57 protein-coding genes (2 of these 57 cut by a window edge) are annotated in these 55,208 nt (G+C 70.4%); 39 read left to right on the top strand and 18 right to left on the bottom strand.

Translation table 11 applies throughout. The features are described 5' to 3' along the window. The 4 genes from WMF27_RS09515 to WMF27_RS09500 form a co-directional block, all read right to left on the bottom strand. Nucleotides 1-819, bottom strand: partial view of a Rieske 2Fe-2S domain-containing protein gene (locus WMF27_RS09515; RefSeq protein ID WP_437769239.1) — the 5' portion only. It extends 105 nt beyond the left edge of the window; only the first 819 of its 924 coding nucleotides appear in the window; it begins with the start codon at nt 817-819; its stop codon lies beyond the left edge, outside the window. Nucleotides 820-887: 68 nt separating this feature from the next. Beyond that, entirely contained in the window at nt 888-1,673 is a 786-nt protein-coding gene (locus WMF27_RS09510; RefSeq protein ID WP_437769240.1) for an NAD-dependent epimerase/dehydratase family protein, read from the bottom strand. A gap of 312 nt (nt 1,674-1,985) precedes the next feature. Beyond that, on the bottom strand, nt 1,986-2,339 hold the full coding sequence (locus WMF27_RS09505; RefSeq protein WP_437769241.1) for a hypothetical protein: 354 nt from the start codon (nt 2,337-2,339) through the stop codon (nt 1,986-1,988). Between the two features lie 132 nt (nt 2,340-2,471). After that, nucleotides 2,472-3,443: an alpha/beta fold hydrolase gene (locus WMF27_RS09500; protein WP_437769242.1), complete on the bottom strand. Its 972-nt coding sequence runs from the start codon at nt 3,441-3,443 to the stop codon at nt 2,472-2,474. Between the two features lie 864 nt (nt 3,444-4,307). On the opposite strand from WMF27_RS09500, the gene WMF27_RS09495 reads away from it, so the two are divergent. The 6 genes from WMF27_RS09495 (at nt 4,308) to WMF27_RS09470 (ending at nt 9,853) form a co-directional block, all read left to right on the top strand. After that, entirely contained in the window at nt 4,308-4,868 is a 561-nt protein-coding gene (locus WMF27_RS09495) for an NADPH-dependent FMN reductase (RefSeq protein ID WP_437769243.1), read from the top strand. 247 nt (nt 4,869-5,115) lie between these two features. Then, on the top strand, nt 5,116-5,790 hold the full coding sequence (locus tag WMF27_RS09490; protein WP_437769244.1) for an RNA polymerase sigma factor: 675 nt from the start codon (nt 5,116-5,118) through the stop codon (nt 5,788-5,790). Next, nucleotides 5,774-7,048, top strand: coding sequence for a hypothetical protein (locus tag WMF27_RS09485; protein WP_437769245.1), 1,275 nt, complete (start codon nt 5,774-5,776; stop codon nt 7,046-7,048). The genes WMF27_RS09490 and WMF27_RS09485 overlap by 17 nt, the downstream gene beginning before the upstream one ends. A gap of 148 nt (nt 7,049-7,196) precedes the next feature. Continuing rightward, nucleotides 7,197-8,453 (top strand): hypothetical protein, encoded by a 1,257-nt coding sequence (locus tag WMF27_RS09480; RefSeq protein WP_437769246.1) that lies wholly within the window; start codon nt 7,197-7,199, stop codon nt 8,451-8,453. 819 nt (nt 8,454-9,272) lie between these two features. Beyond that, entirely contained in the window at nt 9,273-9,563 is a 291-nt protein-coding gene (locus tag WMF27_RS09475) for an RNA recognition motif domain-containing protein (protein WP_437769247.1), read from the top strand. 107 nt (nt 9,564-9,670) lie between these two features. Continuing rightward, nucleotides 9,671-9,853, top strand: a complete 183-nt coding sequence (locus WMF27_RS09470) for a hypothetical protein (RefSeq protein WP_437769248.1) — start codon at nt 9,671-9,673, stop codon at nt 9,851-9,853. A gap of 463 nt (nt 9,854-10,316) precedes the next feature. Here the strand turns inward: WMF27_RS09470 and WMF27_RS09465 are convergent, their stop codons facing one another. The 4 genes from WMF27_RS09465 to WMF27_RS09450 all read right to left on the bottom strand — a co-directional run bounded on the left by WMF27_RS09465 (nt 10,317) and on the right by WMF27_RS09450 (nt 14,489). Further along, nucleotides 10,317-11,819: a hypothetical protein gene (locus WMF27_RS09465; RefSeq protein ID WP_437944070.1), complete on the bottom strand. Its 1,503-nt coding sequence runs from the start codon at nt 11,817-11,819 to the stop codon at nt 10,317-10,319. A 319-nt stretch (nt 11,820-12,138) separates the two neighbouring features. Further along, nucleotides 12,139-12,612 carry a CoA-binding protein gene (locus WMF27_RS09460; protein WP_437769250.1) on the bottom strand — a complete coding sequence of 158 codons (474 nt, stop codon included), beginning with the start codon at nt 12,610-12,612 and terminating at the stop codon, nt 12,139-12,141. Nucleotides 12,613-12,739: 127 nt separating this feature from the next. Beyond that, nucleotides 12,740-13,171: a CBS domain-containing protein gene (locus WMF27_RS09455; RefSeq protein WP_437769251.1), complete on the bottom strand. Its 432-nt coding sequence runs from the start codon at nt 13,169-13,171 to the stop codon at nt 12,740-12,742. Between the two features lie 1,018 nt (nt 13,172-14,189). After that, on the bottom strand, nt 14,190-14,489 hold the full coding sequence (locus WMF27_RS09450) for a hypothetical protein (protein WP_437769252.1): 300 nt from the start codon (nt 14,487-14,489) through the stop codon (nt 14,190-14,192). A gap of 478 nt (nt 14,490-14,967) precedes the next feature. Between WMF27_RS09450 and WMF27_RS09445 the strand changes: the two genes are divergently transcribed. From WMF27_RS09445 to WMF27_RS09435, 3 genes are all read left to right on the top strand, one after another. Further along, nucleotides 14,968-15,729 carry a hypothetical protein gene (locus WMF27_RS09445; RefSeq protein ID WP_437769253.1) on the top strand — a complete coding sequence of 254 codons (762 nt, stop codon included), beginning with the start codon at nt 14,968-14,970 and terminating at the stop codon, nt 15,727-15,729. Nucleotides 15,730-15,906: 177 nt separating this feature from the next. After that, nucleotides 15,907-17,121, top strand: coding sequence for a hypothetical protein (locus WMF27_RS09440; RefSeq protein ID WP_437769254.1), 1,215 nt, complete (start codon nt 15,907-15,909; stop codon nt 17,119-17,121). Nucleotides 17,122-17,733: 612 nt separating this feature from the next. Then, a complete protein-coding gene (locus WMF27_RS09435; protein ID WP_437769255.1) occupies nt 17,734-18,324 on the top strand; it encodes a VOC family protein in 591 nt (196 codons plus the stop codon). Nucleotides 18,325-18,402: 78 nt separating this feature from the next. On the opposite strand, the gene WMF27_RS09430 is transcribed toward WMF27_RS09435, so the two are convergent. Beyond that, nucleotides 18,403-19,284 carry an AraC family transcriptional regulator gene (locus WMF27_RS09430; RefSeq protein WP_437769256.1) on the bottom strand — a complete coding sequence of 294 codons (882 nt, stop codon included), beginning with the start codon at nt 19,282-19,284 and terminating at the stop codon, nt 18,403-18,405. Nucleotides 19,285-19,678: 394 nt separating this feature from the next. Then, nucleotides 19,679-20,398: a hemerythrin domain-containing protein gene (locus WMF27_RS09425; protein WP_437769257.1), complete on the bottom strand. Its 720-nt coding sequence runs from the start codon at nt 20,396-20,398 to the stop codon at nt 19,679-19,681. A 308-nt stretch (nt 20,399-20,706) separates the two neighbouring features. Here WMF27_RS09425 and WMF27_RS09420 point away from each other — a divergent pair, with 308 nt between their 5' ends. Genes WMF27_RS09420 through chrA form a run of 3 tightly spaced genes read left to right on the top strand, consistent with a single transcriptional unit; the run spans nt 20,707 to nt 22,792 of the window. After that, entirely contained in the window at nt 20,707-21,111 is a 405-nt protein-coding gene (locus tag WMF27_RS09420) for a PadR family transcriptional regulator (RefSeq protein WP_437769258.1), read from the top strand. Continuing rightward, nucleotides 21,111-21,593, top strand: a complete 483-nt coding sequence (locus tag WMF27_RS09415) for a DoxX family protein (protein WP_437769879.1) — start codon at nt 21,111-21,113, stop codon at nt 21,591-21,593. Before WMF27_RS09420 ends, WMF27_RS09415 begins: the two co-directional genes overlap by 1 nt. Then, the gene (gene chrA / locus WMF27_RS09410) at nt 21,590-22,792 is read left to right on the top strand and encodes a chromate efflux transporter (protein ID WP_437769259.1); all 1,203 of its coding nucleotides are present in this window, start codon (nt 21,590-21,592) and stop codon (nt 22,790-22,792) included. Before WMF27_RS09415 ends, chrA begins: the two co-directional genes overlap by 4 nt. 41 nt (nt 22,793-22,833) lie before the next feature. Here the strand turns inward: chrA and WMF27_RS09405 are convergent, their stop codons facing one another. Further along, a complete protein-coding gene (locus tag WMF27_RS09405) occupies nt 22,834-24,246 on the bottom strand; it encodes an L-serine ammonia-lyase (RefSeq protein WP_437769260.1) in 1,413 nt (470 codons plus the stop codon). A 215-nt stretch (nt 24,247-24,461) separates the two neighbouring features. Between WMF27_RS09405 and WMF27_RS09400 the strand changes: the two genes are divergently transcribed. The 5 genes from WMF27_RS09400 to WMF27_RS09380 all read left to right on the top strand — a co-directional run bounded on the left by WMF27_RS09400 (nt 24,462) and on the right by WMF27_RS09380 (nt 28,213). Continuing rightward, nucleotides 24,462-25,256, top strand: coding sequence for an OmpA family protein (locus tag WMF27_RS09400; RefSeq protein ID WP_437769261.1), 795 nt, complete (start codon nt 24,462-24,464; stop codon nt 25,254-25,256). Nucleotides 25,257-25,270: 14 nt separating this feature from the next. After that, on the top strand, nt 25,271-26,551 hold the full coding sequence (locus tag WMF27_RS09395) for a glycosyltransferase (protein WP_437769262.1): 1,281 nt from the start codon (nt 25,271-25,273) through the stop codon (nt 26,549-26,551). Between the two features lie 699 nt (nt 26,552-27,250). Continuing rightward, complete coding sequence (locus tag WMF27_RS09390) at nt 27,251-27,505, top strand: addiction module protein (protein ID WP_437769263.1); 255 nt, start codon at nt 27,251-27,253, stop codon at nt 27,503-27,505. Then, nucleotides 27,483-27,782, top strand: a complete 300-nt coding sequence (locus tag WMF27_RS09385; RefSeq protein ID WP_437944069.1) for a type II toxin-antitoxin system RelE/ParE family toxin — start codon at nt 27,483-27,485, stop codon at nt 27,780-27,782. Before WMF27_RS09390 ends, WMF27_RS09385 begins: the two co-directional genes overlap by 23 nt. Nucleotides 27,783-28,048: 266 nt before the next feature. Continuing rightward, nucleotides 28,049-28,213, top strand: coding sequence for a hypothetical protein (locus WMF27_RS09380; protein ID WP_437769264.1), 165 nt, complete (start codon nt 28,049-28,051; stop codon nt 28,211-28,213). A gap of 33 nt (nt 28,214-28,246) precedes the next feature. Here the strand turns inward: WMF27_RS09380 and WMF27_RS09375 are convergent, their stop codons facing one another. Next, entirely contained in the window at nt 28,247-28,924 is a 678-nt protein-coding gene (locus tag WMF27_RS09375) for a hypothetical protein (protein WP_437769265.1), read from the bottom strand. Between the two features lie 702 nt (nt 28,925-29,626). On the opposite strand from WMF27_RS09375, the gene WMF27_RS09370 reads away from it, so the two are divergent. The 9 genes from WMF27_RS09370 to WMF27_RS09330 all read left to right on the top strand — a co-directional run bounded on the left by WMF27_RS09370 (nt 29,627) and on the right by WMF27_RS09330 (nt 33,863). Further along, a complete protein-coding gene (locus WMF27_RS09370; protein ID WP_437769266.1) occupies nt 29,627-30,019 on the top strand; it encodes a hypothetical protein in 393 nt (130 codons plus the stop codon). A 149-nt stretch (nt 30,020-30,168) separates the two neighbouring features. After that, complete coding sequence (locus WMF27_RS09365; protein ID WP_437769267.1) at nt 30,169-30,723, top strand: hypothetical protein; 555 nt, start codon at nt 30,169-30,171, stop codon at nt 30,721-30,723. A 124-nt stretch (nt 30,724-30,847) separates the two neighbouring features. Continuing rightward, entirely contained in the window at nt 30,848-31,900 is a 1,053-nt protein-coding gene (locus WMF27_RS09360; protein WP_437769268.1) for an NAD(P)H-dependent flavin oxidoreductase, read from the top strand. A gap of 266 nt (nt 31,901-32,166) precedes the next feature. Then, nucleotides 32,167-32,424 carry a hypothetical protein gene (locus WMF27_RS09355; protein ID WP_437769269.1) on the top strand — a complete coding sequence of 86 codons (258 nt, stop codon included), beginning with the start codon at nt 32,167-32,169 and terminating at the stop codon, nt 32,422-32,424. Further along, nucleotides 32,421-32,723, top strand: a complete 303-nt coding sequence (locus tag WMF27_RS09350) for a hypothetical protein (protein WP_437769270.1) — start codon at nt 32,421-32,423, stop codon at nt 32,721-32,723. Before WMF27_RS09355 ends, WMF27_RS09350 begins: the two co-directional genes overlap by 4 nt. Before the next feature lie 53 nt (nt 32,724-32,776). Continuing rightward, nucleotides 32,777-33,064 carry a hypothetical protein gene (locus tag WMF27_RS09345; protein ID WP_437944068.1) on the top strand — a complete coding sequence of 96 codons (288 nt, stop codon included), beginning with the start codon at nt 32,777-32,779 and terminating at the stop codon, nt 33,062-33,064. Between the two features lie 72 nt (nt 33,065-33,136). Then, a complete protein-coding gene (locus WMF27_RS09340) occupies nt 33,137-33,373 on the top strand; it encodes a DUF433 domain-containing protein (protein ID WP_061616646.1) in 237 nt (78 codons plus the stop codon). Next, nucleotides 33,373-33,609: a DUF5615 family PIN-like protein gene (locus tag WMF27_RS09335; RefSeq protein WP_437769271.1), complete on the top strand. Its 237-nt coding sequence runs from the start codon at nt 33,373-33,375 to the stop codon at nt 33,607-33,609. Before WMF27_RS09340 ends, WMF27_RS09335 begins: the two co-directional genes overlap by 1 nt. Nucleotides 33,610-33,728: 119 nt before the next feature. After that, the gene (locus WMF27_RS09330) at nt 33,729-33,863 is read left to right on the top strand and encodes a hypothetical protein (protein WP_437769272.1); all 135 of its coding nucleotides are present in this window, start codon (nt 33,729-33,731) and stop codon (nt 33,861-33,863) included. On the opposite strand, the gene WMF27_RS09325 is transcribed toward WMF27_RS09330, so the two are convergent. Next, nucleotides 33,857-34,210: a hypothetical protein gene (locus tag WMF27_RS09325; protein WP_437769273.1), complete on the bottom strand. Its 354-nt coding sequence runs from the start codon at nt 34,208-34,210 to the stop codon at nt 33,857-33,859. The genes WMF27_RS09330 and WMF27_RS09325 overlap by 7 nt on opposite strands. Nucleotides 34,211-34,872: 662 nt before the next feature. On the opposite strand from WMF27_RS09325, the gene WMF27_RS09320 reads away from it, so the two are divergent. The 9 genes from WMF27_RS09320 (at nt 34,873) to WMF27_RS09280 (ending at nt 45,278) form a co-directional block, all read left to right on the top strand. Further along, nucleotides 34,873-35,802: a hypothetical protein gene (locus WMF27_RS09320; protein ID WP_437769274.1), complete on the top strand. Its 930-nt coding sequence runs from the start codon at nt 34,873-34,875 to the stop codon at nt 35,800-35,802. Nucleotides 35,803-36,073: 271 nt separating this feature from the next. After that, nucleotides 36,074-36,979, top strand: a complete 906-nt coding sequence (locus tag WMF27_RS09315; protein WP_437769275.1) for an ATP-grasp domain-containing protein — start codon at nt 36,074-36,076, stop codon at nt 36,977-36,979. Between the two features lie 150 nt (nt 36,980-37,129). Then, nucleotides 37,130-37,663 carry a 2'-5' RNA ligase family protein gene (locus WMF27_RS09310; protein WP_437769276.1) on the top strand — a complete coding sequence of 178 codons (534 nt, stop codon included), beginning with the start codon at nt 37,130-37,132 and terminating at the stop codon, nt 37,661-37,663. A gap of 159 nt (nt 37,664-37,822) precedes the next feature. Beyond that, complete coding sequence (locus WMF27_RS09305) at nt 37,823-39,619, top strand: protein kinase domain-containing protein (RefSeq protein ID WP_437944067.1); 1,797 nt, start codon at nt 37,823-37,825, stop codon at nt 39,617-39,619. Nucleotides 39,620-39,692: 73 nt separating this feature from the next. Next, entirely contained in the window at nt 39,693-40,760 is a 1,068-nt protein-coding gene (locus WMF27_RS09300) for a tetratricopeptide repeat protein (RefSeq protein WP_437769278.1), read from the top strand. Further along, nucleotides 40,757-41,905: a hypothetical protein gene (locus WMF27_RS09295; RefSeq protein ID WP_437769279.1), complete on the top strand. Its 1,149-nt coding sequence runs from the start codon at nt 40,757-40,759 to the stop codon at nt 41,903-41,905. Before WMF27_RS09300 ends, WMF27_RS09295 begins: the two co-directional genes overlap by 4 nt. Before the next feature lie 269 nt (nt 41,906-42,174). Beyond that, the gene (locus tag WMF27_RS09290; protein WP_437769280.1) at nt 42,175-43,095 is read left to right on the top strand and encodes a LysR family transcriptional regulator; all 921 of its coding nucleotides are present in this window, start codon (nt 42,175-42,177) and stop codon (nt 43,093-43,095) included. A gap of 153 nt (nt 43,096-43,248) precedes the next feature. After that, nucleotides 43,249-44,343: a 2Fe-2S iron-sulfur cluster-binding protein gene (locus WMF27_RS09285; RefSeq protein ID WP_437769281.1), complete on the top strand. Its 1,095-nt coding sequence runs from the start codon at nt 43,249-43,251 to the stop codon at nt 44,341-44,343. Between the two features lie 32 nt (nt 44,344-44,375). Continuing rightward, nucleotides 44,376-45,278 (top strand): sterol desaturase family protein, encoded by a 903-nt coding sequence (locus WMF27_RS09280; RefSeq protein WP_437769282.1) that lies wholly within the window; start codon nt 44,376-44,378, stop codon nt 45,276-45,278. Nucleotides 45,279-45,333: 55 nt separating this feature from the next. Here the strand turns inward: WMF27_RS09280 and WMF27_RS09275 are convergent, their stop codons facing one another. Continuing rightward, a complete protein-coding gene (locus WMF27_RS09275) occupies nt 45,334-45,588 on the bottom strand; it encodes a hypothetical protein (RefSeq protein WP_437769283.1) in 255 nt (84 codons plus the stop codon). A gap of 49 nt (nt 45,589-45,637) precedes the next feature. Here WMF27_RS09275 and WMF27_RS09270 point away from each other — a divergent pair, with 49 nt between their 5' ends. The 3 genes from WMF27_RS09270 to WMF27_RS09260 all read left to right on the top strand — a co-directional run bounded on the left by WMF27_RS09270 (nt 45,638) and on the right by WMF27_RS09260 (nt 47,526). Then, entirely contained in the window at nt 45,638-46,360 is a 723-nt protein-coding gene (locus WMF27_RS09270; protein WP_437769284.1) for a hypothetical protein, read from the top strand. A 63-nt stretch (nt 46,361-46,423) separates the two neighbouring features. After that, a complete protein-coding gene (locus WMF27_RS09265; RefSeq protein ID WP_437769285.1) occupies nt 46,424-46,888 on the top strand; it encodes a hypothetical protein in 465 nt (154 codons plus the stop codon). A gap of 20 nt (nt 46,889-46,908) precedes the next feature. Further along, nucleotides 46,909-47,526, top strand: a complete 618-nt coding sequence (locus WMF27_RS09260; RefSeq protein WP_437551409.1) for a hypothetical protein — start codon at nt 46,909-46,911, stop codon at nt 47,524-47,526. Between the two features lie 21 nt (nt 47,527-47,547). Here the strand turns inward: WMF27_RS09260 and WMF27_RS09255 are convergent, their stop codons facing one another. Both WMF27_RS09255 and WMF27_RS09250 read right to left on the bottom strand, forming a co-directional pair. Continuing rightward, entirely contained in the window at nt 47,548-50,910 is a 3,363-nt protein-coding gene (locus tag WMF27_RS09255) for a HEAT repeat domain-containing protein (protein WP_437769286.1), read from the bottom strand. A gap of 487 nt (nt 50,911-51,397) precedes the next feature. Further along, nucleotides 51,398-53,062 (bottom strand): glycoside hydrolase family 30 protein, encoded by a 1,665-nt coding sequence (locus tag WMF27_RS09250; protein WP_437769287.1) that lies wholly within the window; start codon nt 53,060-53,062, stop codon nt 51,398-51,400. A gap of 304 nt (nt 53,063-53,366) precedes the next feature. Between WMF27_RS09250 and WMF27_RS09245 the strand changes: the two genes are divergently transcribed. Beyond that, entirely contained in the window at nt 53,367-54,152 is a 786-nt protein-coding gene (locus tag WMF27_RS09245; RefSeq protein WP_437769288.1) for a hypothetical protein, read from the top strand. Nucleotides 54,153-54,199: 47 nt separating this feature from the next. Here the strand turns inward: WMF27_RS09245 and WMF27_RS09240 are convergent, their stop codons facing one another. Both WMF27_RS09240 and WMF27_RS09235 read right to left on the bottom strand, forming a co-directional pair. Then, nucleotides 54,200-55,021, bottom strand: coding sequence for a metallophosphoesterase (locus WMF27_RS09240; protein ID WP_437769289.1), 822 nt, complete (start codon nt 55,019-55,021; stop codon nt 54,200-54,202). Between the two features lie 18 nt (nt 55,022-55,039). Then, a protein-coding gene (locus WMF27_RS09235) for a radical SAM protein (RefSeq protein WP_437769290.1) crosses the window boundary here: on the bottom strand, nt 55,040-55,208 show its 3' portion. It continues 1,073 nt past the right edge of the window; only the last 169 of its 1,242 coding nucleotides appear in the window; the start codon falls outside the window, past its right edge; it ends in the stop codon at nt 55,040-55,042.

The following is a 55,208-nucleotide window of genomic DNA, read 5'->3' as shown; positions in this document are numbered from 1 at the left end:
CTCCTCGATCTGCCGGCAGACCTCCGCCGCCAGGGCCTGGCCGAGGCGCTGCGCGCCGTCGTTGCGCAGCCAGAAGGCGACGCGGATGTCGACGAGCTCGTCGTCGATCGGGGTGACCGTGTTCACGAAGAGGAGCTCGACGATGCCGGTGAAGCGGATCGTCCCGTACCCCATGCCGTGGCCCTCCCAGGTGATCGTGCCGTCGACCACCTGCCCTCCCGGGCCCTTCTGCTTCACCACCGACCTGGATCGGATGATGTGGCCCTCGATCTCGATCTCGGTCCGGGGCGGCACCAGCATGCCGTGCACCGTCACGAAGTGGGCCGGATCCACGATGTTCTCGAGGTTCTCCTGGATGTGCGTCCGGACCCTCCAGCGCTTGCTCAGGTTCAGGGACCACTCCGTCGAGCGCGCCTCGGCGAGCGGTGGGATCTCGAAGGCGGCGGGCTCGCCGCCGAGCGCGTGGTGGACCAGGATCAGGCCGTCGAGCTCCCGCACCTCCCAGGCGCGGATCCTCGCTCTCGGCGGGATCGTGTCCGCATAAGGGATGTGCACGCACTTCCCTTCGCCGGAGATCACCCATCCGTGGAACGGGCACCGGATGCCGCCCTGCTCGACGCGGCCCCCCACCCCGAGGTGCGCGCCCATGTGAGGGCAGTGGGCGTCGAGGACCCGGGCCTCTCCGTCCTGCGTCCGGAACAGCACCAGATCCTGCCCGAAGCAGCGGAGCGAAATGGGCCCGCCCGTGGACAGCTCGTCCGAGGTGGCGACCTGGAACCAGCCTCGGGGGAAAGGCTGCAGGGGAATTCGAGCGCTCACGTGGGTCTCCTCGGCTCAGCGTCTGTCGGGGCCGCCCGCGCGCTCATGCAGCGCCGGGCGGCGGGGCCTCATCGTGCCGGTGATCGCGGCATGAGCTCGTCATCATACGAGACCCGGACGCGCCGAGGTACTGCCAAGCTGGCTCCTGCAGGCCTCGCGCGCCCGAGCGGGCGGCCGCGCTCCTGCGGAGGCCGCGTGTCCGCCGCTTGCCCTGCCCGCCCGCGAGCTCTCTGTCGATCGCCGCCGGCGGGCGTCGTCGACGTGCGCGCGCCGCCGCCGTCGAGCCACGCGAAGCTCCCCTCCCGCGCCATGCGCAGCACGACGGGCAGCACCGTCGCATCCCTTGGACCCCAGACGAGGCGCGGGCGAATGGAGACGGTGGTCATGCCGCCTGGTTCGTTCGCGGCGAGCACGCGCCGTTCGGCCTCTGCCTTCGTCTCCGAGTACAGGAAGCGTTGCCTCCCGGGATAAGGGTGCGCCTCGTCGATATCGACGAGATCGTGGCCGTCGAAGAGCGCCGCCTCGGTGCCGACGTGGACGAATCGACGCACGCCGGCGGCGCGCGCCGCGTCGAGCGCCCGCGCCGTCCCCTCCACGTTGCCCTCCCAGAACTGCGCGCGTGTCCCCCACTCCTCGACATACGCGGCGCAGTGCACCGCGGCCTCGGCGCCCGCGAGGTCCTCGCCCTTCAGCGTCCCGAGGTCGGCCGCGACCGGCGCCGCGCCATGACGTCGCACGACATCGGCGCTCCTCGGCGAGCGCGCCAGCGCGCTCACCTCGTGACCGGCGCGCACGAGCCCCTCGATGAGATGGCCTCCGATGAACCCCGAGCCCCCTGTAACGAAGACCTTCATGGCCGCCACGATGCCCGCGCTCTCATCGGATGTCCAATGGGGCCACCGGCGGCGCCGGGACGAGCGCAGTGGTCGATGGGCTCACCTCTCGCTTCCACCAAGCAAAGCGGCCATGACTGCCCGCAGACGAGTGATCTCGCCTTGGAGCGCGTCATTTTCCCGCCGTAGACGCGCCTCCGCCGCTCGTGACCGCGAGAGGTCGGCCTTCTGCTCCTGAAGGACGTGGTGCAAATGGCGCCGCTCGACGAGCAGCGCGCGGTTTAGATGAAGACGCTGGATGTGAATTGCGCGCGCTTCAGTGGAGACGGCCATTCATGCAGCGGGGAGCGGCCCGCCGGCGACGCGGGCAAGTCCGTCGAGGATGGACGCGCGACGCCGGTCGAACTCTTCGAGGAACCTGCGCGTGTCGGTCACGAGGGCCTGTTGCTGTGCCATGAGCTGGGCCAGTTGCTCGTTCTCGCCCTCGACGCTGGCCAGCTCGGCCGCCAGCTCGCCGGCCTCGGCACGCAACCGAGCCATCTCCGGGGCAAGCACCGCCGCCTCCTCCGCCTCGATCCGCGCCATCAGCGCCGCGAGCTCCTCCTGCTCGGGCTGAGTCAGGGTGCCGGAAAGCTCCCTGTCACGGAGGCGGTCGAGCTTGCTCTGGTCATCCTCGGTCCAGCTCATGGCAGCCACCCTACCCATACCAGGCTGGAAGCGCAGGGGCAACGGCAGGCGTTCGCAGCAACCCGACGAGAACGAGAGGCGCTATCAGTGCCGCCGCGCAGCCGCGCGGCAGCCGCTCAAGAGCAGCGCAGCTCAGCCGAGGAAGTCGAGGACATCCTCGTTGAACTTCTCGGGGTTCTCGAGCCACATGAAGTGGCTGCCCCCCTCGTCTGCGCCGAAGAGGATGAGCTCGGCGCCGGGGATCTGGTCGGCGACCCACTGCTGGGAGATGGGGTTGAAGATGCTCGCCTCTCCGCCGACGACGAGCGTGGGCACGTCGATCCGCGGGATCACGTCCCTCCAGTCCTGCTCGGCCTGGTCCACGAGCAGCTTGGCAGCGTACTCGCGCGGGAGCTTCAGGTTCTGCTCGACGACCAGGGCGAGCTGATCCGCCGGGTAGCCGGAGGTGAACATGGTGGCAACGAGCCCGTAGGTCGTGGCGATCCCGTCGGGCCCGCGCAGCGCGGCGGCCGTCTCGTGGAGCGACTGCGGCGTGAACAGAGCCCCCGCCAGGGCCGCCTCCTCCGCCGACCAGTCGGGCCAGGCCGTCATCGCCGGGCCCACGTCGACGAGGACCAGGCGGTCCAGGTCGCGCCCCCCATAGTTATCCCAGTAGCTGTAGAGCGCGCCGCACCCCATCGAATGCCCGAGGACGGAGAGGCGCTTGAACCTCATCCCGCAGATGAATTCGTGAAGATCTCTGCTGAAGCGCGCGATGCGGTAGCCGTGCTCGGGCTTCTCCGACTCGCCATGTCCGCGCCAGTCGAGCGCGAAGACATGGTGGTGCCGCGCGAAGGCGAGGATCTGCGCCCTGTACAGCGCTGCCGACTGAGACCACCCGTGCAGGAGTAGCAGCGGCCTCCCCCTCCCCGCCTCCAGGTAGTTGAGGGCGACCCCGTCGCTCGTCGTGAAGGTCCCGGAGCGGATGCGCGGCGCCGCCGACGCCTCGCCACCGAGCAAGCTCGTGGCGGCCAACCCCGCGCCGAGGCCCACGGCCTGCTTCAGCACCTGGCGGCGGGTAGGGGTCGAGCTGGACGAAGGTGCTGCTTGCTTCTTGTCGGTCATGGCTCTTGATCTCCACTGCCGGCCGCGCGCGCGAGGCTGCCCCTCGATCACGCGCTGCCACGGCCAAAAGGAAGAATCTCGACGCGACCGCGACGATCGCCCGGATTGACGATCATCTCGACCGCGCCGTCGGGCTGATTGTTCACGAACGGACCGAGGCCGCAAGTAAATACTAATTATAAACGACCTGAGCAAATCCCCGACGCCGGCGCGTGTCTACACGGGAGACAGGCCGCGCGGTGCCGCGTTCGCGACGGCGCGCGCCGTGTCAATGCCAGGAAGCGGATTGACCGGCGCTTCCACGGTACTCTGAGCCATCCAACGCGACCTCCTATCCAGCCTCGCGGCGCGCGCCGTGCCATTCTTCTTCTCCCTCTCGGCCCTCTCAACGAGCTGCTCTCGCGGCGCGCCGGAGCCTCCGAGCGTCGACGGCACCGACGGACATCCGGCGACCACTGACGCGACCCAGGGCAGCACGCGCGCGTCCGGGACTGCAGGCGAGGCGACGACCGGCGCCAGCGTCCCGGGTGACGCTGGCCCGGACGCTCCCCCTGATGCGCCCGAACATCCAGGGGACAGCACCTGGAGAGCCACGCGTTGGCTCGAGAGGTGCCAGATGGCGGCGTCTGCCTGCCCGTACCAGGGCGCACCCCCTGGCGCCTGCGGCCGCGCAAGCGGCGGTACGGGTCCAGGGGTCGCGCGCTCCCGCGACACCTGGCTGGCGGGAAGCCTGCCTGGCTGGTAGTAGCCTCGAGCTGGTAGCAACCTCGTGAGCCCCCTCCTCTCCACCACGGCGTCGTGGGAATGCGCATCACGCCGCCCGCTGGCTCGAGCGGAGAGGGGCTATTGCCTCGGAGAGCAGACATGTTGAAGGTGGCGATCATCCTGGGGAGCACGCGGCCGGGCCGCAACGGCGAGGCTGTCGCGAAGTGGGTGCACGACGTGGCGACGAAGAAGGGCGGCGCCGATTACGAGCTCGTCGATATCAAGGATTTCGACCTGCCGTTGCTCGACGAGCCGGCGCCCCCGTCGATGGGACAGTACACGAAGCCTCACACCAAGGCGTGGGCGGCGAAGATCGATTCGTTCGACGCCTTCGTGTTCGTCACGCCGGAGTACAACCACGGCACCTCGGGCGCGCTCAAGAACGCGCTCGATTACCTGTACAAGGAGTGGAACAACAAGGCGGCTGGCTTCGTGAGCTACGGGAGCGCGGGAGGCTCGCGCGCCGTCGAGCAGCTCCGGCTCGTGATGGCCGAGCTCCAGATCGCGGACGTGCGCTCGCAGGTCATGCTCTCTCTGTTCGACGACTTCGAAAATTTCAGCGTGTTCAAGCCCCGCCCCCGCCACGAGAAGTCCGTCGGCACCTTGCTCGATCAGCTGCTCGCGTGGGCCGGAGCGATGAAGACGCTGCGCGCCGGGTGAGCAAGGCGCGCTCGCGGCGCCTCGACGGCCCGACGACGCCGATCCGCAGCGGTTCTCGTGGCGTTCGCCGATTCTACCGCGGACGTTGCAGGAGGGTACCAGGAGAACCCGGTGGAGGGAAAATCGGCGCCTGAGGCCGCCGACAGGAAACCAGCGCCGACCTCGATTGTGTAGGGTGTCAGATGGCGCAACCCTTGGTCGGCTCGTGGGGCTTCGCGGCGGACGGGACCCTCGCTCGGAGGCGCCGGTGAACCTCGCCGCGCGACCTCATTTCGAGGGCCAGACCCGGACGGAGGAGCTGCTCCCCCCTCCGGCGGACGCAGGCCGGAGCGCTCCGCCGGACGACATCGCCGTGCCTTCGGAGCGGAAGCTCCCCCCCGCCGTGACGCAGCGCTCCGGCGAAGACGCGCTGGAGCTCGGCGCGCTCTACCGCAACCACCATCGCTTGGTCTACCGACTCGCGCTCCGCTACGGCCGCGGCAACGTGGCCTGGGCAGAGGACGTGACGCAGGACGTCTTCCTCGACCTGATGAAGGCGCTCGAGAACCTGACCGAGCGGGACAACCTCGAGGGGTGGCTGTACCGGACGACCTCGAATCGCTGCCTGAACCGCCTGCGGAGGGACCGATTCCTCGCGCTCCCGCCCATCCGCTGGCTGCTCGGGCAAGGCGAGGGCGAGCGCAGCCCCCTCGATGAAGTGACGATCGCGCGCGACGATCTGCGCCGCGCGCTCGAGACGCTGGGCACGCTGCCTCCCAAAGAACAGGTCGCTTTCTCGATGTTTTATCTCGACGGCAAGGAGCAGGAGGAGATCGGGGAGATACTCGGCCACTCCAAGGGATACGTTTGCAAGCTGATTCAAAAGGCGGTTGCGCAGCTACGCGACGCCGGATGGGAAGTGGGCCATGACGCGAAACCGTGATCTGCTCGCGTTGCTGCGCGAGGTGGACGAGCAGCTCGCCTCGGTGAAGCCGTCCCCTCGGCTCGAGGCGCGCCTCGTCGCGGAGCTCGACCGGCGCGGGCGGCGGCCTTTCTTCATGGCCGGGAGCGGGGGGCGCTCGCTCGTGCTGGCGCTGGGCGCCAGCGCGAGCATCGTCGCCCTCGGCACCGCGCTCCAGGGCCTCACACCCGGCTCGATCTTCACAGAGCGCCCCGTCGAGCCAGCGATCGAGCTCGCGGGCGATCCGCCTCCCGCGGACGCCGGGCTCCTGGAGCGCACGCCGGCCCACGGCCCGACAGCGCCGCCTCCCCGGATCCGCGCCCCGCTCCTCCAGGAACCTCCCCGCCGGCTCGCTCCGGCGCCGCCCGTGCCGCGCAGCGCCGTGCCGCCGCGGGACGCGAACGACACCCCAGGGCTCCTGGACGACAGCCGGCTCCCTGTCGAGCGCGCCTCGCCTCCGCCGGCGCGCGGGCGCGTCGAGCCGCTGACCCCTCCGCAGACGCTGGGCCGGAGATGGGTTGATGGCCCGGAGGGGCTATCTCCTCTCCCGCAGCGCGGGTCTCACGCCGCGCTGCGCCGAGGCGCCGGAGGCGTCCCCGCGGAAGCGGCCGCGCACGAGGGCGAGAGCGGAGAAGGCACCCGTGCCACGGACGCCGAAGGGCCCGCGACCGAAGATCCGGTGGTCCCGCGGGACGAGGCGCTCTGCCAGACGGCGGACGCGTTGCGGCGTGAGGCCAGGGCGCAGTGCGAGGCGCAGGGCCTCATCGTCGCGGATTTGACGCTGCTCGATCCCTGCGTTCACGGGAGCTACCTCGACGCCGAGTACACGTGCGGGAAGATGGCGCTGACCACGTGCTGGAAAGGGGTGCTCGGCGACGGCGTCACGTGCTTCGACACGACGTATGTCAAGGACGAGGTCTGGAGGATGTGCAGGGACAGGGGCACGGAGCTCCGCTCCCTCGATCAGGAGCAGCCTGACCGGGACTGCGGTGACCACGAGACGACCAGGGTCTACTACGAGTGCTGCCCGCCGGGGGATCCGCTGCCTTCGCCGTCGTGCTGGACGAGCGAGATCGACTTCGGTGAGGCATGCCAGCCGTACGAGAGGCTGGATGCCGAGGCCACGGCGCTCTGCAGCGGCAAGGGCCACTATCTCTTCCGTCGCGTGTTCGGGGACAAACACGTCGCCTGCACCGACGCCACCGCCACGAGCCTGAGCTACACCTGCTGCCCCTTCTGATCGCGAAATCGCCCGCCCGAGGAAACCGCCGGCCTCGTCGCGGTTGGTAGAGGGAGAGCGACACGACGGAGAGGGCGCGCTGACCCGAGCTCGAGCGGCGCGCGTTCGGAGCTGTCCGGCGCAACGCCGGCTTTCACGGAGGATCACGATGCGGACTTCTCTTGCGATAGGTCTATTGCTCAGCGTCTCGATATCCAGTCTCCTCGTCGGCTCCGGGTGCACCATCACCCTGGCGCCGGATCCCGATCCACCAGCGGGCTCGTCGGGGGGGGAAGGCGGTGGCCTGGATCCTGGGACCGGCGGCGGCGAGGACCCGGGGTCGGAGGGCGGCGGGGGACCCTTGCCTCCCCCGCCCTCGGCGTGCTGGCTCGGGGATATGGGCGACGGATTCACGTGCCACGACACGGCCACGCTCCGGGATCACGCCCAGGCGAGGTGCGCGAGGATGGGCGCGGAGCTCGCGAGCTTCGTGAGCGACACCCTCAACCCGAGCTGCGCCGAGCACGAGAGCAGCGAGGTGGTCTTCGAGTGCTGCGGCGGCGAGCCGCCGCCTCCGCCGCCGCCGCCGAACTCGTGCTGGAAGGGCGAGCTGGGCGACGGGTCCTCCTGCATCGACATGGGCGCCATCAAGGATCGGGCCTACGCGATGTGCGTGAGCGCGGGCGCCCAGCTCACCTGGCTCGACGCCCTGCCGGACCCCGGGCGCTGCGGTCCGAACGAGGCCACCAAGGCCACCTTCGAGTGCTGCGGCTCCACGCCGCCGCCCCCTCCGCCGCGCGCGTGCTGGAAGGGCGAGCTGGGCGATCGCAGATCCTGCGTCGACCCCTCCGCGCTCAAGGACCAGGCCTATGCGGCGTGCTCGCGCTCGGCCGCAGACCTCACCTTCTTCGATTACGAGCGGAACAACCCGAGCTGCGCGGCCCACGAGACCACCTGGGGTTACTTCGAGTGCTGCGGTAGCGAGCCTCCTCCTCCTCCTCCGCCTCCTCCGTCCGGCGCGTGCTGGAAGGGCGAGCTGGGCGACGGCCTCTCCTGCGTCGACCGCACGGCCATGAAGGATCGGGCCTATGCGACGTGCGTGAGCGCAGGCGCCAGGTTCACCTCCTTCACTTACGAGGAGGACAACCCGCGTTGCACCGGCTACGAGACCAGCAAGGCCGTCTTCGAGTGCTGCGGCGTCGAGCCGCCTCCTCCTCCGCCGGAGGCCTGCTGGGGTGGTTCTCTGGGCGACGGCTCCTCGTGCATCGACGCGGCCGCCCTCAAGGAACGGGCCTACGCCACGTGCGCGAGCGACGGCGCGGAGCTCGCGACGTTCGACGCCGGGTACGATGGTCGCTGCGCCGCCCACGAGTCGAGCCACGCAAAGTTCACTTGCTGCGCTTCGAAGACGCCGCCCGCTCGGTAGCGCCGGCGCGACCAACCTCGAGGACCCGAGCCGGCTGCTCCGTTCGCTCGGCGACTCCCCCGATCCCGCCGGCCTGGGATAGTACCCTGGCGAGGGCGCGCTGCGCGTGAAGGCCGCGACGAGCGCCGCCGCGCCGGACCCGAGCCGGCTCGGGCTCGTCTCGAGGCTCCAGAGGTGGACGGTGTCAGGGCGCAGCCTGGCATGTGCGTGCGGGTCCGCTTCAGGACCCGACTCGATGATCACCAGCATCGAGCCGATGACCTGCTCCGATCTCAAGCAGCTCGTTTGTTCGCAGTCGGATGCGTCCGCGACCTACAAGGGAGATGGACGTCCTCGCGCCGGGAGCCGGGCCCGTTCGGCACGCTGCGCGGTCGCGAGGGGCGGGCGCCAGGCCCCCGCCCAGCTCACGGCGGGCCCTCGCAGGGTCCGGGGCCGAGGTGCACGGCGATCGCGAGGTGCGCGGCGATCGCGGACATGGGCCATTTCGCCCCGATGCAACCTCGTTGTTCGCCTGCCGCCCGCGGTCGGCGGCTGGCTCAGCGACGGAAGGACGGAAGACGGAACGGCGCGCTTGCGGACGACGATGCACCGGGCTAGGATGCCCCTCTCACGACCGTCCCTGGCCCTCTATAACGACGCTTTCCATCTTCCCTCTCACGAGGGGAGATTGCGAGCTCGCTCGGACGACTGGACGACGCACCGTGTGATCGCGCGGAAGTTCCGCGCCGCACGTCTCCGTTCGACCCGTCACGGCTTCGTCGGATGGCAGGCCGAGTGCGCTGCAGAGCGCACCAGAAAGCCGTAAAAGAGCAGGATGGCATGGGAAATCGTCTCTACGTAGGAAATCTTTCGTTCAACACCACCCGCGAGACCCTCGAGTCCGCGTTCGCCGCGGCCGGCGAGGTCCGTGAGATCGCGATGCCGACCGACCGCGAGACAGGGCAGCCGCGCGGCTTCGCGTTCGTGACCATGGGCACGGCTCAGGCCACGACCAGCGCCATCTCGCAGCTGAACGGCGCCATGCTCGATGGCCGCGCGCTGAAGGTCAACGAAGCGCAGGAGCGTCCGGCGCGCGGCTTCGGCGGCGGCGGCGGTCGCGACCGGTACTGATCACGGGCGCGGCGTGGCGGCGCTCGTGCGCCGCCACGCCTGCGCTTTCAGGACGCACCATGATGTGCTGAAGAACGCGCCCGGAGGCGCCGAAAGGCCGGTTCGGCATGCAGAAACAGGGAGCATTGAAGCGGCAAAAGGAACGCGAACGGCAAGAGAAGCAGCGCGAGAAAGACGCGAACCGTCTCGCGCGCCGCATGGGAAAGGGCTCCGCCGTCAGCGGGACACCGGGAGAGGATCCGGACATCGCAGGGATCGTCCCGGGGCCTCAGCCTGCGGTCACCGAGTGAAGCGCCCAGCGCCGAGCCAGGGCGCCGAGCGCGCCCCGCCAGAGCCAGCAACCGACCAGGACGGCTCGGCGCAGGCGACCGTACGCCAACGATTCATCGAGCAGAGCGCAAACGCGCTGGGCCAGGCGTGGGCGAGGCGTTGGCGTCAAGACCTCCATCGAGAGGGCCGCCCCGCCGCCGGCGGATGGCCCGGCACGCTGCGTGAAGCACGAACCCAGGTGGAGATCACCCTTCCCGGGGAGCTGTGCCATCGCAAGATGCCCGCCATCACCGGCGTGGAGCGCGAGCTCGCCGCCCGGACCGCCTACTCAAGCGCGCGGAACGAGTGGCGAAGGCACACCGACCCCGAAATCCCCTAGTCTAGCCGGGTGTGCCGGGGTCGACTACCCCCGGCCCCCACGGTTCCGGACGTGCGGAATTCCCGCATCCGGCTCTTCGGGCGGTGGGCGCCCATTTACTTGCGTTACTTGCGCGCCGGGACGCGGAAGACGAATCCGCTGGTGCTCGGCGACGCGACGGGACCCGAGCCGACGTCGATGGAACCGTGGAAGGTGCCGGCGACCCAGAGCGTGCCGCCGGGGGTGAGCGCCATGCCTTCGGAGGCGCCGGCGCTCGACGCGTAGCGGTGGAGCGCCGTGACCTCCGAGGACGCGCTCGCGCGCAGCGCGAACGGGGTGTAGTCGAAGGTGACGAGATCATCGTAGCGACCCGCCGCGTAGACGCCGCCGGCCATGTCGGGCGCGAGGCCGTACATCGTGCCGCTCGGCTCCGGCGTGATCACCCACTCGGCCGTCCCGCTCTCCGTGAGCTTCGCGACGAACGGCGTGCCCTCGATGTCCGCGTCCACCGTCGTCCCGAGCACATCGCTCTCGCCGCTCACCGCGCCGGCGAGGAACGTGCCCTCCCCGACGGCGATCTCGTTGCCCATGTCGAACACCGGCCCGCCGAAGCGCAGCGCGAACCGGCCCTCCCCCGCGCTCGAGAAGCGGGCGACGAAGCCCATCATCGTCGAGCCTGCAGGCAGCGACAGCGCTGTGCCGTCGATGGTCAGCGCCCCGTCGGCGTAGCCCGTGATCGAGACGTCGCCGCCCTCGTGGACGGCGATGCCGGCCACGGCGCTGCCGGCGCCGCCGGGGTTGTTGAACACCTTGGCCCAGGCGACGTCACCGTCCGGCGTGAGCTTCAGGAGGAACGGGGACTCGCCATCCACCGCCAGGAGGCCGTCGCCAAAGTCGATATCGTCGTCGACATAGCCACCCACGTACACATGGCCCGTGGCGTCGGTCGCGATCGCAAAGCAGCGATCCGCGGCCGTGGAGGCGAAGCGTTTCGCCCAGAGCACGCTGCCGCCGGCGTCGAGCTTGGCCACCATGGCGTCGGGATCATCCGTCGCGCCGGACAGCTTCGTGCCCCCGATCGTGACCTCGCCATAGAGCTCGCCCGCGATGAGCACATTGCCCGCTCGGTCGACGGTCACGGCCGTCGCCGAGGATTGCTGCGCCGTGACGATGGGCGCCGACCAGAGGAGATCGCCCTCGGGATCGAGGCGGATAAGGAACGCCCCCAGCTTGGTGATCGTCTGGTCGCCCAGCTTGATCTCGCCGAACCCCTCGCCGCTCACGTAGGCGCCGCCGTCGTCGGCTCCGGCGATCGCGATGTGAAACACCATGTTGCTCGTCTCCCCCGCCGGGTGGAGGAAGATGGCGTCAGGCGCGGCGAGATCGACGCCGACGCCGGCCCCTCCACCGGTCGCGTCGCCCCCGGCCCCCGCGCCGCCGCCGCCGGCGCCGGCGGCATCGCCGCCGCCGCCACCCGCACCGCCGCCACCGCCGCCCGAACCGCCGCCGCTGGCCGCGGTCGCCGCGGCGGCGCCCCCGGCCCCGCCTCCTCCCGGGCCAGACGGATCGCCGTTATCGCCACACGCCGCGCACAGGAGCCCCAGAGTCAACCAGGTCAAGATTCTCATCCACGCACCGTAGACGAGCGGAGCCCGCCCTCGCGCGTCCTTTGCGCCCCGGCGCTCGACAGAGCACGTTTGCCGCGCCAGATATCGCTAAATTTTGTCAGCGAGGGTGAAGAACCAGGGACAGACGTGCACCGGTGCTCGATACGTAGCACCCCGAGGCAGCGAGGCGAGCCATCGCGCCGAGGAGCTCCTCGACGGCCGAGAGGACGCCTCAGTCGAACGTGCTCGCGCGGGGTGCCGTCCACGGGACCCGGATCGAACGCGAACGGCGGGTGACAGGATACGACGTCATCTCGAGATCTCCTCGATTCATGGCGCCTCACGCACGCGCCGGGTAACTCCCCGCGATCTTCTTGGCGAAGCCGTGGAGCCGGTGGACGAAGCCCGTGTTCCGGAGGAACATCAGCGGGCACTCGCCCGCGATCACGCGGATCCCGAGCTCCTGGCAGGCTTGCACGGCAGGCGCGCTCACTGCGCCCTGGCCGACCCCCCGGTGCAGCCACACGCGCTGGACGCCGGCGGCGGCGCACGCCCGCACGACCTGCTCGGTGACCTGGGGCGGGGTCATCACGATCGCCGCCTCGACCGGGGGATCGATCGCGCCGACCTCGGCGCACGCTGCGCGGCCTTCGATCAGGCCGCCCCCCGGGTTCACCGGAACGACGTCGTAACCCCGATCGAGGAGCTCCCGCATCACCATCCGACTGAAGTCCTCGTCGTCATGCGACGCGCCCACCAGGGCCACCCGCGGGTGGGACAGGAATTCATCGATGCCTTCCAGCTTGTTCCGCATTGGTGTCTCCCGCGCTCCGCGCGTGCGCTGCGTTGGTTGTTCGGTCGTTGTTGCGTCGTTATCGAGTCAGGATTGCGCGGCTCGTGCCGGCCGATGCGGGCGCGGCGCAGGCAGGAGAGCCCGCCTTCTAGCGATCTCCGGCGCTGTGGGTCACGTCGATGCCTCGCAGCGCCTGCTGGGCGATGCTCAGGAAATCGGTCTCGGTGATGATCCCGATGAGCTGCTCCTCGTCGCCGACCACCGGCAGACAGCCGATCTTGTGATCGAGGAGGATCTGGGCTGCGTCGGCGGCCGGGGTCGTCGATCGCACGGTGCGGACACGCCGGGTCATGATCGACTCGATCGGGATGGGCTTGCCGTCGAGGCGGCTCACGTGGCGGAGCAAATCGCGATCGGAGACGATCCCAACGACGTGCCCCTTCGCGTCGACCACGGGAATATGCCGGATCTCCGCGAGCTTCATCTCGAGATTTGCGGCGCTGATCGTGTCGGCCTCCTTCAGCGTGATGACCGCGGTGCTCATGTAATCCTCGACCCTGCACTTCTTCTTGAGCTTCATCGAACAGACTCCTTGCGCTCGCGGCACGCATGAGCACGCCTGCCGTCATTGCGAGCTCCGCTCCCCTGTGCCTGCTCGACGAAGCATGCAAGAGGCCGACCAGCGCGCGCCCGCGCCCCGGCGCTGCTGCGCCGCCGGGGCGCTCGCGCAAGGCCTGCGGACGCGGTGAAATTGCTGCGCCGCGCGCCTCACCGGGCGCGCCGTCCGCCGGCTCGAAGAGGCCGCCGTCACGCCATGGCCGGCGAGGACGCAGGAGATTCATGAGGCTCACCCGCCCAGCCCGTATCGTGAGTCCGGTGCGAGCGTTCTGCGATCCGTCTCGTCCGAGCCACGAGCGCCGCGTCCGAACGGATCGGGTGCTCTTCCGCGAGCGCGCCGAGGATCGAGCGGCCCAGGAGCGCAATCCGCTCGACCCCGAGATCGGGTCGGACGGCCTCCGGCTGGACCGGGAGATCCTTGCTCGATGGGGACTCGGCCAGAGAGCGAGCGCTCGTGAGCGCCGTGCGCAGCTGACGGCCGGCGCAGAGCACGCGCCGGTCGGGGGTCGCGTCGCGCGCCGGAGGGACGTGGTGGGCCATGGCAGGGCGGTTTCCGGACACTTCGGGCGCGGTGTCTCGCTCGGATCGGGGCGCGGCCCGGTGTCGATGGCGAGCGCGCGCCGTGCGCTTGATGGTAGGCGCCATGGCAGACCAAGAGCAACCTCGGCCCCTCATCGAGATGCGCGCCGTCACGCGCGCCTACGCCTCGCCGGCGGCGAGTCTACCGAGATCGCCCGGCGCGGGCGAGCGCCCGGAGCTCCGGGGTCCGTGCGCGATGGGTCGAGCGGCAGAGATCTCGACGTGCGCTCGCAGCGCCTTCGAGGCGAGCAGCGGCGCCATGCATCGCACACGCGGCATCGAATCGCTGCGCGTCTCATGGTCGAGATCTCTTCTACCGGCTCGCCATCCTCGTCCTGCACACGCCGCCCCTCCGCGAACGCGAGGGCGACGTGGGGCTGCTGATCCAGTTGCTCGCCATTCTACTCGTATTTCGCCTCGCCCTTCGCGTAGATGATCTTCCCTTTAGCCCCCAATTTGAGCCCATGGTTCGCGGCGTAGCCGGCATGATCGTCCGTAATGGTCACCGTGATCGTGCGGCTAGCGGACTGGTCGAGGAAGAGCTTGTGGCAATCGTGGTATCGCTCGCCCGTACACGGCCAACCGTTCATTTCTACCTCGAGATCTCCTTTACGCTTGACGGAAGCGAACATGATCTCTTCCGCATGGTAATGACCGTCGCTCTCGTACGTCTTGCCTTTGACTGTCACTGAAATCGGCATGTTACCCCTCCAAGATGCTTTCGCGCTCGAAACGATGCCGCAGAGCGGCATTGTCGGTAGGTATCAGACCTTCAGTGATGATGTCCGAGGCGGAATTTTTCGAGGGTTGATGCCTTGTGCCAGCTCGCAGCCTCATGGGGCCACCTGGTGGCCGGCCGGCACGCGAGCGCCTCCTCGGCGCGGAGCCCTTCGCCGCAAACCATCCCTGCTCGCGCTGTATCTCCGGGGGGAACAGGTGTCTCCTTCAGAGAGACAGGGGGCTCGGCAGCCGCGCGCTCATCTCCGGAGATCGGGGGAGCGATGGGCCTCGCTTTCGGCGCAAACACGGGGGCTCGTCGGGGGGGTGCGCGACCCGCTCGCCGTGGCATGACGCTTGCGAAACCTGTCGCCGTACGCCGCGCTTCTCGGCGACAACGCCCGTTTGACCACCGAGCCATGCACGTCGTGCGTAGGCCGATTTTACACAACGGAGATGAACATGACGTTCAATCGAACGAACACGTCTGCTCGCGCCGAAGATCATGCGACCGGCAAATCGCTCCTCGTCTCTCGGCGCACGATCCTGGGTCTGCCGCTGCTGGCCGCGCCGGCGCTGCTCACAGGCTGCACCGCGGAGACGCTGCTCAGCGCCGGGTTCAACCAGGACACCGCATCTCAGCTGCCGAGCTCACAGCAAACGGTCGGCACCGTCGCGGCGGCGCTCGGCAACGGCAACGTGGTGGTGGCCGCCTCTCCGGCTGGCGAGGCCAACGATCAGTGGGTGCTCATCCAGCACCCGAGCTTCAACGACGTGACGTCGATCCAGGGTCGCTTCGGCGCCTTCCGCGGAGATGGTCAATACATGGCGACCGCCAGGCTCTTCATTCCAAGCGCGGACGGCGGAGTCCCGACGCTGCAGTTCGAGGGCTTCAACCAGCCGCTGAGCGACCTGAACAGCTTCTTGCACCTCGACTTTCTCACGAACGGAACGGTGCGCGTCAACGACGACAGCAACCTGATCTTCGGGACGTATCAACGCGGGCAGGTGTTCAGCGTGCAGGTGACGTTCAACATCGGCGCGAGCGCGGCGACGGCGACCATTACCCTCCTGGGGGCGGCGTCCGGCAGCCTCGACGTCGCGATCCCGATCTACTTCCTCAACCAGGCGCGGAACTTCGGCGCGGTCAGGGCCTGGATGGGCGCGAACTCCACGGGCGCCTTCTACGTGGATGATCTCTCGGTCATTTTCGTGATACCGTAGGCGTGCCGTGAGGGAGGGCGCGCGACAGCGGGACGACATCCCCGTAGCGGGCCGGCTGGCAGGGTGAGGGTGACCTTCAGCCGATCGCCGCAACAAGACCCAGGGCCGCGACGTGGGAATGCGTGCGGGCTCCACCGCCCGTCGACTCCGCCGCCCAACATGATAGAAGCTGCGTCCATGACATCGACTTGCTTCCGCTCTGCCGCCCCGTCGCTGCGACGCACCGCCCTGGCCCTCGCCGCCGCCCTGACCCTGGCCGGTTGCTCGTCGGGCGACGACTCGGGCGGTGACTCGCCCGGGAACTCGCCGGCGCCCGCCGATCCCGTGCCCCTCGCCGCGTTCTGCGCCGAATGGTCCGCCGCCCGCTGCGCCGGGGTGCAGGGCTGCTGCACCCAGACGACCGGCAAGTACGCCGACGACGCCGCCTGCGCCGCCGGCGAGACCGCCCTGTGCGAGGCGACGATGCTGCCCGCCCTCGGCAACCCCCAGTACCTCTACGACGAACAGGCCGGCGGCGACCTCATCGCCCGCCTGCGCCGGTCCGGCGACGGCTGCCGCGAGCCCGACGGCGCCCTCGACATGACCGCCCTGCTGAAGCCGGCCCTGGAACCGGGCAGCGCCTGCGACCTGGCCGGCGCCGCCGCGCTGGGCGGGAACCCCTGCAAGGGGACCCTCTGCCAACCGGCCAGCTCCGAGTCGACCGCCGGGACGTGCCTGGTGCTGCCCGCCGAGGGGGAGCTCTGCCCCGACCTGCTCTGTGCCGCCGGGCTGGCCTGCACCAGCGAGACGGACGGCCGCCGTTGCCGCCCCGCTCCGCCCTTGCCGGCCGAGGGGAGCCCCTGCGACGCCAGCTCTGACCTGTGCGCGCCCGGGCTCCGCTGCATGCCGACCACGGCCGCCCTGCGCGCCTACTTCGCCGGCGGGGACTTTCCCGAGGAGCACACCTGCCAGCCGCTCCACAAGAACGGCGAGCAGGTCCTGGACCCTGGCGACTGCGTCAGCGGCCTCATGAAGATCACCTCCCAGGCCACCCTGGCCGCCATCTGCACCGCCTGCCGCAGCCACCAGGACTGCTCCAGCGAGAACACCGACACGTTCGACGGTCTGATCAGCATCGACAGCTACAGCGGTTACTGCGACCAGGGCGTCTGTCACAACGGCCTGAACGACGCGGCCCCCGGCAGCAAGTCCGAAGGCGCCATCTGCTTCGACGTCGCGGAGTGCCGGTCCCTCAGCTGCGACCGCACCCCCAGCGCCTATGGCCACTGCCAGAAGGCGAATGTCGAGGCGCTGTTCTGCACGGCGCCGTTCACGGGCGGGGGCGCCGCCCCCGACGGGGGGACGGCGCTCACCACCTCCAGCTCGGGGTCCCGACCCGCAGCTCGCCCCTGAGGCCGGCGGCGCCGGGGCGGTGACCCGGCGATCGTGGTCGTGCGATCGGGGGGCATGAGCTACGAGATGGATGCGGCGGCCGAGGCACGGCTCGAAGCCTACTTCGCCCAGGTTGGGACGTGCCTGCGCGACAAGCGCAAGCGTGAGTCGTTCGCGATGTACGCGTTCGGCCTGCGCGGTGAAGGCGAGCGCAAGAGCGCGGAGCCGATAGCGGCGCGGGCCTGCGGGGATCCGACGAGGGCGCGCGGCGCACACGACAAGGTGCTCCACTTCTTGGGGCAGCTGCAGCCCACGAGATCGACGTCGCGGCCTGAGCGGCACTTCGTCGATTCATTCATTACGGTCCGACTCGCTATAGCGCATTCTCGTTCAGCACCCGAGCTTCAACGACGTGACGTCGATCCAGGGTCGCTCCAGCGCCTTCCGCGGAGATGGGCAATACATGGCGACCGCCAGGCTCTTCATTCCAGGCGCGGACGGCGGAGTCCCGACGCTGCAGTCCGAGGGCTTCAACCAATCCGAGCGTCCCGGCGTGCGACCGCGGACACCACGGCGCAGGCCCCTTCCACCGCCTTGCGGCTCCCCGCATGGTCAAACGCTGACCCACAGCACGTGGAGGATGGCGAAGCGTCGTTCGGTGCGGCGCATGCGCACGAGGGCCTGGGCCGCCGTGGCTTCCAATTTGTCCAATACGGCGGCGCGCGCGGGCAACAGAATCGGCGCATGAAGATCATCCTCGAGATCATCCTCATCCTGGTCATTCTCTCTCTCGGAGGCTGCATGTCTCATACCACCGGATCGACCTCGGTCATGGAAAGCCCCAATGCCACCTCGGCCGTCGTCCGCTACCAGGTCACGGACGTCGATCGCGCCGTTCGCTTCTACACCGAGCGGCTCGGCTTCACGCTCGACCTGCAGGCCGGCACGGCGTTCGCGACGGTCTCGCGCGGTGACTTGCGCTTGCTCCTGAGCGGCCCCGGCAGCTCCGGCGCGCGCCCCATGCCCGATGGCCGCGCTCAGGTCGCGGGCGGCTGGAACCGCATCGTCCTCTACGTCGACGACCTCGCCGCGATCATCGAAGGACTCCGCGCGGCCGGCGCCCCCTTCCGAAACGACATCGAACGCGGCGTGGGAGGCTCGCAGATTCAGCTCGAAGATCCCGACGGCAACCCGGTCGAGCTTCACGAGGCGCCGGCGGGTTGATCATGACGACTCGGAGGCGACCGGGTTCGTCGCCGGTAGCGCCGCGATGCGCCCCGACATCGCGCTGATCCTTCGCGGTCATCGGGTCGGGACGCCTCGGGATCGCGCGTGTTGCCGGTCCCTTCCGCGCGCCCCATCCAGCGCGGCTGGCGCGGCGATGGCGATGTGGTGCAACTTGACGGGTTCGCGGGAGGAGTGGGCGATGAGCGCGGTCGGCGAATTGCCGGAGAGCGCCACGAACTCGCGGATCAGGTGCGACTGGTCGCAGAACCCTGACACGGCAGCGAGCCGGGCCCAGTCCGGCTCGCGCTCCCTCTCGGCCTGCGAGAGCGCCCGCCGAAAGCGTGTGATCCGGGCGAAGGCCTTCGGGGCGAGGCCGGTCTCGGCGGTGAACACGTCGACGAGCCGGCGGTGGCTGATGCCGAGCATGGCCGCCACGTCGGCGACGCGCCTTTCGCCTCCCTCGAGCGCCGCGATCGCGTGCGGCACCAGGGGATGACCGGGGCGCGCAACCGAAAGGCGGTCGAGCAACGCGCGCTCGAGCAGCGCGAAGCGAGCGCGCGGCTCCGGCGCCGCGCACAGGCGGTCGCGGAGCTCCGCCGCTCGCTGCCCCCAGAGCTCCGCGAGGTCGGCGTGCGTGTCGGTCAGCGCGCCGGGCGGCGCGCCGAGGAACGGCCACGCGCCGCCGGGGCGGAATTGGACCCCGACCATCGACGCGTGCTCGCGCGTGTCGACGCCGAAGGCGGACTGGTACGCGCCCGAGACGACGGCCCCGGAGTAGCGGCGAATGGTGGGGCCGTCGTAGACGCGAACCTCGTCCTGGTCGAGGTTGACGACCAGCTGGAGGGTACCGGAGGGCAGGATACGCTCGGCCGCGTGAGGCGGAGCAGCCGAAAGGTACCAGAGCTCGGCGACGTGCGCCGAGAGCGGCGGACCCGGCACGTGGCGGACATACAACACGTGGGCATTATGCCCGACGATCACGTCGCCGGCCACATCGCCGCGCGGCGGTCACGAAGCCCGAGCACTCCCGTCGCACCTTCCCCCTAGGACACCGCTCACGTTGATCGAGCGAGAAATGAGCCGCCAAGGCGCCAAGAACAAAACACGATCTTGGCGTCCTTGGCGGGCTTGGCGTCCTTGGCGGTTCAAATTCCTGCTCTTTTCTGGGGTTTCAACCCGTTTGTCGCTCTAGAGCGGTTTTCAGCTGAGCCTGGTACGAGCGTCGCCGAGCGGCGGTCACCCGCACAGGAGACGGGCCCAGATCGGCGTTTTCGGCGCGGAAGCGCACTCCTGTGCGCTGAGCACCGAAAACGTCGAGATGGGCCCGTATCCGAAGCGGGTGACCGCCGCTCTAGGTAGGCGTGAAGCTCGCGAGGTCAGCGATCCCGAGCGCCGCCTCGAGCTCGGCGACCTCAGCGACCGCCTTCTCGAAGCCCCCCTTGCCGAGCATGCGGTGTTCCTTGTCCTCGAACTGCTCGCCGAGATCGGCATACACCTTGGCGCCGACGAGCGCCCGGAGCGCGGGAAAGAGCACCGTGTCCTCGCGCGCCGCGTGCGGCCGGTACATCCGATTGAACGCGCGCAGCCTGTCGGCGAGCTTGCGGCGGGCGGCTTGCTCGCGGAGCGGCTCTTTCGCGAACGTCAGCACGTCGTCGGTCACGAGGCGCCCCGCCTGGTGCTGGCGCCGGAGCACCGCGACGAGATCGGTGTGCTTGCCGGCCCTCTCGAAGCGGGGGAACAGGAAGTCTTCTTCGAGCTTCTCGTGATAGTCCTCGATCACCCGGCGCACGACGCCCGCAGCCGAGAGGAGCACGTCGCCCGGGACATCTTCGTGCCCGTCCAGGCGCCGGATTGCTTCGTCGTACAGGAACATGACCCGGCGCAGGACGCCGTGCTCTCGCATCAGATCTTCACCGGGGGTGACTTCGTCGCCTTCCCCAGCGCCGCCGTCCTGTCTCGGTTCGCGGGCCGCCGCGTCGCGCGGACGCGCGCAGGCACCGAGGACGGCGCTCATGCCGATGCTGCTGGTCGCGAGCACCAGCGTCCTTCGCGACAATCCGTCGTTGTTCATGGACGATGCCTCCCTCCCGCAGCGCGCCCCGGCTTGCACCCCGTGCTTCAGCCCCTCCACGCGCGCGGTGCGATCGAGCAGCCCATTCCCCTGGAGGCGCCGGTCACGAGCGCAGCAGCCGGCTGCATACCATGACCTGCGATGCGGGCGGTTCGAGCCATGGATCACGATACCAGGCAGCACCGAGCCGGCCGATGCGGAGGCGCCGGGTTCGATCGTAGGACCGAGCCGGAAGGCCACAGGCCGCGTCCGTACGACAGCGTGTCGAGCTTGACGACATTACGAAGATCGTCTACGCGCTTCGAACTATGATCTCGACGGCGGACCGTGAGATCCGGGTGGGCCTCTGGAAGATCCACATCCTTCACCACGCCGCGGCGCGCGAAGTTTGGGGCCTGTGGCTCCTGGAGGAGCTCGCAGAGCACGGCCATCGGTTGAGCCCCGGAACGCTCTACCCGGCGCTCGCCCGCATGGAGCGCCACGGCTGGCTGGAGGCCAGCCAAGAGACGCAGGCGCGTGGCCGGCGAAGCTACCGCGCGACGGCCGCCGGCCGCCGGCTGCTCGCTGCGCTCAAGCGCGACGTGGCGGAGCTCTACCGCGAGGTCGTACTGGGCGAGGAGCCCCGCGGCCGCGCGGCAGCTTCAGGCGAGAACCGTGGCGCCGCCGTGCGCCCCCGCAAGCGCACTCCATCAACGAGGGCTGGAACGAAATGATGAAACACCTGCGCAAGATGCTCGATTCCGAGGCGCCCGCGGCGACGCTCCTCGTCCGCCTCTCGGTCGGGGCCGTGTTCCTGTCCGAAGGGATCCAGAAGTTCATGTATCCAGCGGAGCTCGGCGCCGGACGGTTCGTCAAGATCGGCATCCCGTGGGCGGAAGCCATGGGACCTTTCGTAGGGGTGGTCGAGATCGTCTGCGGGGCGCTCGTGCTCGCGGGGCTCCTGACCCGGCTCGCCGCCGCTCTGCTCGTCTTCAACATGGTCGTGGCGCTGGTCTCGACCAAGCTTCCGATCCTGCTCGGCCGAGACATCCTCGGCTTCCACGTGCGCAAGCTGCCGCACTACGGCTTCTGGAGCATGGCCCACGAGGCGAGGACGGACTGGGCGATGCTGCTGGGCGCGCTCTTTCTCGTCGTCGTCGGCGCGGGGCGCTTGTCCGTCGACGCGCGCTTGGCACGGCGCCGGAGCGCGCCGTGAATGAATCGACCACCTCTCCCACGTCGGTCCGGCGCTGGACGGGGGCTGATCTGCGCGAGCTCGCGTGGCTGTTTCTGCGCCTCGGCGTGACGGCGTTCGGGGGGCCTGCCGCTCACATCGCGATGATGCAGGACGAGGTCGTGCGCCGGCGCAAGTGGCTCTCGGAGGAGCGCTTCCTCGACCTGCTCGGCGCGACGAACCTCATTCCCGGCCCCAATTCGACGGAGATGGCGATCCACATCGGCTACGACCGAGCGCGAGGACCGGGCCTCGCGGTGGCCGGCGTCTGCTTCATCCTGCCCGCGATGCTCATCACGGGCGCCCTCGGCTGGGCCTACGTGCGCTTCGGAACGTTACCGGCAGCGACGTGGCTGCTCTACGGCATCAAGCCCGTGATGATCGCGGTCGTGGTGCAGGCGATTGGCGCGCTCGCGCCGAAGGCCGCCCGCACCACGTCGCTCAGGCTCCTCGGCGTGCTGGCAGCCGTCCTCGCGTGGCTCGGCGTGAACGAGCTCGCCGTGCTGTTCGGCGCGGGCGCTGCCAGCGTGGCGCTCGCCCGCCTCGGCAAGCCTTCCGCCCGCCCCCCGGCGCCGCGCGACGAAGATGCCGGCAACCGAGCGGCGGCGCTGGCGCCTTGGCTGCCCGGGTTTGCCCTCGCAGGGTCGGTCACGCTGCCAGGGCTCTTCTGGGTGTTCTTCAAGACCGGCGCGGTCCTCTTCGGCAGTGGCTATGTCTTGCTCGCGTTCCTTCGTGCGGATCTCGTGGAGCGGCTCGGCTGGATGACCGAGGCGCAGCTCATGGACGCGATCGCGGTGGGGCAAGTCACGCCGGGGCCCGTGTTCACGACGGCGACGTTCGTGGGGTACGTGCTGGCCGGCCCTGCGGGCGCGCTCGTCGCGACCATCGGCATCTTCTTGCCCGCGTTCTTCTTCGTCGCCGTGAGCGGCCCCCTGATGCCGCGGCTGCGCCGCTCGCCGGTCGCGGGGGCGGTTCTCGATGGAGTGAATGTCGCTTCTCTCGCTCTGATGCTCGTCGTGACGGTGCAGCTCGGCCGCGCTTCGCTCGTCGATCTGCCCACCGTGCTGCTGGCGGCCGCGAGCGCGCTCTTGCTCTTTCGCTTCAAGGTCAATTCGACGTGGCTCGTCGTCGGCGGCGGCGCGCTGGGCTGGGCCATCCACAGCGCAGGACTCGCGGGGTGAGGTCGGCGTCGCGGCCAAGGAGGACCTTGGCCCCCGCAACGCTAGCACTCCGGCAGATTGACCCCCACCTCCACCGGCAGCTCGAGCACGTTGACGGCGAGCCCCCCGCGCGCCGTCTCCTTGTACTTCGACTCCATGTCCGCCCCGGTGTCGCGCATCGTCTTGATCACCTTGTCGAGGCTCACGAAGTGCGCCCCGTCGCCGTGCAGCGCCATGCGCGCCGCGCTGATGGCCTTGATCGCGGCCATCGCGTTGCGCTCGATGCACGGCACCTGGACGAGCCCGCCCACCGGATCACACGTCAGCCCGAGGTTGTGCTCCATCGCGATCTCGGCCGCGTTCTCCGCCTGCTCCGGCGTGCCGCCCAGCCCCTCGGCCAGCGCGCCCGCGGCCATCGAGCACGCCGAGCCCACCTCGCCCTGACACCCCACCTCCGCGCCGCTGATCGACGCGTTCTCCTTGTAGAGAATGCCTATCGCGCCCGCCGTGAGTAGAAAACGGATGACCCCCTCGTCCGTCGACGTCGGCACGAAGCGCCGGTAATAGTGCAGGACCGCCGGGATGATCCCCGCCGCGCCATTGGTCGGCGCCGTCACCACGCGGCCCCCGGCGGCGTTCTCCTCGCTCACCGCGAGCGCGTAGAGGCTCACCCAGTCCATCGCCGTCAGCGGATCCCGGAGCCCCGCCTCGGGGCTCTCGATGAGCTTGCGGTACAGGGCCGGCGCGCGGCGCACCACCTTGAGGCCGCCGGGCAACACGCCCTCCGCCCGGAAGCCGCGCCGCACGCAGTCCTGCATCACCCCCCAGATGCGCAGGAGACCCGCCCGGGTCTCCGCCTCCGGGCGAAAGACCTTCTCGTTCTCCAGCATGACCTGGCTCACCGACAGGCCGCTCGCCGCGCACGCGGCGAGCAGCTCCGCGGCGCTGTGAAACGGATACGGCAGCGGCGTCGTGTCCGCCTCGATCGGGTTCTCCCCCTTCGCCGCCGCCTCGTTCACCACGAAGCCGCCGCCCACCGAGTAGTACACGCGCGCGCGCAGCGGCGCGCCCCCCTCGTCCAGCGCCGTGAAGCGCATGCCGTTCGGATGAAACGGCAGGCTCCGGTGCAGGAAGACCAGATGCCCTTTCACCTGGAAGCCGATCTCGTGGCGGGAGAGCAGCGACAGCCGGCCGCTCTGCCGCACGCCCTCGACGATCGCGCCCGCCCGCTCGACGTCCACCCCGTCCGGCGTCTCGCCCATGAGCCCGAGGATCACGGCCTTGTCGCTGCCATGGCCGCGGCCGGTGGCGCCGAGCGACCCGAACAGCTCCACCGACACCGCCGCGGCGCGGGCGAGCAGGCCCGCCTCGTCGAGATCCACCGCGAACATGCGCGCCGCGCGCATCGGCCCGACCGTGTGCGAGCTGCTGGGCCCGATACCGATCTTGAAGAGGTCGAAAATGGTGACTGCCATGTGACGTGGAACGCCGTTCAGCAGGATCTCCGGCGCCTTTGCCGGAGCGCGCTCGACGCTCGACGGTACACCCTACACCGGTACAGGCCGGCGCGCAGGGCGGCTCGCGCCGCGAACACACAGCACGTCACCCCGCCGCTCCACCACGCGCGCCTTTTGGTATGCTCAAGGACGTCTTCCCGCATTTCCCTCACCCTCCAGAGATGGGGATCCCCATGCGCCATGCCCCGGCCGTGCTCCTCGCCGCCTCCCTGCTCGCCCCCGCCGCTGCGCGCGCCGACGGCCCCTCGCCCGCGCCCTCACCACCGCAAAGCGCTCAGGCGAGGCCGCCCGCGCTCGAGGTGACGATCGACAGGTCCAAGGTGGACCTCAAGGGCCGCCAGATCGAGGTGAAGCTGTCGCGCGCCGCCAGCAAGGTGCGCATCAAGGTCCTCGGGCAGTCGGGCGCCGTCCTGGCCGAAGAGGAGAAGCCGTTCGGCGGGGCCGCCGCCGGCTCGCCGCTCGCCGTGACCTGGTCGCCCTCGAGCGACGAGCCGGTCGCGCGCATCGAGGTGTACGGCTACGACACCGAGGGGTACTGGGCGGGCATCGCGATCCTCCCCTGGAACGTGAGCATCCCCCACGAAGAGGTGCAGTTCGAGACCAGCTCCGACGTCATCCGCGCCTCCGAGGTGCCCAAGCTGGAGGCGAGCCTCCAGAAGATCTCGGAGGTCGTGGCGAAGACCAGCGAGCTCGGCAAGATCACGCTGTTCATCGTCGGCCACACGGACACGGTCGGCAGCGCGGAGCACAACCTCGCCCTGTCGCGGAAGCGCGCCCGCGCGATCGCCGCCTGGTTCAAGGGCCGCGGCGTGAAGCTCCCCATCGCCTTCGAGGGGCTCGGCGAGTCGGCGCCGCTCGTGAAGACCGCGGACCAGGTGGACGAGCCGCGCAACCGCCGGGTCGACTACATCCTGTCGGTCGAGCCGCCGCGGCTGCCGTCGGGCGACGCGTCCTGGAAGGCGCTCTGAGGCGAGGCGGCCCCATGAAGACCACCGTCCTCGCGTTGGGCACCCGAGGCGACGTCCAGCCCGCGATCGCGCTCGGCAAGGCGCTCGCGGCCCGCGGCCACGCGGTCCGCGTCCTCGCCGGCAAGAGCTTCCAGCCCTGGATCGAGGCGCACGGGCTCGCCGCGATCCCGGCGAGCGTCGACATGGTCGAGGTCATGGAGAGCGACCTCGGCAAAGCGTGGGTGTCGCGCGGCACGAACCCGATGGCCCAGTCGCGGATCCTGCAGCGGCTCATCGATCGCTTCGGCGCGGAGATGACCGACGACGCCCTGCGCGCGTGCGAGGGCGCCGAGCTCATCCTGAGCAGCTTCACCTCGGACACGTACGCGGCCTCCATCGCCGAGGCCTCCGGCGCGGTGCAGGTCAGCATCCCGTTCCAGCCCTCCATCCTGGCGACGCGCCACGGGCCGACCGCGGTCGCCGCCCCCTTCCCGCGCCACGACAGCCTGCTCAACCTCCTGTTCGGCAAGCTCCTGATCGAGCCGACGGTGTGGCGCTGGTACGGCGGCGTGACGGCCCGCGTGCGGCAGAGGCTCGGCTTGCCGCCGCAGGATCGGCGAACGTACATGGCCGCGCTGCGCCGCATGCTGGTCGTCCACGCCTACAGCGCCCACGTCGTCCCGCACCCGCCGGACTGGCCGCCCAGCTACCACACGACGGGCTACTGGTTCCTCGACGAGGGCGAAGCGTACCGGCCGCCCGAGGCCCTCGAGCGGTTCCTCGCGGCGGGCGAGCCGCCGATCGCCCTCGGCTTCGGCAGCATGACGTCCCACGATCCCGGCGCCACGACGAGGCTCCTCGTCGATGCTGTCGCGCGGAGCGGCCGGCGCGCCATCCTGCTCTCCGGCTGGGCCGGGCTCGGCGACATGGCGCTGCCCGACACCCTCCTCCGGATCGACGCCGCGCCGCACGACTGGCTCTATCCGCGGGTCGCCGCGGCGGTGATCCACGGGGGCGCCGGCACCGTCGCCGCGTGCCTGCGCGCCGGGCGGCCCGCGGTGGTCGTCCCGCACCTCGGGGACCAGCTCTTCTGGGGGCGCCGCGTCGAGGAGCTCGGCGTCGGCCCGCGCGCCATCCCGCGGCCGCGCCTCACCGCCGACGCGCTCGCGGCCGCGATCCGGACCGCCGCGAGCGACGCCGGCATGAAAGAGCGCGCCGAGGAGCTCGGGCGCAAGATCCGCGGCGAGGACGGCGTGGCCACGGCGATAGGCCACATCGAGCGGCACCTCGCCGCGCGCGGTGGTGTGACAGCGTAGGAATCCAGCGTCCAAGGATATCGACCCTCGGACGCCCACGCCGTCGCGTGTGCTTCGCGCGTCCACACTGTGGGCGGTTGGGGGGCCACCGGTGCCGCCCCCCGCGCGAGCGCGCCGCCGTTGACGCGCGGTCTTCCGCTCGTCGGCGTGCTCCCGCACCTGCTGAAGGGGAAAAGGCAGGTCAGACCCGTCTCCGCGGCGGACGAGCCTCAACAAGAAGATGGGTCGCACCCATGTCCCGGTGGACACGCCTCGAACAAAACATGGCTGCCATCCGTCTCCGCGGTGGACATGCCTCCAACAAACGATGAATCGCGGCCATCTCCGGGCTTGACCGTGCCGAAGACTCCGACTGAACTCAAGGCGATTCACCGGACGGCGATCGTGGGCGTGCATAGGCATTCATCCAAGCTCGGCCGCCCAACGAGGGCTTCTGCTGCGGGTGGGTCCGATGCGCGCCCCCACCCGCAGCAGAAGCCCTTGTTGGGCGAAGAAGTGGAGGAGACCGAAGCCGGCCCCGGCATCCGGAACCTGGATTTTGCGCACCCCGGTACGGCGCTGCCCCCGTGATGAGAGCCTCGCTTCTCGCCCCGCCGGCCCCGGCCCCGGTTGGCTGGTTCGCGCCGGTCCTGACGGCTGCCGGCGCGTAGGCCGGGCACACGGCACGCCGTACGGCGTGCCGTGTGGTAGGCTCCAGCCATGCCGAGCGACCTGGAAGACGTGCTGGCTGCTGCGCTACGCCTGCCTGACCACGCGCGGGCTGCTCTGGCAGCCGAGCTGCTCCAGAGCCTGGGCCAAGCCGAAGCAGACGGCGATCATGTCGAGGAAGCCTGGACGGACGAGATCAAGCGCCGCCTGGACGAGGTGGACGCGGGAACGGTGACGCCGATCCCATGGCCGGAGGCCCGCCGCCGCCTCCTCGCGGCAGCCGGTGGCCGTGGCCAAGGCCGTTGAACTACAGCCAGCCGCCCTCGCCGAAGCCGAGGCGGCCGCCGTGTGGTACGCTGAACGGGATTCGCGTGTGGCAGGCGCGTTCGTGGCGGAGCTCGAGGCGGCGCTGGAGCGGATCGCCGAGGCCCCGGGTCGCTGGCCCGCTCACCAGCACGGCACGCAGCGCGTACGTTTGGCACGGTTTCCGTACCTCGTCGTATATCGCGATGAGCCAGAGCGCGTTCTCGTGGTGGCTGTGGCGCACGCCAAGAGGAGACCGGGCTATTGGAGGAAGCGATGAGGCCCGCCCAACTGGGCATTTTCGCCGCCTCCGCAGCAAGCGGATGTGGACCGCGCCCTCGGCAGCAGCCGGGTTTTCGCCATCGACGGCTGGCGGCTCGTGCGGCTGAAGAAGGACCACGGGGTCCTTGAGGTGCGCCCGGTCTTCAGGCCAGACACACCTATCGCGATCCGCCATCGCGCGGTGCTCTTGCTCGACCCGAGCGGCCGGCGCTGCATTGTGACGGAAGAGGGTGAGTCTCGCCCCGCGCTGACGACGAGGTGGCCGTGCTCGCGGTCGACGAGGGCGGCCCGGCCCGCTCGCTGGGCGCGCTCCGCGGCCGGGCGGACGGCGTGCTCGCCGCGCTGCGCGTGGGCGGCGAGGCGTGGCTCCACCTCGCTGCGCCGCCCGGCGACGTCATCGTGGCGCTGGAGGGTGCCGCCGGCGCATGACACCACCGCAGGGGCACCTCTACTGCGGCACGGTCAGCGCCCCGCGCGCCGGCGACGATCGATGAGCGCGGTCACGATCGGGAACAGCGGCAGCGCCATCAGCACGTAGAACCCCGGCTCATCGAACGCGGGCCCGCGCGGCCGGTAGATGCCGCCGCTGAGCAGACACGTCGCGAGGTACGCCGCCAGGATGGCCGCCCCGCACAGACTCCACAGCCGCAGGTCGATCGGCGCTGGTGACGAGGCACGCGCGGCCCGCGGCGTGGCGTCCGGCGCGTCGAGGACGCCGCGCCACCGGTCGACGTCCCACAGCGCCAGCCCGACCAGGCCCGCGAACATCAGCGTGACGACCGTCGCCGTCGGGACGACCGCCGTGCTCCAGCAGAACGCCAGGATCGCGCCCGTCACCGGCAGCGCCAAGAATGCGCCGGCCGTCGCGAACCGCTGTGTCATGAGCAGCGTCGCGGCCACCAGCTGGACAACGCCCACGAACGTGTAGAAGTGCCCGGTCGCGTGGAACGCGTGCAAGAACTCGTGGAACGGGCCTTGATTCCCCGGGTCCGTGAACGGCTCGCCGAGGATCTTCTTCAGCCCCGCCGGCAGGAACGCGAAGCCGATCAGGATGCGCAGGTTCACCACGGCGAGGTGCGCCCACCGGCGCTGCCGGAACCAGGCGACCATCGCCTCGATGCGGTCCATCACGGAGTCCACGGGCCGCGCAGTGTAGCCGCGCCGCCGCGCCGCGGATCTGAAACCGTGGAACTGCAGCGCTGGCTCGACGACCGCGGCGCGCGTTCGCCCGGACGGGCTCGGGCCGGGTGCCCGCCTGCGCCGGGTCGAACCCGACCGCCATCGGCCGCCACGTTGGATCGCGCGCGGGTGCTGCCGTTCGGGGCTGCATACGACCCTCATTCGAGCACAAACGCTGCGCGCTTGCGGGTAAAAGAAGAGGAGCAGAGAAGAGAGAGGAGCGGCGAGGTGATGATCAGGGGGCGCGACGGACTAGGGGGTTGCTGCGCAGCAGCCGTGGTGTTGGCGCTGGGTCAGGCGGGCGCGATGGAACCGCCTCCCGGCTCCGCGCCGCAGATCTCGCCGGCACCACCGTCTCGGCCTGCGGCGGCGGACTCGACCACGGCGCCGCCGGTCGTCGAGCCGCCGGCTGCCGGCGCCGCCCCGCCCGCGCCGCTCGCGCAGCCTGCGGGCGAGGCGGGGGGCGTACCATCTCAGCCTCCGTCCGGCGTGAGGAGCATGCCAGAGGCGGGGTACCCGCCGCCCGGGTACGCCCCGCCGCCCGACGGTTGGCGCGCTGGCCCACGGCAGCCCGGGAATCACGGCCCGGGCACGAAGCGCACGTCGCGGCGCGTCTGGTATGGCTGGAAGCACGTCATCGTGCTCGGCGGGAGTCTCCTGCTCGTGCCCGTCGCCATCGGCGCCGAGACCCCGGAGCTCCTCGTGGTGAGCCTCAGCGGCATGATGGTCGGCGGCCCGATCATCCACGGCGGTCACGACAATGCCGGCAAGGCCCTGGCCAGCCTCGGCATCAACATCGGGGGCACGCTCGTCGGCGGCCTGATCGGAGCGGAGACCGCCGGCAAGGCCGATGAAGGTGACTGGTACGATCCTTCGGTCACTGGCGCGATCCTCGGCGGCAGCCTCGGCCTGCTCGCGGCCAACATCGTCGATATCGCCGTCCTCCCGTACGAGGAAAGCGAACCGGAGAGCCATCGTTCCACCCGTCTCCGGCTCGAGCCCCAGATCGGCTTCGCGCCCGGCAGCCTCACCTTCGGCCTCGGCGGCACCTTCTGAGTCGCGAGCCGCTCGGGCTGTGGGGCCAGGGTCGAGAGGGTACCCTGGGCAACGGGGAAGTCCCCAGCGACCCATCGTCTCCCATGGGAGGATCGCCCGCGCAAAGCCATTCCGACCTGGTACGTTGCGCGGCAGGAGGCTGAGTCGATATGTTGTTCGGGGATCGACTGGATTTTGCCATCGAAGCGGACGTGGAGCCCAACCTGGAGCCCCCGAGCGCAGTGTGGGGGCGCATGTGCGTCTGGTGCCGCGGGGCGGCCCTCGGAGACCTCGGGGAGTCGCACTGTGCGCTGTACCCGGCTTACCTCTCCTTCCGATGGCTGCCCTCCAACCTCGACCGCCTGTGGTCCGAGAAGCTGGCCGGGTTGGACGACATGGCTGCCTGGAACTTCCTCGACGAGCTATTGTATGGCCCCCCTGGAGACGTCGAAGTGCCCGATACCCGAACAGACGAGGAGCGCCGCCGGGACTGGACGTTCTGGAGCGCCCACGATTTCCTGACCAACTGGGGCGAGCAGTTCGGTGGGTGCAAAGCATTCATCCTCTGTCCGCCCGGCGGCTCGGTTCGCATCCTCTCTCGCGAGCTACCCGGGCACATGGGCTGCGGCGTGGAGGTGTCGCGGGCCGGGCTCGTTGCAGCCGCCGAGGGGTTCGCCCGCTGGTTCGAGCAACAGGCGCGGCGTCTGGAAGGCGGTCGGGTCTAATGCGTGCCGATGCGGCCCAGCAAGGGCTTGCTGACCGACGCGTGAGCGCGCTACGCAACCCCACGCGCGGCACAACCCCCGCCGTTGGGTGGACTCTGCCTCGGCCGTGGATCTGGAGATTCTCATGACGACGCTGCAGGAGCTCCTTGGGATCGATCTTCCAATCATCCAGGCCCCCATGGCCGGCGTGCAGGGCAGCGCGCTCGCGGTCGCGGTCTCCAACGCTGGTGGGCTCGGCTCGCTGCCCGGCGCCGTGCTGGGGCCGGACGCCCTGCGCAAGGAGCTGGCAGCCATCCGAGCGCAGACGACGAAGCCGTTCAACGTGAACTTCTTCTGTCACACGCGGCCCGAGCCCGATGCCGAGCGAGACGCGATCTGGCGAGCCCGGCTCTCGCCGTACTTCGCCGAGCTCGGCGTCGATGCAAGCGCCATCCCGACCGGCCCCGGTCGATTGCCCTTCAGCGATGAGGCCGCTGATGTGCTCGACGAGCTCAGGCCTGCTGTGGTGAGCTTTCACTTCGGTCTGCCCTCGGAGGCCTTGCTTTCGCGGGTGCGCCGCTGGGGCGCGAAGATCCTGTCCTCTGCGACGACGGTCGACGAGGCGCGCTGGCTGGAGGCGCGCGGCGTCGACGCGGTCATTGCCCAGGGCATCGAGGCGGGCGGTCATCGCGGCAGCTTCCTGTCCGACGATCTCAGCGTCCAGCGCGGCACCTTCGCGCTGGTGCCGCAGATCGTGGACGCCGTGAAGATCCCCGTCATCGCCGCGGGTGGCATCGCGGACGCGAGGGGTGTCGCAGCCGCCATGGCGCTCGGAGCGGCCGGCGTACAGATCGGGACGGCCTACCTGCTGTGCCCCGAGGCCACCACGAGCAGGGTGCATCGCGCGGCCCTCGGGAGCGCCGCCGCCAGCATCACAGCGCTCACCAATGTATTCACCGGGCGCCCCGCTCGGAGCATCGTGAACCGCATGATGAGAGAGCTGGGGCCGATGAACGGCGCCGTGCCAGCTTTTCCGTTGGCGGCGTCGGCCATCACCCCCCTGCGCGCCAGGGCCGAAAGCCAGGGCAGCGGCGACTTTTCGCCGTTGTGGGCGGGGCAAAACGTCAGCGGGTGCAAGGAAGTGCCAGCGGGCGATCTCACGCGACAACTCGCGGGTGCACTCCCAGGTACACGCTGACGCCGCCCAGCCTGCCGATGGATCCGACGGGCGACTGCGGCGCCCGCGGCTCATCAGCGGACAGTCGGGTCAAAGGCTCCTGTTCGTGTATCCTGCAGCGACCATGTGCTGCACCTTCTCCCCCGCGAGGCTCTCCAGCACCCTCCTCTATGCCGGCGATGCGCAGTGGAACGGCCTTTACGTCCACGTCCTCGCCTACCAGAACACGGCGTCGACCTCCGGCCCGAACGCCATGATCCTGCCGATCCCTGCCGGGCAGCTATGCGGTGGTGCTCGCCGAGTCGCCGCGCGCGGTGCTCTCCGTCCTCGGGCAGGTCCCGGAGCCGAAGCGGCCTGCGCTCAACGACCGCATGCTTCAGGCGTTCGAGGCCTACTACCCCGGCTGGCCGGTGGCGGTCTGTTGCTGGAACGGCGACCTCCAGCCCGAGCCGCTCCTGTGGTGGTACGAGCCCACGATGAGGCGGGTGCGCACCGGCCGCTCTTGCCCGCGAGCGTGCACGGCACGTGGCTGCAATCCCGGATGATCAACGGCGACTTCTGGTCGCGGCGCGACCAGCTCGGCGGGCCGGCGCTGCGTTGCGTGCCGGGCGACAGGGCGGGCGCGCCGATCGCGCTGAACGGCTGGGAGGGACCTCCACCGCCCTGGCTGCCGCCGGAGCCCATGGCGCCAAACTGGAATCCGCCGCCGCCCCGCCCGCCCATGCCGCCGCCTCCCGACGGAAAGAGGTACTGCTCGAACTGTGAGTTCTTGCTCGATGCCTCGGCGAAGCTCTGCACCATGTGCGGAACGTGGATGGATGTCGAGGGAGCAGCCCAGCGCTGAGCTCGACGGCTGCGGGCGTCCGGCCCCGCACGCTTCGAGGATAGGATGGTGGGATGATGCGTGTGATCGTCGCCGGCGCTGTGGCATGGACCAATGTGGAGGCGATCCGGCGCGAGCTGGCGAAGCTTCCGGTGGGGGCGACCGTGATCCACGGCGACTCGCCGGGCGCTAACGCGTACCTCGCGCAGCAGTACGCGGGAGAGTTGCTCATGCGCCTCCGCCCACCGTGCTCCCGTTTGCCCCCAGACCTGCTTCGCAGCGTTTTGCTGGCCGCAAGGAATGCCGCTGGCCGGTCGCAGCGAGCCGCGCCGCGCGGGTCTCTCGCGCCAGCAGAGGCGTAGCGGCCAGACTCCGCCGGGTGTCGGGAGCGGAAACTGCTGAAGACGAGCCGAAAATGCGGTAGAGTTCACGTCATGAACCACCGCGATCGGATTGTGCGAGATCCTCTCGTCTGCGGGGGGGAGCCAGTCATCAAGGGCACACGGGTCACGCTCCGCACGCTGCTTGCCAGCCTGTCGGACGGCGACTCGATCGAGGACATCCTCAGCGACTACCCGACCCTGACCGCGGACGACGTGCGCGCAGTGATCGCGTTCGCCGCCGATTCCGTCCGGGAAGATCTGCCAGCGCCCAAGGTCGTCGGGTTCTGATGCGCATCAAGCTGGACGAGAATCTGCCGACTTCCCTCGTCGACGCGCTCGTGCAGCTCGGCCATGATGCGGACTCAGTGCAGCAAGAGGGGCTTCAGGGGTCCCCCGACTCCGGCGTATGGGCGGCGGCTCAGGTGGACAAGCCGTTTTCTGATCACGCAGGATCTCGATTTCTCGGAGGTGCGGCGGTTCGCCCCTGGAACGCACTGCGGGGTCCTGCTCGTCCGCCTCGCTGATCCAGGCCGGCGCACACTCAAGGCCTGCTGACATGCGCGCCCTTGCGACTCCCGTCGACTCGCTGACGGAACCGCCGCCGAGTTGAACATCGCGCGGTCATTGCCCGATCCACACCTTCGTGACGACCTGCGCGGGGCCGCCCGCGCACGCCGAGCTGCTCCGTCAGCAGGGCCAGAGCGCGGGCGGCGCCCGCGGCGATCTCGAAGCGCTCGCCGAACCGGCGCTCACCCGCGCGCTGGCGACCGCTCACTGAGCCTTGTCGAGCCTCAGCCATACGTAGGTCGGATAGCCCTCGGCGGTGCAGGTCTGGCTGGAGATGTTGAACTTGACCTTCCGTCCCGCGAGAAACGCCGACAGGAGCGTCCTGTCCATGAGCTGCCGTTCCGCCGCCGGGATCGTCGAGTGCGGGTCGAGATAACCGGTATTCGCGCAGCTCGCCGGGTTCTCCGTGGTGGCGGTGTAGACCCGATATCCGATCCCCGGCACCGTGTCGAGGTTATCGATCACGGTGTAGACGGGGTTCCAGTAGCCCGCGAAGGCGCCGGAGGTGATCGCAAGAGCAGCCGCACCCACAAGACCCATGATGTGAAAGCGCTTCATGATGATAGTCTCCTCGATTCTTGATATGAAAGACGGTCGATCTCAAGGACCCCTGAGAGGTCGGACGGATGACCGGCTGAGCGCCGACACGTGATCTCCCGACGCTTGGCCCCCCTGATTGCCAGAGGTGCCGGCGCCCCGAGGATCCGTGACTCCTGCAAGGCTCGGCGCATCGCTGTCATCGTACGCACGCCGCCGCTCAGTCGTTCGGGGGTGATTGCACGCCCTGTGCCACGTTCAGGGATAGCCCCACTTCGCGGTCCGCCGCGCCCCGCGCGCCGGTCATGGGGTCTCTCGACGTGACATGCGGCCCGAATTCGCGTGATATGTCACGGTTCTCGGCGTGACATGTCACGGTTCCCGGCGTGACATGTCACGGTTCCCGGCGTGACATTCCACGTGGGGGCGCTCGAGGCGACGGCGCCGGCCCGAGGTGTAGCCATAGGATTCCTGCGTTTTTGGAGCTGTCGCGTCGAACCACGGCGCGACCACGCCCGGCACGCGAATTGCTGGTTGTGCCAATCGCCGGCGAGACGCATGCGGCGCCGTCGACGCTGACGCATCGGCGGCAGCACGTCGCACGCGCAGGTCTTGACAGCGTCTCGTCGGCGAGGCAGTCGCGACTTGCGTCCTTCCTCTTGAGACAACCGAAAGGAGCCATCGTGAAGTACCCCATACTGGCCGCCTGCGCCTTGCTGATGACCAGCGCCTGCAGCGGTGAAATCGAGCCGAAAGAAGACCCCACCGGAGAGACGCACGACCAGTTCCGCACCTGGTGGCTCGGGATCGACCACAACGACCTCACGGAAGAAGCGCTCACTTTCCTTTCGGAGGATGTCGCGGACGAGGTCGGCGACCACAACGAGGACACCGACAGCGGATATCCGGAGTACAAGAGCAGGTACCACGTCGACAACTGCCGGATCCCGGACGCCTTCGACAGCATACGTGAGCGATATGCGGACGTCGTGTCCCTCCTCAACCCGGCGAGCCTTTCAAGATACGACGCGAAGCAGGTGTTCGGGACCATCCTGCACACCGTGCAGGACTTTTACGCGCACAGCAACTGGATGGAAGCGGATCAAACGACGCTCTTCGACCAGAACCGCTTCCGGTTTCCGTACGCCGAGCCCGGGAGAATGCTCGGCGGCATGATGGTCCTGACCAACGCGCTGCCCTCGTCGTATACGATCGATCTGCCGGACGGTTCGCGGGTTCCGATCGTGACGGTGGCCGGCTCCACGTCGACCAAGAAGGGGCTCATCACGGGCACCTACGAGGACAACGAAGATTCTTCAATCTGTCCGCCCGAGGCTTCCATCGAGCACGGCGACACCCTCTTTCAGGGCGATTACGACGAGTTCCTGTCGAAGGATGATCCCGACAGCCCGCACCACGACGAAGCCGCCAGCTTCGCCAGGTGGCAGACCAAGGAGGAGTTTTGCCGGCTTGCCCGGCTGGTGCTGCTCCGATACGGCAATCCCGGCCTCGACACCCTGCTCGACGTCTTCGAGGCCAGCAGATCCGGTTATGAAGCGGCGTGCCCCAACGACCGTAGCCTGGTCTCCTCCGTCATCACGTCGACGATTTGAGCTTCACGGGCTCTCCGTCGCGCTCACTCCATCCTCCCGCGGGCCGGGCCCAGTGATCCACGAGGTCGCCGGTGGGGAGAAATGGTCGGCGAAGCCGCAGGGGCCAGGAAATCCAGACGCCAGGCCAGAGCCAAGCTCCTCGTAGCGGCCGTCCCACCGCACAGCCACGTGTTCGGCTCGCCGCCGGTCCACTCGAAGTCCCACATCGCGGGGTCATCGCCCGATCCACACCGTCGTGACGACCTTCGCGCCATCGGGTAGAGTCGGCGAAATGCTCCCTGCCCCGCTCGTCCTGTTCCCGAGCAACCCGCTGCACCCGACCACGCCGGACAGCGCCTTCGAGGAGGAAGCCCGGCACGCCGCCAGCGCAGGCTTCGACATCGGCCTCATCGACCTCGAGGTGTTCCTCGGCGGCGACGTGAAGCTCCGCCGGGTGCCGGAAGGCCCGGGCGAGGTGATCTACCGCGGTTGGCTCCTGGGCCTCGACGCTTATCGATGCATGAGCGAGGTCGTCGCCGCGCGTGGCCGGCGGCTGATCACGGAGCCGGCGGCGTACCAGCACTGCTATCACCTTCCCGAGTGGTACGAGGCGATCGGCGGCGCCGAGCACACAGCGCGGTCGATCTGGATCCCGGGCTCCACGTTCGACCTCGACGCGGTCGTCGTCAAAGTGCGAGAGGCGTTCGGATCGGGCTCCGTGATCCTCAAGGACTATGTGAAGTCCCGCAAGCACGAGTGGTTCGACGCGTGCTTCATCCCGGCGGCGGACGACGAGGCCAACGTGCGGCGCGTCGTGGGCAACTTCCTCCGCCTCCAGGACGACCACGTCGTCGGCGGGCTCGTCTTCCGCGAGTTCGTCGAGCTGCGACGCATCGGGCTGCACCCGAAGAGCAGGCTGCCGCTGGTGAACGAGCATCGCTTCTTCGTGCTCGACGGCCGGCCGTTCTACGCGGCACCGTACTGGGCCGACGGTGACTATCCGGGTGAGCCGCCGAGCGCCGACGTCCTCGCGCCCGTGCTCGGCCACGTGCGCAGTCGTTTCTACGCGGCCGACGTCGCCGAGAAGGAAGGGGGCGGCTGGATGCTGGTGGAGCTGAACGACGGCGGGTCGGCGGGCATCCCCGAGGGCGGGGCCGCGGACGCGTTCTACCGGAGCCTGCGCGCGGCGCTCGGCTGAGGAGCGGCTCGTTGCTCGATCCGAACCATCCGCCGCGAGCCGCCACCCAGCGCACGCCCTGAGCGGGCCGTACGCCGGAGGGGGCGCTCACGCGAGCTCCGGCGCGCGGCGGCTTGCCCGCGAGGCGCGGCGGCGCAAAGGGTGCCGGCCATGGCGCAAGAGACAGCGTTCGCCCTGTGGCTCATCCCCGGCGGAGCGCCGGCCGCGCGGCTCGAGGAGCTCATCGAGGCGCTCGCCCGGGAGACCGGCGGCCTACCGTTCGCGCCTCACCTCACCCTGCTCGGCGGGCTGCGCGGCGACGGCGGCGCGCTGGCCGCGAGGCTCGGCAGACTGCGCGGCGACGGCGGCGCGCTCCGCCCCGTCGCGCTCGAGGCGCGGGGACCCGCCACCGGCGGCACACGCCACCAGTGCGTGTTCCTCGACGTGACGCCGTCCGAGCCGCTCGCGGCGCTGCGCCGCGCGGCCGAGGCGGCGCTCGGCGCGAGCGAGGCCCCCTTTCGCCCGCACGTGAGCCTCGTGTACGGCGAGCTGCCGGCCGCGCGCCGAAAGGAGCTCGCGGCGGATCCTCGGGTGCTTGCGCTCGCGCACGAGGTGTGGCGGGCCGACCGGATCGAGCTGTGGACCGTGGAGGGGCAGACCGAGCGCTGGCGCTGCGTCGAGGGCGTCGCGCTGGAACGCCGGTGAGATCGCGCCGGCGCGGGTGTCATGCCTGCCCACCACGTGCCCCGACGCACGGCCCCACCGCAGGGGAAGCGTCGACGAGGGTTTTCCGCCCTGCGCGCAGATCGCGGCGCGCCGAGGTATGTGATCTCGTGGATCTCGGCTAGCCTAGGGCCCATGGCGATGGCTCCCGTTGCTGTGGGCGACGTTCTCGCGAGCAAGTACCGCGTGGAGCAGATCGTTGGCGCCGGTGCGATGGGCACGATCGTCGCTGCGTGGCACCTGGAGCTGGAGCAGCGGGTCGCGATGAAGTTCCTGCACTCGCTGCGGTCGGACGGCGGCGACCCGGCGGAGCGGTTCCGGCGCGAGGCGCGCGCGCTGGCCAGGATCAAGAGCGAGCACGTGGCGCGCGTCCTGGATGTCGGCTCGCTGGAGGGCGGGATGCCCTACATGGTGATGGAGTTCCTGGAGGGGAACGACCTCGCCCACGAGATACGGACGCGCGGTCCGCTGCCCGTGATGGAGGCCGTCGGGTACATGCTCCAGGCCCTCGACGCGATGGCCGAGGCGCACGCCACGGGGATCGTGCACCGCGATCTCAAGCCGGCCAACCTGTTCCTCTCGCTCCGGCCCGACGGCGACCGGGTCATCAAGGTCCTCGATTTCGGTATCTCGAAGTCGCTGCTCGGCATATCGCGCGACCAGGTCGCGCTGACCCAGACAGCGTCGCTCCTCGGGTCGCCGCTCTACATGTCTCCCGAGCAGGTGCGCTCCGCGAAGGATGTGGATACGCGCGCGGATATCTGGTCTCTCGGCGTGATCCTGTACGAGATGCTGACCGGGCGGACTCCGTACGACGGCGACTCCGTCGCTCAGCTCTTCCACGCGCTGCTCTACGAGAACGCGGCCCCGGTCGCCCAGCTGCGCCCCGACGTCCCGCGCGAGCTGGACGCCGTGGTGATGCATTGCCTCGCCAAGGAGCGCGAGCAGCGGTGGGCGAACGTCGGCGATCTGGCGGCCGCGCTGCTCCCGTTCGGCCCCGCCACGGGCCACATGCACGTCGACCGGGCGCGCCGCATGCTCGGCAGCTCCTCGGACATCGCGCGGCCGTCGCTCCTCCAGGCCGGCGTGCCGAGCGGGGGCGCCCAGGGCACCGGATCGCGCCCGTCCATACCGCACGGGGGCCCGGCCTTCGCGCCGGCCTCGCCGTCGTCGCCGTCCTTCGCGCCGGGCACGCCGTCCTTCGTGCCGGGCACGCCGTCCTTCGTGCCGGGCACGCCGTCCTTCGCGCCGGGCACGCCGCCCTTCGCGCCGGGCACGCCGCCCTTCGTGCCGCCCTCGCCGACCGCGCCCAACGCGGAGACGGGGCCCACGGTCAACTCGTGGAGCAACTCGGGCCATCCGGTGCGAACGGCCCGCAACGGGGCCCGCGTCGCCCTGGCCATCGCCGCCGGCGCCTTGCTGGCAGGGGCCTCGCTCGGCGCCCTGTTCTTCCTGCGCTCCGGGCTCGCCACCGACCCGGGACAGCCCCCCGCAGCCGCGGCGGCGCCCCCCGCCGAGGCCACGGCGGCGCCCCCCGCCGAGGCCGCGGCGGCGCCCCCCGCAGCCGCGGCGGCGCCCCCCGCAGCCGCGGCGGCGCCCCCCGCCGAGGCCACGGCGGCGCCCCCCGCCGAGGCCGCGGCGGCGCCCCCCGCCGAGGCGACGGCGAAGGGCGACGCGCGCGAGGCTCCCGGCGCCACCGGCGGCGCGCCGGAGGTGGCCGGCGGTTCGCCGGCCTCGACCGCGCCGGCGGCCTCCTCCAGCGCGCCCGCGCCGCCGCCGGCGGCGTCCTCCGGCCCGGCGGCGCCGCTCGCCGCGCAGCCGGGCGCGCCTCGGGCGACCGCCACGGCCCGGCCCGTCGGGCGCGCGCAGCCCGACGCGGGGGCGCGCCCGGAGCCGACGCGGGGCAATTCGATCAGCGACTTCGGCGGGCGGCGCTGAGCGTGGCGCTCGCGTCGATCCGGCGACGGCCCCGAGGCTCGTCGTGGCCAGCTTGGAGGAGAACACGGGACGTATGAGGCGTACGAAACGTCGTCAGCGAAGCATCGCACACTGCGTCGGCCTGGGTCTGTGCGCGGCGTTGTTCGCCGGGGGGCTCCCCGCGCGGGCGGAGCCGAGCGCCGCCGACAAGGCGACGGCGGAGGCGCTCTTCGACGCGGCGCTCGACCTGATGAAGCAGGGGCGCAGCGCGGAGGCGTGCCCGAGGCTGGAGCAGAGCCAGCGCATCGATCCGGGCATCGGCACGCTCCTCTACCTGGCCGAGTGTTACGAGAACACCGGCCGCACGGCGAGCGCCTGGGCCACGTTCCGGCAGGCCATGTCGGAGTCGCAGGCCGCGGGGCAAGCCGACCGCGCCCGCAAGGCGCAGGCGAGGGCGGCCCGGCTGGAGCCGGGCCTGTCGAAGCTGAGCATCGGCGTCGCGGCGGAGAACCTCGCGATCGAGGGCTTCAAGGTGCGCTCCGCCGGAAGGGCGGTCGATCCTGCGGTCTTCGGCGTCGCGATCCCCGTGGATCCGGGCGAGATCGCGATCGAGGCGAGCGCCCCGGGCCACGAGACCTGGACGGCGACCGTGAAGCTCGGGGGCGACAAGAAGGGCCCTGCGAGCGTCGATGTCCCGGCGCTCAAGCGGCTCGAGGGGCCGCCGCCTGCGCCCCCCGCGCCGCCGCCCGCCCAAGGGACAGGCCCCGCTCCGGCGCGCGGCGCCCCTGCGCCGGCGCCGGCGCCCGCGGCGTCCGGGGGCAACACGGCGCACTTGATCGGCCTCGTCGTGGGCGGCGCGGGCGTCGTGGGGCTCGGCGTCGGGACGTTCTTCGGCGTGAAGGCCATCTCGAAGAACAGCGACGCGGAGGGCTACTGCAAGGGCGGCAGCACGTGCGAGGACGAGCGCGGCGTCACGCTGACCGAGGAGGCCAAGAGCGCCGCGACCGTGTCGAACGTGGCGTTCGGGCTCGGGGCGGCGGCGGCGATCGGCGGCGCCGTCCTCGTGTTCGTCGTCGCGCCGAGGCAGGCCCCGCCCGTCCAGGTGGGGGCGTTCGTGGACGCGCGCAACGTCGGGTTGCGCGTGGGAGGTACGTTCGAATGAGACGCATGACAGGGCTCCTGTCGCTCGCCCTGCTCGCCCCGCTCTCGAGCCTCGCGTGGCTCGGCTGCCAGGCCATCGCCGGCATCGAGGACCGCACCTTCGACCCGGGCAGCACGGAGACGGGGGGCGGGCAGGCGCCCGTGAGCGAGCAATGCGCGTCGTACTGCGCCGACGTGATGGCGAACTGCACGGGAGAGCACCAGGTCTACGCCACGCTGGCGACCTGCCAGGGCGTGTGCGCGCTGCTCCCGGCGGGCGATCCCCTGGAGCCCGTGGACAACACGGTCGCCTGCCGCGCCCGCCAGGCGGAGCTGGCGGGCGCCACCGGCGAGGTGGGGGTGCACTGCCCGGCGGCCGGCCCGGGCGGAGACGGCGAGTGCGGGAGCAACTGCGAGAGCTACTGCGCGCTGCGGGCCGCGGCGTGCACGCTCGAGGTCGCCACCGAGGAGGAGTGCGTCGCCATGTGCGCGGGGCTCAAGGACGTGGATACGTTCGACGTCATCGAGAACCACGACGGCGACACGCTGCAGTGCCGCCTCGTGCACGTGAGCTCCGCGACGGTGGACCCCGAGGAGCACTGCCCGCACGCGAGCCTGACGCCGGTGCAGCCCTGCGGCGATCCGGAGGGGACGGCGCCGAGCTGCGAGGACTTCTGCCAGGTGGCCATGACGTCGTGCACGGGCGATCTGGCCGTCTACGAGTCGAGAGCGCAGTGCCTCGCGGTCTGCGCGGCGCTCCCTCCCGGCGCGACGGAGGACCGGGTCGAGAACACCGTGGGCTGCCGCAAGTACCACGCTTACAGCGCCATGCTGGCGCCGACGACCCACTGCCCGCATACGGGGCCGGGCGGAGACGGCCATTGCGGGGTCGAGGAGCCGGGCTCGGGCGTGACGGGCAACTGCGTGTCGTACTGCACGCTGTTCGAGGCGGCCTGCAAGGAGGCCCTCGGCGAGGCGTACGAGGGCTGGGGCGCGGCGTGTCAGGGCGAGTGCAGCACGATGACGGGAGCCGCCCACGATTCCCGCTACTCCGTGGCGACCGCCGAGGGCGGCGACATGGTCTCTTGCCGGCTGCTCCACGTGAGCCGCGCGTTCGAGGACCCGGACGAGTGCCTCGCGCTGGCCGACGGGACCGCCTGCCAGTAACGACCCGCGGTGGCCCCACCGCGCTCTGGAGGGCGTGTCGGCGGTTCCGGAGATGGGCCGGGCCGCGCGATACGCCCTTGACGACGCCAACGGACATGCTCTGAGCGAAGGGGGCGCCCTCGGGCGCTACGCCGGCAACGCGTTGAGATGCCGCGTCGAGCTCGCCGTAGCGCCGCGCGCGGAGGGCTCCTTCTCCGCGCGGAGTCGGCGCCGGCCTACCCCGCCGTGGAGGTCGGCGACGCCTGTCGGGGCAGCGCTACCCTCCCCGCATGAACGCACCGCCGCTGCCTCGCCTGCGCGCCGTGGACCTGAACCTGCTCACCGTGCTGGACGCCGTGCTCAACGAGCGCAACGTGACGCGGGCGGCCGAGCGCCTCGGCATGACCCAGCCGGCCGTGAGCAGCGCGTTGAACCGGCTGCGCCTCCTGTTCAACGACGATCTCATCGTGCGCCGCGGCAAGGAGATGGCCCCGACGCCGCGCGCCCTCGCGCTCGCCGGCCCGATCCGCAAGGCGCTCGACCTGATCCAGGCATCACTCGCCCACACCGGCGCCTTCGATTGCACGGCGAGCCGTACCTTCAGGCTGGGGATCAGCGACATCGGAGAGGCCCTCCTCTTGCCTCGTTTTCTGCAGTGGCTCGAGCAGCTCGGCGCCCGCGTCCGGCTCGATTTCTGTCGCGAGCCCGGGACCTCGCTGCAAAACGAGATGCGGCTCGGCAAGATCGAGCTCGTCCTGGATCACATCGCCATCCCGGGCGAGGAGTTCCGGCGAACGCGCGTGCTCGACCTCGAGTTCGTCACGCTGGTGCGCCAGGATCATCCGACCGTGGGCCCCTCGCTGACCCTCGACGAGTACATGGCGCTCGAGCACGTGATCATCGAGCCGCGCGAGGGCCAGACCAACCTGGCAGAGCAAATCCAGGCCGCCGTTGGGCGAGCCCGGTGCGTGCGGGTGCAGGTCCCCCGCTATCTCTCGATGCCGTTCATCGTCTCGCAGTCGAACCTCGTCTGCACGTTGCCGCTCCCCCTGGCGCGGCTGTTCGAGCAGCACTTCCCCGTGCGGGTGGTGAGCTGTCCGCTCCCCATCCAGCCGATCCCGCTGTTCATGATGTGGCATGCCTGTCAGGACGGCGACCCGGCCCACGCGTGGCTCCGGCGATCCCTCATCGAGCTCTGCAGCCGCGTCTGAGGCGCCTCATGCGGGCGGGCTCGGCCGGCAAGAGGCGGGCGGCCATGGATTCCGCGGAATATTCACGCCGGCAATCTGCCTCATACCATCTGCTGATTGGGCTTTTCGGTGGCCGCCTCCATGAAGCCACGTGCAACAGGGAGCCATGACATCGTGAAAGCCATCTCATTCGGCGGCCGGACGAGGGGTCGAGCCGGGACCCTCCAGCTCCTGGGCAGCGATCGCTCGGCCCGTATCGAGGCAGGAGAAACGCTGCTCAGCGCAGCCGTGCGCGGGAACATCCCGCTTCCACACATGTGCGGCGTGGGCGAGTGCGGCACGTGCAAGTGCCGCCTCATCAAGGGGCATATCCGCCTCAAGAGCGATATCTCGCGCCACGTCGCGCCCGAGGAGATCTCTGCCGGCTTCGTGCTCGCCTGCCAGAGCCTGGCCGTGTCGGAGGACGTGGCGGTCGAGGTCCCGGGGGTGGGCCGCCGGCGCGCGACGGATCGAGCGCCGGCGCAGATCGACGCGAGCGTCGCGCGCGTGACGCGGCTCGCGCCCAGCGTCCTCGCGCTCGAGGTCGACCTCGCCTCGGACGTCCGCTACGTGGCCGGGCAGTATGCGCAGCTCACGGTCCCCGGCGTTCCCGGGCTCGGCGAGCCGCGCTGTTACTCGTTCGCCGAGGCGCCGGGTCGGGCCTCGCCGCGCAGGGCGCTCTTTCATATCCGCCACGTGCCGGGCGGCGCCTTCACCGGTTGGCTCTTCGGGGCCGATCGCACGGGCGCGCGCCTCTGCTTCTCGGGGCCCCACGGCAGCTTCCGCTATCACGAGGCCGATCGGCCGCTCCTCTGCGTGGCAGGAGGCACGGGGCTCTCTCCGATCAAGGCGATCCTGGAGCAGGGGCTCTCGGATGGGCTCGCCCGCGACGTGACGCTGGTCGTCGGCGCGCGCACCCGGCAGGATCTCTATGCGCTCGACGCCATCGCGTCGATCGAGGAGCGATGGCGAGGTCGATTCGTCTTCATCCCCGTGCTCTCGCACGAGCCCGAAGGCTCGAGCTGGACAGGGCGTAAGGGGCACGTCACCGACCACCTGCGTGAGGTCGCCGCGGGCCACGCCGATTGCGCGGCTTACGTGTGCGGGCCGCCCGGGATGATCGACGCCGTGCTCGACGTGCTGCGCGGCGAGATCCCGCGGATGCACTTGCATCACGACAGATTCCTGGACCGCGGCTCGGTGGCTCACGCCGCCGCTGCGGTCGCCTGAGCCAGGCCACGACGCTCGAAAGGAGAGCCCTCATGCTCCACGGTACGGTGTTCGTCCTCGTCTTCCTCGCGCTCTTTGCCGCCCTCGAGCTCGCGCTCGGCCTGTATCGGCGCACAGGCGTGCTCACCATGCGGGAGCTCGGCGCGAGCCTCGTGTCCGTCGGCGCCTACCTCGTGATCCGCGGCGCGTCCTTCGTCGCCGTGACCTGGGCGCTCGGGGCGCTCTGGCCCGCCTCCGAGGGCGCGCTCGCCGGCGTGAGCTCCTGGCTGGTGTTCCCGATCTACGTGCTCCTCGATGAATACGGGATCTACTGGGTACACCGCAAGAGCCATGAGCTGCCCTGGCTCTGGCGGATCCACAAGCCGCACCACGTGCCGCGCAACATGAACATCGCGGTCACGTACCGGGAGAACTGGAGTTGGCATGTCCTGTTGCCGGGCACGTGGATGGCCCCGCTCGTCGTCTGGCTCGGCCACCCTGGCGTCTATATCGTGGGATTGGCCTTCAGGACGATGATCGTGCTGGCGGAGCACAGCGATCTCCGCTGGGACCTGCACCTCCAGCGGAGCCGCTCCACGCGCCCTGTCATGCGGATCCTCGAGCGCATCGTCTCGCTGCCCGACACGCACCATGTGCACCACGGGGTCGGCCGCTTCGGCAATGCCACGAAGAACTATGGCGCCGCCCTCATTTGCTTCGATTGGATCCACGGCACGCTCATGATCCCGCACGCGCGCCAGGAGGGCTTCGGGCTCCCCGAGGGCGCTCCGGTCGAGCCCTGGGCCGAGCAGCTCTTCTGGCCGTTCGTACGCTCGACGAAGCACGAGAGGGCGGATCGCCGCCGCCCGATCGAACCGGCGCCACCGATGGCCGACCTCGCCATGGCGGAGGCGGTGATTTACACCGCCGATGGCCGCGCTGTCGTCGTGAGGTGAGCCCTGCCAGGGGCTCGCCCCCGCGCGCCGCCTCACGGCCGCGCGCCGCGCCCCCTCACGGCGGCATGATGAACGACGCCGGCCCCGCCACGGCGGGGGACGGGTCCTTCCGGTAGCGCTCCAGCAGCTCGCGCCGCTCCGCCGTCCAGCCGTTCTTCGGCGACGCCGCCTGCACGAGCGCCTCCAGCGCGAGCCTGCGCAGCCGCGGATCGGGGCTCGCCCGGAGCTCCTGCTCGAGCTCGCCGAGCCGCGACGAAGAGGGGCGCAGATCCAGGAGAAGCCTGACACGTGGGTCGGGAGGGGGATCCATGGACGCCCTCCGATAGTCCCAATAGGATGCCGGCGCCAAGGAGGACAGCATGCAGCGAGGGATGCGTCGAGCGCTCGCGGTCGTGTTGATGGGAGGGATGCTTGCCGGACTGGCGCCAGGATGCACCATCCACCTCCGACCGTCCGATCGAAACGAGGCAGAGGACGAGGCGGCAGAAAACAACGAGGCGGAGCACCCTGACGAGCACGGCGATCCCGGCGAGGGCTCGGAGACCGATGACGTCGACGACGAGACGTCGTCCCCGGAGGAGCAGGCCTACGAGGACCTGCTGAACGTCGAGCCCCAAGAGCTCGCCCTCAAGACGATGGCGACCTCCTACGCGGCGGTGATGGTCGCGAGCCTCGTCGAATCCCAGGTGCTCGATCCAGCGGCCGTGGATGAAGGGGCGATCGCATCGCTGACCGAGCAGTACGCACTGACCGGTTGGGACGCGGCGCGCACCTGGATGGAGACGCCGGAGGCGGTCACGCTGGCCGCGAACGACGGGATCTACCCTAACTTCGCGTGCTTCGATGAGCCGTATTCGTGCCCCCAGACCACCGAGTGTCCGTTGAGCAACGGCGAGCAGGCATTCTGCATGGTGACATATTGCGATAAAGGCGCATGCCCCTGGTGCCCGTGGGGGCTCGGAAACCTCGTCTTCAAGTCCGTGTGTGCTTACGGCTGCCTTAATCACGGCAACCATGTCGCTGGAGCATTCATCCTGGTTTCGCACTTTGGGCCCGGCAAAAAGCACTGCACCTACTGGTAAGCGAGAAACAACGAAGACCACCTCAAAGAAAAAAAAAAAGAAGAGAAAGACACACTAACACTTATGAGCGGCGAGGATAGAGAGAACACCGAGGACACGGCCGACGCCATCAACGCCACTTATTGGATATGGGCCTTCGCCTCACCGCGCATCTACAGGACGTTCAGCCGCGTACCTCCTCGCGAGCACATCCTGCGCATGCTGGACCTCTACATTTCCTACGTGAAGAAGGGCGGCCACCACACGGCGTCGCAGTTTCAACCCGTACACTACGAGCGCCGCCTGCCGCTCGCGATGCGACTGCGCGAGCTCTTCGAGCGCTGGACGCAGCCTGATTTGGCCCAGGAGATGGTGGACATTTCCCGGGCTCTCATCGAACATGAAGGAATCAAGCCGCCCGCGTGCGGGTGGGATGCACACGAAGACCCGGAGGCAGACGGGATCAAGTACGAGGACTCGCTTCTCTGGCCGGAGGGTGTGCCGGCCATCCTCAAAGGCCAGTGGCCGCCGAAGCAATTTAAGCGTTGATTCAGATCCGGGAGCCCCTCATGCCGACCGCGTACTCGATGAACATCGCCGGCGCCGCCGCGCTCTCCGCTGCCCTCTCCGTGCTCGCGGGAGGGTGCAGAGCCCCTGGCGACAGCTCGCCGGCCGCGGCTGAGCCGCCCGAATCGCGCAGCGCGAACGGCGCGGGAGAGGCGACGGGCAGCCGAGGCGGAGAGACCGTTCAAGGAGGAGCGGCAGGAGCGCCCGCGCGTGTCGACCCCGCGCCCGCGCAGCTCCAGGCCATGATGGACCGCACACGCAAGCACGCCACGGTGACCGCGGGGTTCGCCAACACGATGGCTGCCTTCGCTGCGCCCCGGGTCATCGCCAGGGCGAAGAGCCTTCCGAGCCGTGAAGAAGTGCTCCGGTGCATCGATGCCTATCTCGAGGTGATCGCGGAGACGAAGCAATCCCCCCGAGCGGAGGGGAATCAAGCCACGATCAACGCCGAACCCTACGCCCTCAAGCTCCGTGATCTCGTCGCCGCCTGGACGCCCGCCACGACCGTGCCAGCCGCGATCCAGCAAAATGCGCGCGATGTGCTCGGTGCGCTCGGCATACCCGAACCCCCCGAGGGATGGGACCTATTCGAGGGGGACGCCGCCTCGAGCTCGCCGTAGCGCCGCCCGCCGCTCCCCGCCTCACGGCGGCATGACGAACGACGCCGGCCCCGCCACGGCCGGGGACGGGTCCTTCCGGTAGCGCTCTGCCAGCAGCTCACGCCGCTCCGCGGTCCAGCCGTTCTTCGGCGACGCCGCCTGCACGAGCGCCTCCAGCGCGAGCCGGCGCAGCCGCGGATCGGGGCTCGCCCGGAGCTCCTGCTCGAGCTGCGACGGGTGGACGCAGCCGTGCACCGCGGCCATCGCCGCGACCATCGCGTCGTGGTGCAAGAGGTCCCGCCGGCCGAGCTCGACGAGCGCCTGTCCGAGCGCCTTCCAGGGAAGGAGGCGCGCCGCGAGCCCCAGGTACTGGGGCACGGCCAGGGCGTCCTCCTTGAGCGCGGCGAGCAGCCCCTCCCCGACGGCGACGTGGTGCTTCGCGGCGTACGAGCCGAGCCGCGCCGAGAGCGCGGGCAGGAACGCCACGAGGTGCCGGCGCCTCGGCGAGAGCTCCGCGAGCCGCTGGACGACGATCGCGACCTCCCCCGGCTGCATCCTGGCGAGCGCCGCGGACAGCGCCTCCGCCGCCTCCTCGGGCGCAGGCGCGGCCATGTGCTCGAGCAGCCGGCGGAAGAGCGACCGCGCCTCGTCCCGGAGCGGCAGGTACGCGCCGCGCCGGAGCAGGTCGAGCCGCGCCTCCGGCTCGGCCCGCCCGAGGATCGCCGCGAGCAGGCCCACCACGCGCCGCTCGGCCTCGGTCGACAGCCTGCCGAGCGGGATGTCCGCGAGCTTCGACGCCACGAGCCAGTCGGGATCCCGGACCGCGCGGCCGAAGACGTCCCACGTCTCGGGCTTGTCCAGGTGGTCCCAGAGCGCCCGGAGCAGCGCGATCCGCACGTCGCGGTGCGTCTTCGGGGCGTCCAGCCGGAGCAGGTCCCGGTAGGCGTCGTCGCCGCCCAGCTCGCCGAGCAGGCGCACGACCTCCTTGGCCACGGTCACCTTCGTTGTCGGCACCGCCCGGAGCTCGGCGAGCACCCGCTCCCGGGACATCTCGGAGAAGGCCTTCCGGAGCGCGTAGATCGCCCAGCGCGCGCGATCGTCGCCCAGGCACTCGATCAGGACGGGGACGCCCTGGCCGGCGTCGAGCCACGGCAGGCCCCGGATGGCCATCTCGCGCAGGGGCGGCCTCGGATCCGAGGCGAACGGGGTGATCGCCGACGCGTCGACGTACGCGAGCCGGACCAGCGCGGAGATCGCGAACCGCAGCGTGGGGACATCGCACGTCTCGTCGCCGAGCAGCGCGCGGAGGCCGGCGGCGTACTTCTCCTGCTGCCTCGCCGTCCAGCGGCCGTGGCCCCCGCCGAAGTCGAGCACCCAGCGCGTCTTGCCCGTCGCGAACCTGCCGGTCATGGGCTGCGCCCGGTCGAGCAGGGGGTCCAGGAGATCCTGGCGCTTCTGGCTCACGTGCCGCGCGACGGCGCCGATCAGCACGAAGCTCCTGTCCTCGCCCAGCAGCGCGGGCACGAGCCGCGCGAACCGCGGCCTGTCGTGGGCGCGCAGGAGGCCGAGCGCGCCCGCCGCGACGCCGACGAACGGGAGCTCGCGGGACAGCCGCTCGAGCGCCTCGAGCAGCGGCGTGACCACCTCGAGGCGGATGCCGAGGCTCTGCGCGAGCGAGAGCACCGCCCCTGCCCGCTCGCCGGTGCACCAGGCGCCCGCGAGCTGCGCGAGCGCCGGGCTGAGCCGCTCGGCCTCCGCGCGGGTCAGCTCCTCCCCGAGGCCCTCCGTCGAGACCGAGCCGCGCACCGCGAGGATCTTCGTGAGCCAGCGCGCCCCCCACGCCCCGTCGACGCGGAACAGGCGGACCACGAGCCGCTCCACGGCCGAGGCCGTGGCGTGGGACAGGTCCGCGGCGTCGAGCGCGTCCTGCGCCACGGCGCCCGCGGCCTCCAGGTGCTCCTGCGCGAACCGGCCGAGGGGCAGCGCGGCGAGGGCGCCGATCATCGCCCGCCGCACCGGATCCTGCTCGAACTTGCGGGCGCGCACGTTCGCGAGGGCGTCCGCGAGCGCGCCCCGGTCGTGCAGGACGCTCCCGACGAGCAGCGCCTGTGCCTTCGCCCGCTCGTCGCCCTCCGGGTGCCCGAGGAGCGGCGCGAGCGCCTCCTTCGCCTCGGCGAAGGACAGGAGGCGCGCGTAGCTCATCCGCCGGTCCGGCTTCGAGACGAGCGACGGGCAGCTCGAGAGGTGCCGCCTCGCCTCGCGCTCGCGCAGGTCGCGGGGCAGCGCGTCGAGCACCTCGGGCGCGATCGTGCCGTCGGTGGCCTGCGCCGCGCACGACCAGCGCGCGAAGGCCCGCTCCCGGAGCGCCTGCTCCTTGGCCGACTCGGCCTTCACGTAGCGGAACAGGAAGGCGCCGTAGCCCCCGGCCCCTCCGAGCAGGAAGGCCCGCAGGACCGCCTTCTGGTCGTCGGGGCCGAGCCGCAGGAACCACCGCGGGCCCAGCTTGCCGTCGCTCAGCGCGCCCCAGGCGTGGCGGATGAGGTAATCGAGGCGCTCGGCGCCGAGCGCGCGCGCGCCCTTGTCGAAGCGCACCACACCGAAGACGCCGGGCGGCGGCGCGGGTCGTCCGCTCTCGTGGCGCGCCTTGAGGAGGTCGAACGTGGCGGCCGGGCGCGATCGGGCCAGGAGGTGCAGGGAGCCGGCGAGCAACGAGGGCTCCTCGCCGCGCTCGAAGAGGGCCTGGATCAGCGGCAGCGCCGCGTCGGGCGCGCGCCGGGCGAGCGGGACGAGCAGCGGCGCGAGGCGGTAGCGCAGGCGAACGTCGAGGGACTTGGAGCGGGCGATCGCCTCCCCGAACCAGCGCGCCGCGGCCGCGGGGTGCCTCATGCCGAGCCGATCGAGGCAGCTCGGGCCGCCCGCCTCGTCGATGGCGCGCCGGTGCGCCGACACGAGCGCCTCGGAGCCGAACGGGAGCAGATCCACGATCAGGGGATCGCGCCCCGCCTGCATGCGCGCGCCGAGGAACGCGTCCACGGCGGCCTGGCGCTTCCGCCGCGCGAGCTGGGCGACGGTGCGCCGGAGGGTGCGCCGCTCGAGGAGGGCGCCGAGCGCCGCGAGCGCCTGCGCGTCGTCGCAGAAGCGGGCGACCATGCGGCTTGCGCGCCGCCGCACGGAGCGGGACGGGTCGGAGACGGCCGCGACGACGCGCGCGCCGTCGCCCGAGCCGTAGACGCTCATGAGCGCGAGGAGCCGCTCGTAGGGCTGCGCGCTGCTCCAGAGCGCGCCGAGGAGCGCGCTTGCGCCGGCGTCGCCGCGCGCGGCGGCGCGGCCCAGCTCCACCACGCGTCGGACGCGGTCGTGGTGGGCCAGCGGCTCGATGTCGGCGAGGAAGGAAGCGGCGTCCATGGAGGGCGATCATAACGCCCCGGGGCCGGAGGCTCGCAAGGCCGAGCGCGGCGACGCTCCGGAGCGTCGAGCCCCTCCGGCCAGAGGTTCATCTCTCCCGGGAGGCTGTCGACACCCTCCGGCCAGAGGTTCATCTCTCCCGGGAGCCTGTCGACACCCTCCGGCCAGAGGTTCATCTCTCCCGGGAGGCTGTCGAGACCCTCCGGTTTGCGTTTCATCTCTCCCGGGAGGCTGTCGACACCCTCCGGTTTGCGTTTCATCTCTCCCGGGAGGCTGTCGACACCCTCCGGTTTGCGTTTCATCGGTAGTGCTGTCATTTGAACATGAAGGCGGTAAGGCGGGAAGAAAATCTCAATGATCTTCCCGCCTTACCGCCTTCATATGAACCCTCTCTGGGCAAATGACAGCACCACCGCTTCATCTCTCCCGGGAGGCTGTCGACAGGTCCGGGCCGCGATAGGTCGACCCGGGTCGGGTCGCGCGCGCCTCACTTCCAGTTGACGGTGGCCCAGCCGCGGGCAGGAACGCTGAACTGGAGCTTCTTGCCGGCCACGCCGAGGGTGGTCGTCTTCGCGGAGCTGCCGGAGTTGTAGATGACCGTGACGATGCTGCCGTCCGGGTTCTTGAACGCCAGCGCGTCGCCGCCGGTCGTGTTGACGCGCATCGCTCCGGGATCGACGTACTGCGAGACGTGGCGGAAGACGTGGTAGGCAGGGGTCAGTACCAGCTCCTTCGTGTCGGCTTTCACGTTGAGGAGCGCGTTCTGGGGCCACGGCCGCTGCGAGTCGATGTTCTTCCCCACCGGGTCCAGCACCATGTTCCAGGCGTTGTACGAGTTCACCCCCGCCTTGATCCAGTCGCGGATGAGCCCCCAGCTCTCCTGCCCGTAGGCGTGATCGTTCGCCGCCGTGTCCGGGTTGAACGTCGGCACGCCCGGAGGGTTCCAGTTGTAGTTGCCGCACTGGTGCTCCGTTTGCACGATCGGCAGGTTGCGCGATTTCAAGCCGTTCACGCTGCCCCGCATGTTCCACTGCAGCCCGAAGCCCTTGACGTACTTCATCGCGGTGGCATCGCCGGTCACGGCGCTGAGGATCCCCGGGTCCGCCGCGTCGTTGGACATCGTGCCGAGGAAGATCTGCGCCTTGATCCCGCGCTCTTCGAACAGCGGCCCCAGGTGGGTGCCGATGAACTTGGCCATGAGCTGCCCCGTCCAGGCGCAGCTCGGATACCTCGTCTCGTAGGTCGGCTCGTTCTGGGGGTGGACCGCCTCGATGGTCATGCCCTCCGCGGCGTACGCCTCCACGAACCTCGCGAAGTACAGGGCATGTGCCTTCAGGGTGTTCGCGTCGTCCTTCATCTTGCCACCATCGAAGGCGCCGTTGCTCTTCATCCAGGTGGGGGGCGTCCAGGGGCTGGCCCAGAGGTGGAGGCCGGGCCTCACGGCGAGCGCCGCCTTGATGAACGGGATCAATTTCTCCTTGTCCCGCGCGATGGAGAAGCTCTCCATCGTGAAATCATCCTTCTTCTCGTTGAGGCTATAGCGGTCCATCGCATAGTCGCTGGCCCCCATGGGGATGCGCCCGTAGGCGAACCCTGCGCCCTCGTTCTTGTCGAAGAGAAGCCTGATGGCTCGCTGCCGCTCAGCCTCGCTGAGCATCGACAGCATGTTCCAGCCCATCTCGTTGAAGGAGCCGCCGAAGCCATCCCATCGCTGCTGCGTTGCCGCCTCGTCGACGGTCACGTCGGCATTGCCGCTCGTCACTTCCGTCGGCGTCCCGATCTTCCAGTACTCGTTCGCGCCCGAGGTGATCAACGTGGGCTCGACCACGTCGGGCTCACCACCGCCGGTACCGGGAGACGAGCCGCCGCCGCCTTCTCCGCCCGGATCGCCGCCCGCACCGTCCGAACCGGTCGAGCCGCCCGTCCCCGCGCCGCTGCCTGCCGTCCCGCTCCCGCTCGCGTTTCCGCTCCCGCTCCCGCTCGCGTTTCCACTCCCGCTCCCGCTCGCGTTTCCGCTCCCGCTCCCGCTGCTGCCCGCACCCGCACCCGGGCCGCCCGAGCTCTCGGGTTCTTCCGGGCCGCTCGAAGAACCACACCCCACCAGGAGAAACGCGAGCAATATGCCGGCGGTCGAACCGCGTGCCCTGTTCATCACAAAAATCCTCCATCCCAGGGGTGCAACCCCTTGGCGGTGCCTGCAGCAGGCGTCAGAAAGTGGCCGTCCTATATGCCCAGAAGGCCCCACGGTGATCGGGCGGGCGGGATAAAAGGCAGCAAGCTCCACGTCGATGACCCGGCGCACGCGCGCGCCATGCGCTCGCGTCACGCCTCCCGTGCCGAAGGTCCGCGTCGACGTCGCGGATGGCACGGCGGCACGCCTTCCAGATCGTGCACAGCAGATCCAACCCGGCCGTACGATTGCTGGGTTTCGATGCGCGTGTTAGCGTCGGCCCCCGATGCGAACCGCGGTTTTCGCCCTCGCCCTCCTGGCCGGCTGCGGGGGCGCATCCGGGGCGGCGCCCGGCGCGGCCCTCTCCCCCTCCTACGCGACGAGCCTGGGCTCCACGTCGGCGAGCATGCCCAGCAGGCTGCCCGCGCCCGCGTTGCCCAGCCGGGCTTCGGTCCAAACCGATCTGGTCGTCCGCCCCGACGTGCTCGTCCTCGGCTTCGCGCTCCAGGAGACCGACGCCGATCCACAGCGCGCCCTCACCGCGGCGAAGGCTTCGGTGGAGGACCTGGAGCGGCAGTTCAAGGAGGCGACCGGCGGCGCATCCACGGTGAGGATGCTGGGCGCGTCGTTCACCACGGTCTTCACCGAGAAGGCGGAGAGCGAGGGCGACGCCGTATCGGCCGCTGTCGACGGCGTGATCGAGGTGCGCCTCGCCCCCGAGCTCGACTTCTGGGCGAGGAGCCGGCTGGCCGCAGCCGTGGCGCAGGTCAGGCGCGAGGTGAGCGCCGCGGTGCAGGCGGCGAAGGACGGGCGGCGCGGGGCCACCTTCGGGCAGCCTCGGGCCGAGGTGAAGGAGCCGGAGGGGCACCGCGCGCAGCTGACCGAGCAATGGCTCCGGAGGGCGCGATCGTTCGCGGAGGCGGCGCAGGCGGCGTCGGCGCCGCTCCTGCTGGTGGACTGCGCGCCGCCGGGGGCCATCGAGCAGCGGCCCATCTCGCTGCTGGAGGTGGGGCTCTCGCTGTCGGTCGCGTGCCGCCTGAACGCGCTCTCCGCAGAGCCGAAGCGCGACTGACGGCCTCCGGGCGGCTCACCCCCGGCCATCCGTCGTCGGGCAGGACATCACCCGGCGATCAGCCGGTACACGGGGAGCTCTGGCCGACATGTGAACCGCACAGGAAGGACGCTTGTGCCGACACCGCGGCTCACGTACACCCTTCCATGGGCCGTGTCGTACATACCCGAACGAAATCGGCCCGATCCAGGCGGAACCCACACCGCCGTTCCGAGCGCTCGGATCTGTCCTCCATGCGTATGCCCCGCGAGGCCCAGATCGAAGCGCGGCGCGCCGGGAGGGAGCGTCTCGAAGACGCCGGGCGCGTGCGTGAGAAAGAGCCGAACCGGAGCGGACGGCACGTTCGCCAGGGCGGCTCGCAGATCGGCGTTCCCGCTGCAGAAATCGTCCGTCGCGACGATGGAGACGCCGCGCTTCAGCAGCACCGACTCGTTCCCGAGGAGCCTGGCTCCGGCGCGCGCGTACACCTCGCTCAGCCTTTGCAAGGGGACGTGCCCCCAGTGTTCCCAGTTGCCGACGGTGGCGAGGACCTCACGCCCCGGCGCGGCGAGGCTGCGGCAGAACTCCTCCAGCACGCCGAGCGCGCCCTCGCCCTCGATCGCGTCGCCGGTCAGCACGACGAGATCGGGCGCCAGCCCGCGGATGGCGTCGATGGCCTTCTCGTGGACGCTGCCCAGCGCGCGCAGGTGGATGTCAGAGAGGTGAGCTATCCGAAACCCCTGAAGCGCGGCCGGGAGCCGGGGGATGGGGACATCGTGCTCGGCGACATCGAGCCAGGAAGGTTCGATGGCGATCCCGTCGAAGGCGGCAATCCCTGCAGCGCAGCAACTGGCGTGGAGGAAGGCTCGGCGGGTGACCGGTCGGACCATTCCGGAACCTTAGCAAACTCAGCTCGAGGGCCGCGGCTTGCGCGTGAGCTGGACCAGCCGCTCCGGGGAATCGAGCCCGGGATCGGGACCGTCGAGATCCTCCAGCACGAGATCGAACAGCCCGTTGTCGAACGGCCTCCCCGCGGCCGGCGCGGCGGGCACGAGGCGCTCGCGCTTGCCCTGCGCG

Origin of the sequence: Sorangium sp. So ce281 (genome assembly GCF_051527395.1) — a bacterium.
In the GTDB taxonomy this organism is placed as follows: domain Bacteria; phylum Myxococcota_A; class Polyangia; order Polyangiales; family Polyangiaceae; genus Sorangium; species Sorangium cellulosum_B.
This window is presented reverse-complemented; position numbering and strand designations above follow the sequence as displayed.

Bases quoted from the DNA above. Each gene is read 5' to 3' on its own strand.
- WMF27_RS09510 (WP_437769240.1), bottom strand. From the start codon at position 1,673: ATGAAGGTCTTCGTTACAGGGGGCTCGGGGTTCATCGGAGGCCATCTC.
- WMF27_RS09505 (WP_437769241.1), bottom strand. From the start codon at position 2,339: ATGAGCTGGACCGAGGATGACCAGAGCAAGCTCGACCGCCTCCGTGAC.
- WMF27_RS09500 (WP_437769242.1), bottom strand. From the start codon at position 3,443: ATGACCGACAAGAAGCAAGCAGCACCTTCGTCCAGCTCGACCCCTACC.
- WMF27_RS09495 (WP_437769243.1), top strand. From the start codon at position 4,308: ATGTTGAAGGTGGCGATCATCCTGGGGAGCACGCGGCCGGGCCGCAAC.
- WMF27_RS09485 (WP_437769245.1), top strand. From the start codon at position 5,774: ATGACGCGAAACCGTGATCTGCTCGCGTTGCTGCGCGAGGTGGACGAG.
- WMF27_RS09480 (WP_437769246.1), top strand. From the start codon at position 7,197: ATGCGGACTTCTCTTGCGATAGGTCTATTGCTCAGCGTCTCGATATCC.
- WMF27_RS09475 (WP_437769247.1), top strand. From the start codon at position 9,273: ATGGGAAATCGTCTCTACGTAGGAAATCTTTCGTTCAACACCACCCGC.
- WMF27_RS09470 (WP_437769248.1), top strand. From the start codon at position 9,671: ATGCAGAAACAGGGAGCATTGAAGCGGCAAAAGGAACGCGAACGGCAA.
- WMF27_RS09465 (WP_437944070.1), bottom strand. From the start codon at position 11,819: ATGAGAATCTTGACCTGGTTGACTCTGGGGCTCCTGTGCGCGGCGTGT.
- WMF27_RS09460 (WP_437769250.1), bottom strand. From the start codon at position 12,612: ATGCGGAACAAGCTGGAAGGCATCGATGAATTCCTGTCCCACCCGCGG.
- WMF27_RS09455 (WP_437769251.1), bottom strand. From the start codon at position 13,171: ATGAAGCTCAAGAAGAAGTGCAGGGTCGAGGATTACATGAGCACCGCG.
- WMF27_RS09450 (WP_437769252.1), bottom strand. From the start codon at position 14,489: ATGCCGATTTCAGTGACAGTCAAAGGCAAGACGTACGAGAGCGACGGT.
- WMF27_RS09445 (WP_437769253.1), top strand. From the start codon at position 14,968: ATGACGTTCAATCGAACGAACACGTCTGCTCGCGCCGAAGATCATGCG.
- WMF27_RS09440 (WP_437769254.1), top strand. From the start codon at position 15,907: ATGACATCGACTTGCTTCCGCTCTGCCGCCCCGTCGCTGCGACGCACC.
- WMF27_RS09425 (WP_437769257.1), bottom strand. From the start codon at position 20,398: ATGAACAACGACGGATTGTCGCGAAGGACGCTGGTGCTCGCGACCAGC.
- WMF27_RS09420 (WP_437769258.1), top strand. From the start codon at position 20,707: ATGATCTCGACGGCGGACCGTGAGATCCGGGTGGGCCTCTGGAAGATC.
- WMF27_RS09415 (WP_437769879.1), top strand. From the start codon at position 21,111: ATGAAACACCTGCGCAAGATGCTCGATTCCGAGGCGCCCGCGGCGACG.
- WMF27_RS09405 (WP_437769260.1), bottom strand. From the start codon at position 24,246: ATGGCAGTCACCATTTTCGACCTCTTCAAGATCGGTATCGGGCCCAGC.
- WMF27_RS09400 (WP_437769261.1), top strand. From the start codon at position 24,462: ATGCGCCATGCCCCGGCCGTGCTCCTCGCCGCCTCCCTGCTCGCCCCC.
- WMF27_RS09395 (WP_437769262.1), top strand. From the start codon at position 25,271: ATGAAGACCACCGTCCTCGCGTTGGGCACCCGAGGCGACGTCCAGCCC.
- WMF27_RS09390 (WP_437769263.1), top strand. From the start codon at position 27,251: ATGCCGAGCGACCTGGAAGACGTGCTGGCTGCTGCGCTACGCCTGCCT.
- WMF27_RS09365 (WP_437769267.1), top strand. From the start codon at position 30,169: ATGTTGTTCGGGGATCGACTGGATTTTGCCATCGAAGCGGACGTGGAG.
- WMF27_RS09360 (WP_437769268.1), top strand. From the start codon at position 30,848: ATGACGACGCTGCAGGAGCTCCTTGGGATCGATCTTCCAATCATCCAG.
- WMF27_RS09350 (WP_437769270.1), top strand. From the start codon at position 32,421: ATGATCAACGGCGACTTCTGGTCGCGGCGCGACCAGCTCGGCGGGCCG.
- WMF27_RS09345 (WP_437944068.1), top strand. From the start codon at position 32,777: ATGATGCGTGTGATCGTCGCCGGCGCTGTGGCATGGACCAATGTGGAG.
- WMF27_RS09340 (WP_061616646.1), top strand. From the start codon at position 33,137: ATGAACCACCGCGATCGGATTGTGCGAGATCCTCTCGTCTGCGGGGGG.
- WMF27_RS09335 (WP_437769271.1), top strand. From the start codon at position 33,373: ATGCGCATCAAGCTGGACGAGAATCTGCCGACTTCCCTCGTCGACGCG.
- WMF27_RS09325 (WP_437769273.1), bottom strand. From the start codon at position 34,210: ATGAAGCGCTTTCACATCATGGGTCTTGTGGGTGCGGCTGCTCTTGCG.
- WMF27_RS09315 (WP_437769275.1), top strand. From the start codon at position 36,074: ATGCTCCCTGCCCCGCTCGTCCTGTTCCCGAGCAACCCGCTGCACCCG.
- WMF27_RS09310 (WP_437769276.1), top strand. From the start codon at position 37,130: ATGGCGCAAGAGACAGCGTTCGCCCTGTGGCTCATCCCCGGCGGAGCG.
- WMF27_RS09305 (WP_437944067.1), top strand. From the start codon at position 37,823: ATGGCTCCCGTTGCTGTGGGCGACGTTCTCGCGAGCAAGTACCGCGTG.
- WMF27_RS09300 (WP_437769278.1), top strand. From the start codon at position 39,693: ATGAGGCGTACGAAACGTCGTCAGCGAAGCATCGCACACTGCGTCGGC.
- WMF27_RS09295 (WP_437769279.1), top strand. From the start codon at position 40,757: ATGAGACGCATGACAGGGCTCCTGTCGCTCGCCCTGCTCGCCCCGCTC.
- WMF27_RS09290 (WP_437769280.1), top strand. From the start codon at position 42,175: ATGAACGCACCGCCGCTGCCTCGCCTGCGCGCCGTGGACCTGAACCTG.
- WMF27_RS09280 (WP_437769282.1), top strand. From the start codon at position 44,376: ATGCTCCACGGTACGGTGTTCGTCCTCGTCTTCCTCGCGCTCTTTGCC.
- WMF27_RS09275 (WP_437769283.1), bottom strand. From the start codon at position 45,588: ATGGATCCCCCTCCCGACCCACGTGTCAGGCTTCTCCTGGATCTGCGC.
- WMF27_RS09270 (WP_437769284.1), top strand. From the start codon at position 45,638: ATGCAGCGAGGGATGCGTCGAGCGCTCGCGGTCGTGTTGATGGGAGGG.
- WMF27_RS09265 (WP_437769285.1), top strand. From the start codon at position 46,424: ATGAGCGGCGAGGATAGAGAGAACACCGAGGACACGGCCGACGCCATC.
- WMF27_RS09260 (WP_437551409.1), top strand. From the start codon at position 46,909: ATGCCGACCGCGTACTCGATGAACATCGCCGGCGCCGCCGCGCTCTCC.
- WMF27_RS09255 (WP_437769286.1), bottom strand. From the start codon at position 50,910: ATGGACGCCGCTTCCTTCCTCGCCGACATCGAGCCGCTGGCCCACCAC.
- WMF27_RS09250 (WP_437769287.1), bottom strand. From the start codon at position 53,062: ATGAACAGGGCACGCGGTTCGACCGCCGGCATATTGCTCGCGTTTCTC.
- WMF27_RS09245 (WP_437769288.1), top strand. From the start codon at position 53,367: ATGCGAACCGCGGTTTTCGCCCTCGCCCTCCTGGCCGGCTGCGGGGGC.
- WMF27_RS09240 (WP_437769289.1), bottom strand. From the start codon at position 55,021: ATGGTCCGACCGGTCACCCGCCGAGCCTTCCTCCACGCCAGTTGCTGC.